Source organism: Exiguobacterium sp. ZOR0005 (genome assembly GCF_000798975.1).
Lineage (GTDB): Bacteria > Bacillota > Bacilli > Exiguobacteriales > Exiguobacteriaceae > Exiguobacterium > Exiguobacterium aurantiacum.
Genome location: NZ_JTLB01000018.1, coordinates 1 through 57671, shown reverse-complemented (window position 1 = coordinate 57671; position 57671 = coordinate 1). Strand labels below are relative to the sequence as shown.

Sequence of the window (57671 nt, the reverse complement as noted above, 5' to 3'; positions counted from 1 at the left end):
ACCTCTCCGGTAAATGGTAAAGTTTTATGTGAAGTCGCCCGTTCGACAAAAGAAGATGTCGAACTCGCTCTAGACGCAGCCCATGCGGCCAAAGAGTCGTGGGGAAAAACATCGGTCACCGAGCGAGCCGTCATTTTGAATAAGATTGCCGATCGTATGGAAGAGAATCTTGAGATGCTCGCTTACGCGGAGACGTGGGAGAACGGAAAGGCCGTTCGTGAGACGCTCAACGCCGATCTTCCGCTCGCGATCGATCATTTCCGGTACTTCGCAGGTGTCATCCGCTCCCAAGAAGGCGGTATCAGTGAACTCGACAACGACACGGTCGCCTATCATTTCCAAGAACCGCTCGGCGTCGTCGCTCAAATCATCCCGTGGAACTTCCCGATTTTGATGGCCGTCTGGAAAGTCGCACCAGCCCTCGCCGCCGGAAACTGTATCGTCTTAAAACCAGCCGAACAGACGCCGTCTTCCATCATGGTGCTCATGGAATTGATTGAAGATTTACTTCCGCCGGGCGTCTTAAATATCGTCAACGGGTTCGGGCTAGAGGCCGGGAAACCGCTCGCCTCGAGCGACCGCGTCGATAAAGTCGCGTTCACAGGTGAGACGACGACAGGTCGCCTCATCATGCAATACGCGTCACAAAATATCATCCCGGTGACGCTCGAACTCGGCGGCAAATCACCGAACATCTTCTTCGCCGATATTATGGACGCAGATGACGACTTCTTTGATAAAGCGATTGAAGGACTCGTCATGTTCGCGTTGAACCAAGGCGAAGTGTGCACGTGTCCGTCACGCGCGCTCATCCATGAGTCGATTTATGAGCCATTCATGGAACGCGTCCTTGAACGTGTCAAAGCCATCAAGCTCGGCAACCCGCTCGACCCTGACGTTATGATGGGTGCTCAAGCCTCAAATGAGCAACTCGAGAAAATCTTGTCGTACCTCGAGATCGGTAAATCAGAAGGTGCCGAGTGCCTCATCGGCGGCGAGCGCAACGTGATGGATGGTGAGCTCGCGGACGGTTTCTACGTCCAACCGACAATCTTCAAAGGCCATAACAAGATGCGCATCTTCCAAGAAGAAATTTTCGGACCGGTCCTCTCAGTGACGACGTTTAAAGACGACGCCGAAGCGATCGCCATCGCCAATGACACGCTTTACGGCCTCGGCGCCGGTGTGTGGACACGTGACATGAACCGGGCTTACCGCTTCGGGCGTGACATTCAAGCGGGCCGCGTCTGGATCAACTGTTACCATCAATATCCGGCGCACGCTGCGTTCGGCGGCTACAAGATGTCAGGAATCGGCCGTGAGAACCATAAGATGATGCTCAGCCACTATCAACGGACGAAAAACATGCTCGTCAGTTACAGCGAACAAAAACTCGGGTTCTTCTAAGATGGTGAATCGCGTCGAGGCCACCCCCGCCACGCTCGCGCTTCTCGATCGACTGAAACAAAAGCATGGACCGCTTCTATTTCACCAGTCCGGCGGATGCTGTGACGGAAGTTCACCGATGTGCTTTCCCCAAGGTGAATTTCTTGTCGGTGATCACGACGTCTTACTCGGCGAAATCGGTGGTTGTCCGTTCTATATCCACGAGAAGCAATACGATTATTGGAAGCATACGCAACTCATTATCGACGTCGTCGATGGCAGAGGCGGCATGTTCTCCGTCGAAGGCGTCGAAGGGAAACGGTTTTTAAGCCGCTCCCGCGTCTTCACAGACGAGGAGCGGGCCGAGCTACAACAGTTGTGAACATCCTTTTACACCAGCCATTTCAACAGATGGCTGGTTTTTTCATTATTTTCTTTTTCACTTTTAAAATTCTGATTCCCACTCCATCTTAAAAACAGCTCTCTCATTTCTCGCCATCTTGTATAGTGAACATAGACAAGAAGGGAGCATGACGATGAGCCAATTATTGAACGACGTTCTCGGAAGTATATTCATCTCGTTACTCAGTTTCGCCGCCCCACTTTTTTTGATTTGTGGGACGATCGTGTATTCGAAAGTAAAGCGGTATAAGCAAAGTCAATATTATACACAGACCGGCCATCGCTACATGAAGGTCGTACAAGATATCGGGTTGTATGGCGAATATCGGTGCGTCGCTGAAATCGAGGCACGTCGGCTCGCCCCGCTCATCTTGACGAACCTATACTTACCTCATCCAACAAAGCGAGACCGCACGACAGAAATCGATGTAGTGTTCATCGACGAAAGTGGAATCCACGTCATCGAGTCTAAAAATTATAGCGGTTGGATTTTCGGACGAGAGCAGGACAGACAATGGACACAAACGTTATCCAATCGGAAGAAGTTCAAGTTCTACAATCCAATCAAACAAAACGAGCTCCACGTGCGGGCAGTCGAGCAAGCGCTCCAACTCGACCGGAGCTACTTACATTCTTGGATTGTGTTCAGTGACCGGTCGACGTTGAAACATATTGAATCGTCGACCGTGCCTGTGTTGAATCGTAAAACATGGGCGAAGCAGATGACGACCTCGCTTGAACCTCGATTGACAGCTGCCGAACGAATCGAGTTTTACGAACGACTCCTGCCTTATATGAACGCCAGTACTGAAGTCCAAGCAGCGCATATCGACGCCATCCAACAGCACAAGTCGCCGGTCGGTTAACGTTACCATGATCAAACCTCATGAAAAAGTCCCACTCACATTTTGAGCGGGACTTCTCTTATTTACTCTGCATTTTGAAGCGCAAGTACAACTCGTTGTAGTACGCGTTCATGCGCTTTCCTAAGTTTTCATACACCTCAAGCTCGTCCGTCACATCGCTCGATGGATAGAAGCGCTCGTCCGAGACGACTTCTTCATCCAAGAATTCGAGCGCGGCAACGTTCGGTGTCGAATAGCCGACGTAGTCGGTATTGCGTGCAGCGACCTCGGCATCGAGCATGAAGTCGATGAATTGATGCGCCCCCTCGACGTTCTGGGCCGTACTTGGGATGACGAGGTTGTCGAACCAGAGATTCGTCCCTTCTTCCGGGATGACGTACGTTAACTCTTCGTTCTCGTACATGATCTCCGAAGCGTCACCGGACCAGACGACGGCAGCCGCCGCTTCCCGGTTCGCCATGAGCATCTTGATCTCGTCCCCGACGATCGCTTTAATGTTCGGCCAAAGCGTCTCAAGTTTCTTCTCGGCCTCGAGCAGTTCGTCTCGATCGGTCGTATTGAGCGAATAGCCGAGTGAGTTGAGGCCGAAGCCCATCACTTCACGCGTTCCGTCCGCCAGTAAGATGTCGTTCTCGAGCGGCATGTCCCACAAGTCGTTCCACGACGTAATCTCACCGTCGACAAGTTCCGGGTTGTAGACGATGCCGACCGTTCCCCAAAAGTAAGGGACCGAATATTTATTTCCCGGGTCAAACGACTTGTCGAGGAAACGCGGGTCGATGTTATCGAAATTTTCAAGCTTACTGTAATCAATCGGGATGAGCAAGTCATCTTCAATCATTTTGCTGATGGCGTAATCCGATGGGACGGCGATGTCGTAGGCCGTTCCGCCTTGTTGGATTTTCGTGAGCATCGCCTCGTTCGAATCGAACGTTTGATAGATGACTTTCAAACCGGTCTCTTCTTCAAACTCATCAATCAACTCTTCATCGATGTAATCACCCCAGTTGTAGACGACGAGCGTATTGTCCCCGCCGAACCCCTGAGCCATGTTGATTTGATAAATCCAAAACAAGAGACCGAAGCTGACGACGACGGGCGTCGTCAACATGATGACCAATTTTTTCATCGTCTTACCTCCTTCGCCCCACGTCGTGCGAGTACGTAATACCCGATGACGAGCAGGAGCGTGAACAAGAACAGAAGCGTCGACAAGGCGTTGATCTCAAGCGAGATGCCTTGACGGGCCCGCGAGTATACTTCGACGGCAAGTGTCGCGAAGCCGTTACCAGTGACGAAGAACGTGACCGCGAAGTCATCGAGTGAGTACGTGAGTGCCGTGAAGAACCCGGCGAAGATGCCCGGCGTGATGTACGGCAAGATGACTTTCGTGAGCACATCCCACGTGCTCGCCCCGAGGTCGCGTGACGCATCGATGAGCGTCGGGCTCATCTCTTGCAACTTAGGCAAGACGAGGATAACGACAATCGGGACCGAGAAGGCGATGTGTGCCAACAGTACCGAATAGAATCCAAGCTGGATGCCAAGCATCGTGAACAAGATCAAGAACGACGCCCCGATGATGACGTCCGGACTGACGATCAACACGTTGTTGAGCGAGAGAAGCGACGTCTTCGTATACTTTTGTTTCGCCGTGTAAATGGCGAGCGCCCCGATGACACCGAGTATCGTCGAGATCGTCGCCGAAAGCAACGCGATCACAATCGTGTTCAAAACGATGACGAGGAGACGCGTATCCGTGAAGAGTGACGCATACCATTCGAGCGTGAATCCTTCGAATCCGCTCATCGTGCCGCCACTGTTGAACGAATAGACGACCAAATAGAGGATCGGCGCGTACAGAATGAAGAACACCGCCATCAAATACAAGTTGGCCAATTTGAATTTTTTTCGTTTCATCGGCGCACCGCTCCTTTCGCACCCCAGTCACGCGTGATGACCATGACGAGCACCATCGCCAAAATTAAGAACACGGCAATCGTCGAGCCCATGCCCCAGTTTTGTGTGACGAGGAATTGTTGTTCGATCGCCGTCCCGAGCGTGATGACACGGTTCCCGGCGATGAGGCGTGTGATCATGAAGAGGGACAGCGCCGGGATGAAGACGATTTGAATCCCGGATTTGACGCCGTCGAGCGTGAGCGGGAAGATGACACGACGGAACGTCGTCCAGTTCGAGGCCCCGAGGTCGCGCGATGCATCGACGAGCGACGGTGGCAACTTCTCGATGGCGTTGTAGACGGGCAAAATCATGAACGGGATGAAGATATAGACCGAGACGAACACAAAGCTGAAGTCCGTGAACAAGATTTGCTGTGTCCCGATTCCAATCGCCTCTAAAAACTGGTTCGTGATGCCGTACGTCCCGAAGATTCCAAGAAACGCATAAGCTTTCAACAACAGGTTGATCCACGAAGGCAAGATGATGAGCAGAAGCCATAGTTGCTTATGCTTCGTCTTCGTCAACAAGTAAGCCGTCGGATAGCCGATCAGGAGCGAGAAGAATGTAATTAAGAACGCGTACCAAAACGACGACAACGTCATCGTCAAATACGTCGACGTGAAGAAGTTACGATAGTTCTCTAAACTTAAGTTCCCTTCGATATCAAAGAACGAGTAATACAAGACAAGGAACAGCGGTGCGATGACGAACAAGGCGATCCACACCCAATACGTCGTCAAATAGACCGTCTTCGCCGTTTGACTAGTTCGATTCATGGGCGACCTCCTCGTACGATTCGAGGCGACGGTCAAACTCTTCCTCCGTCTCCCCTAGGCGCATGACGTGAATCGCTTCCTCGTCGAACGTGAGTCCGATTTTGGAGCCGACGACCGACTTTTTCGTCGAGTGGACGAGCCATTCGTTCCCTTCTTCGTCATAGCAGCAAATCTCGTAATGGACGCCACGGAACAGCTGTGAATCGACATCGACGACGAGTTTTGCCGCGTCAGTCGACGTCATCTCCAAATCTTCGGGGCGGATGATGACTTCGACGTTCTCATTGCGGTCGAACCCTTTGTCAACACAGTCGAACGTCTTCCCGGCGAACGTGACGATGTTGTCCTCGATCATGACGCCCGGCACGATGTTTGATTCGCCGATAAAGTCGGCGACGAAGCGGTTGATCGGTTCGTCATAAATATCGGTCGGCGTCCCACTTTGAACGACCCGTCCGTTGTTCATGACAAAGATCTCATCCGACATCGCGAGCGCTTCTTCTTGGTCGTGCGTGACGAAAATGAACGTGATGCCGAGACGTTGCTGGAGTTCACGGAGCTCATATTGCATCTCGGTGCGCAATTTCAAATCGAGCGCCGAGAGCGGTTCATCGAGCAAAATCACTTCCGGCTCGTTGACGATGGCACGCGCGATGGCGACACGTTGGCGCTGTCCACCTGACATCTCATCGATTTCTCGCGTCTCATAGCCGACCAAGTTAACGAACTTGAGCGCCTGCTCGACTTTCGTCTTGATGTCGGCCTCCTTCATCTTCTTGATGCGAAGACCGAAGGCGACGTTCTCGAACACGTTCAAATGAGGGAAAAGTGCATAGTCTTGAAACACCGTGTTCACTTGACGTTTATTCGCCGGTACGTCATTGATCCGCTTTCCGTCAAAGTGAATGTCTCCATTGGAAGCCTCGACAAACCCGGCGATCAGCCGGAGAATCGTCGTCTTTCCGCACCCGGACGGCCCGAGCAACGTATAGAACTTGCCTCGCTCAATCTCAAAACTGATGTTCTCTAAGACGACGGTATCGTCGTAGCGTTTCGACACGTTATCAAAACGGATAATCGTCTGTTCGTTCATGTCATTTCCTCCTTGTTCATAAATATGAATGTGTCGCGACGACTAGACATTCGGTCACGTCCTCGTAATCGTTGACGAGTTGGTGCGCGTCCGACGCGACATAGTAAAGTGTTTCACCGGCTTTGGCAAAATACGTATGGTTCCCAAGCTTCAAAGCGACGCGTCCCGATAACACATAGACGAACGTCTCCGAGCGCGAAGGCTCGTAACGCTTGAACTCACCGTGTCGGGCGAACGTCAGTAAAATCGGCTCCATCTCTTTCTCATTCGATTCCGGAATCAGCCACTCGGTCCGGTATTTCCGTTCCTCGTCGGCATAGACGGTCCGGTCGTCCTCGGTGTAGACGACTTTTTGAAAGATCTCTTCATCGAAAAACTCTTTCGGGGAACAGCCTAATACTTCTAATAAGTCAAAGAGTGTCTCAAGCGAAGGTGAACTCAAATCCCGCTCGATTTGAGAGATGTACCCTTTACTCAAATCGGTTCGTTCCGCCAACTCTTCTTGCGTCAATCCGTTTTTGACACGGAGACGCTTCATTTTTTGACCGACTTCCAAGTCGCGTTCCTCCTTTCGACTTTGCGGCAAGTTTAGTGAAAGATGATTCCAACTAAAGAAAGTTTATAAATACTTAACTACAAAGCAAACAAATAGCGCCTTTTATTATAACCAACTGTAACACGTTTGCAAGTAAAAAATCACGCCGATGTGGCGTGATTTTAATGGATGTCTCGTTTTGACATCAGATGCTTAAATTTCTCGTTTTTCGTTTGGAACAAATGCAGCTGAGGACCGTACGCATCGATTTGTTGGACGACGTACTGAAACGATTTCGCCTCCCCCGGATACGGTTCCCCGGCGCGGGCAAGCGTCGTTTCAAAATCCTCCCACAGCACTTCGACCCACGTTAACGCTTCAAGCTCGCTGAGGACATCGTTCTTTTCTTTTAAAATTTTGGCCAGACGCTCATATTGCTCAGACCGGTTCATGGCGTCACCTCTGACAGCTCAGAGAGCGGAATCGCATGCTCCATCACTTCGCCTTCAAACGTTCCCCATCCCATGACGCCGTTGACGAATTTCAAACGGAATGGGCGTTCGTTATAGTTGACGATATACGTCGTTCCTGGTTTGAACGACTTCGGATCGACCAAATAGCTTTCCGCGATGGCGATGCGACGCAACACGACCTCAATCTCGCTCACCATCCCCATTTGCTCGGCTTTGCGTTTCCGTTCATGGAGCGCCCGAATCTCTTGTTCGAGCTCATACTTCGATAAGTCACTCAATCGTTTTTCCATTTCGTTCACCTCACTTGTAGCGTATCAGATTTTCCAAAGAAAAGAAAAAGGCGAAACTGAAACGATGTTCAGTTCGCCTTGAAGTTGTATAGCGGTTTGATCACTTGGTCGATCGTCACCGCCGGTTCGATATAACGGACGATTTCTTTCATCGATTTATAGACGAATGGCGACTCGTCGAGCGTCGACGGTCGAACAGATGTCGACCAGACGCCTTTCATCGTTTGTTTGAACTCATTGAAATCGACTCGTTTTCGTGCCGCCGACCGAGACATGACACGTCCCGCACCGTGCGGTCCGGAGAAGTTCCAGTCGGGATTCCCTTTCCCGGTACAGATGAGGGAGCCGTCGCGCATGTTCATCGGGATGATGACGCGCTCTCCGTCTCTAGCCGAGATGGCCCCTTTTCGAAGAATCATCGCCTCGTGGTCGATGTAGTTGTGCACGGTGTCGAATTGATCGACGACGTTCCAGTTCATCGCCTCGATAATAACATCCGTCATGGCGAGACGATTGGCCGCCGCGTACTGTTGCGCGATGCGGACATCATGCATGTAATCGGTCATCGCGTCTCCTTCGACGTATGCGAGGTCACGGAACTTCACGCGAGCCGCCTTCTCTTGTTCGAGGTACGACGCGATATCACGTTCCCGGCCAGCCGCTTTCAAACGTTCAATCTCCTGTTTCACGTCCGCCGTCCCCATCATCTGTTCGATGGCCCGCTGTTGATAATGATTGGCGATTTGAACCCCGAGATGACGTGAGCCGGAATGGATGACGAGATACGTCCGTCCCCCGTCCTCATTCACTTCAATGAAGTGATTGCCCGAACCAAGTGTCCCGACGGAGCGCAAGGCGCGGTCGAGTTTGAACGGGGCGCGTACTTCTTCCAATGATAGATCGTCCGCATAAGGGTGCGCCGCTTCTCGAATATTCATCCCGCTCGGTACGAGTTGACGGATGACATCATCTAATCGTTGAAAATCGATCCGCTTCACCTTGATCTCAGTGCAGAGCATCCCGCATCCGAGGTCCACGCCGACGAGGTTCGGCACGACTTTATCGTGTATCGTCATCGTCGTCCCGACGACCGAACCTTTGCCGGCATGCATGTCCGGCATGATTCGAATCGTCGCTCCTTTCGTGAACGGTTGGTCGACGAGCGTCTGCAGCTGTGAGCGTGTCATATCATCCATCCGTTCATTGAACACTTTGGCTTGATTATACTTTCCGATGATCTCCATACGTTCTCCTCTCTCAACTGATGGCTTGTTGTTTGCTTTGCAGCTCATGCATGCGGGCGTAAACGCCTCCGAAGGCGATGAGCGACTGATGGTTACCGCGCTCGATGATGTGACCGTGGTCGAGGACGAGGATTTGATCGGCTTCACGAATCGTCGACAAGCGGTGAGCGATGACGAACGTTGTCCGCCCTTTCGTGAGCGTCTTGAGCGCTTCTTGAATGAGCGCTTCCGTTTCCGAGTCGACGCTCGCCGTCGCCTCGTCTAAGACGAGGATGGCCGGGTCGAAGACGAGGGCACGGGCAAAGCTGATCAGTTGGCGTTCCCCGCTCGAGAGCGAGGCACCGCGCTCGATGACCGGCTCATCAAGCCCCTGTGGCAGCTGTTTGACGAAACGGTCGGCTCCGACGGCCGTCAACGCTTGCCATATCCGATCGTCCGAAATCGTCTCGTCGCCGAGCGTCACGTTCGTTTTAATCGACCCTGTAAAGAGGAACGGGTCTTGTAATACGATGCCGAGATGGTCACGGACGGCCTGCGTCGGCAGTTTCGTCACGTCCAACCCGTCGATGTTGAGCGTTCCTTCCGACGGGTCATAGAACCGCATGAGCAAGTTCATGATGGAACTCTTGCCGCTGCCGGTATGACCGACGAGGGCAATCGTCTCGCCCGGAGAAGCATGAATATCGATGTGTTGCAGCACCGGCTTGCCGGCCTCATAGCTGAACGACACGTCTTTAAATTCGACCTCTCCTTTAAAGCGTGGAATACGTTCGCCTGACACATCTTCTCCTTTTTCATCGAGCAGTTGGAACATCCGGTCGGCCGAGACGAGCGCTTGTTGCAACGGCGACAACTGGTTCATGATTTGCGTCACCGGCTCAAAGATCCGTGACACGTAATCGATATACGCGTACAGTATCCCGAGCGTGAGCACACTGCCCGTTCCGAGTGTCTGTGCACCGACGACCCAAATGAGGAGGGCGAGCGCCATGTTGCGGAAGAAGTTGACCAAGTTGTGCGACATGAGCGCATCGAGTTTTAATAGCTTCCGTCGTGTTTGGAAGTTATCGCTGTTCTTCTCGTTGAACTCGTCATACACCAGGTCTTCTTTCACATACGATTGGATGATCGGCATCGTTTGAATGCTCTCGTTCAACTGGGCGTTCATGTCGGCGACGAGCGCCCGGACACGGAAGTTGTTTCGAGTCGACAAGCGCTGGAACAGCTTGATCCAGACGATGACGACCGGGATGATGATGAGCGAGACGAGGCCGAGGCGCACGTCTAGGAAGAACATGGCGATCAAAACACCGATCATCATGACGACACTTTGGAACACGCGCGCGAGTACGCCTAAATACAAGTCGCGAATCGTCTCGGTGTCGTTCGTGACACGGCTGACAATTTTCCCGATCGGAGTCTGGTCAAAGTAACGGACCGGAATCGTCTGTAAGTGCCGCATGACGTCGAGCCGCATCGTCTTGACAATTGTATGGGCCGACCGTTGGAGGAGCATCTGTTGTCCCCAGTTCAACCCGGCCGCGATGAGAAGCAAGACGACGTAAAGCCCCGATAAGATGAGGACCGCCCGCAAATCCGTTTCATAAAATTGGAACACGTCGGTCGATGAGAGCGGCACGATATTCGCATACGTCGCTGTTTCCTCACTGCGTGTGATCGTGAGGACACCGTCGGCAACTTCACGGACACCCCCGTTCATGACGGCATCCGGTACGAGGTAGTATCCGTCTGTCGTCTGGACGATCGAGACCGGTCTTACGACCGCCTCCCCGTCGAGTCTCGATTCTTTCTCATAAGAATTTCCATCGAATGAGACGCTACCGCCTGATTCAACTTGGACCCAATCGCGCTCGATGGCGACGATATGGTCATCGATGATGATTTTTGCGATATACGGTCCCGCGAGTTCCGCACCGACCGCTAAAAAGAGTAACAACAGACCGAGGAAGATGGAGCGCTTCACTTGTTTGGCATAGCCGACGAGTGAGCGAATCGTCTTCTTCCTGCGGACTGGATCTAATTCATATTGATCGATCATGAGAGATTCCCCCTTTTCCCGGATTACTCCGTCTCTCCTTGTCGAACGTATTGTTCGTAGTACCAACCGCGTCGTTCCATCAGTTGGTCGTGCGTGCCGCGTTCCGTGACGCGACCGTCCTGCAAGACGAGAATCTGGTCGGCATGGGCGACGGCGGACAATCTATGGGCGACGATGAACGTCGTCTGTTCAGCGCGGCTCGTGCGCACCGAGTCAATGATGCGCGCTTCCGTCTTCGCATCGACCGCCGAGAGCGAGTCGTCGAGCAATAAAATTTCTGGGTTTTTGAGCAAGGCACGCGCGATCGACAGGCGTTGTTTCTGGCCACCTGACAGCATGACGCCTTGCTCCCCGACGACGGTGTCGAGTCCGTTCTCCAAATGTTCGATGTCGGTGTCGAAAGCAGCGAGTCGAATTGCCGTTTGCAGCTCGGCCTCCGTCGCCCCGTCCGATCCGAACAAGATGTTGTCGCGCACCGTCTTCGAGAACAATAGATGTTCTTGAGACACGTAGCCGCTCCAACCCCGAACCGTCTCGAGTTTGATGTCTGAGATCGGTACACCGTTAATGAGGAGCGAGTCATCGATCGGATACTCACGGATCAATTGGCGCAAGAGCGTCGTCTTCCCAGCCCCGGTCGGTCCGACGATCCCAATCGTCTCGCCGCGCGAAACGTGCAAGACGATGTCCTCGAGTGAGGGCCGATTCGCCCCTGGGTACTCGAACGTAAGAGACTTGAACGTGATCTTCTCCGGTGCCTCCATCTCGACGGAACCGCTCGAGACGACGTCCGGCTCTTCATTCATCGTGGCCTCGATCCGTTCAAGGCTCGCCGTGCCTCGTTGGACGACGTTGATCAATTCTCCGAACGCGTACATCGGCCAAATGAGCATCCCTAAATAAATATTGAACGAGACGAGTTGTCCGAGCGTGATGTCGTTCGTGAAGACGAGATACGTCCCGAACGACAGCCCGATCAAATAGCTCAGTCCGACGAGCAGCTTGATGACCGGTTCGAACAAGACGTCGATTTTGGCGACGTGCATGTTTTTCGCCATGACATCGTCCGTGATCGTGTCGAACTTTTTCGTGTCCGCCTCTTCTTGAACGAACGAGCGCACGACGCGAAGTCCTGAAATCGACTCGACGACTTGGTCGTTCATGACGCCGAACGCGTCTTGCGCCGCCGTAAAGCGAGCGTGGATCTGTCGGCCGAGCTTGTTCATCGACCAAGCGAGGAGCGGCATCGGCAACAGGGCTGCGAGCGTCAGTTTCCAGTCAATGAACACCCCCATGATGGTCAAGGCGATGAGCGTCATGTTGAACGAATCGACGAGCGTCATAACTCCAAACCCGGCCGTCCGTTCCACCGCTTTCAAATCGTTCGTCGCGAGCGCCATCAAGTCACCTGTGCGATGCTGTTGATAAAACCGCGGCGTCTGCCGGAGCAAATGACCGAAGAAGCGCCCCCGTAGTTTTTTCTCGAGCAAGAACGCCGTGCCGAACAGGCGGGCGATCCATAAATACGACATGACGTACGACAAGACCATGATCCCGAGGAGCGACCCGACGATGACGATCAGTCGCTCCGTCGTCAGACTCCCTTCGCGGATCGCATCGATGGCTTGGCCGATGATCCACGGCGGAAGCATATCGACGAATCCGGTGATGATCAGTAAGATGATAGCGATGATATACGTCCGTTTTTGTCTTTTAATAAACCAATCCAATTGTTTAATCAGTTTCACGACTGATTTCCCCCTTCCGCCCTTTCCGAGCACGCAAAAAAGCACACCTCACCTGATTGTGCAACCAATCGGATGAAGTGCGCTTGACAGTCTTCAGTCTTTTGCATGGTCAGGGAAAGGACACTACCCCTATCCAGCTGCCCGTTTAAGCAGTCAAATAAGAGTAGCCATATGATGTTGTGTGTGTGCGTTGTAGTGTTGTGATGTACTTCATCATGCTGGCTCCTCTCGTTTCATAGTTTTAAAATCTACTAAAACCTTAGCAGACTGTTCAGAAAATTGTCAATATTATTTTGTAAAGATTTTGTAATTTCTTTTAGTTCATGAAGAATGTCGCAAGAATGACTCCGACAATGCCTGTCGCCGTGACGTAATAGATCATCGGCATGAGCGTGTAGCGGATGATCGTCCCTTCTTTTCCGAGGAGACCCGCGACCGAGGCAACAGCGACGACGTTCAAGACGCAAATCATGTTACCGGCGTTCGCCCCTGCCATCTGCATCGACAAGGCAAGCGTCTCACTCATTCCGACTGAATCCGCGACACTCGTCGTCAAGCTCGAGAACATCATATTCGAGAACGTGGCCGATCCGGACACGAACGACCCGAGCGCCCCGATCCACGGTGCAACGATCGGCCAGACACCGCCGAACGTATCGGCTGCTGCTGTGGCGAGTTCGACCGGCATCGACGCAAGACCGGCTCCACCGTTTTCCGAGTGGATGAAAATCCGAACCATCGGCACCGATGCGGCGAGTGTGATCAACGTCCCACCGATTCCGAGCGTCGTCGATTTGAACACTGACGCCACTTGTGACCAGCTCATGTTGTGCAAGAAGAACGTCGCGATCATCGTCAAGATGAACATGAACCCTGGTGAGTAGAACGGTTCCCATGACGTCGAGATGCCCGTCACCCCTAAAATGTCTGGGAGGTTGATGCGGACGCTTCGCGTCAATTCATTCAAGAACGGTACTGTACGTGTCAAGATGAGGAAAATCGTCAAAATCAAGTATGGCGCCCAAGCTTTCCACTGTGGAAGTTCACGCTTTCCTGTTTTGACGGTCGGTTGCTCGAGCGGCTCATCAAGTTCGTCGACATAACCGTCAAACGTCCAAACACGCTTCGGCATCAAAATGCCTTTTTTCGCCATGGCGACCAAGATGACGAGACCGGTCAAGCCTCCGAGCATTCCACCGAACTCAAAGCCGAGGACGAGCGTCCACAAATAGGCCGGGACACTGTAGACGAGCGCCGCGACGAGTGCAATCGGCAACACTTCGAATGCCGGTTTAACTGATTTCGCTTTACTGAAGAAGCGCGTCAGCATCAAAATCAAGATGAACGGGATGAATAGCCCGACGGCCATGTCGATGAGTACCGTCTGCAAGACGACACTCGTCAAAAATTCGATCGCCTCAGGCTGGCTCACGTCGAGCGAGAGACCGTTCCCGATTCCGATCAAAGCTGGCGTCCCGACCGCACCGAACGTTACGGCTGATACATCGGCCGACAAGGCGATGACGACGGCCGCAATCGGCGGAAAGCCGAGCGCGATGAGAAGCGGAGCCGCGACCGTGGCCGGCGTCCCGAATCCTGATGCCCCTTCAATGAACGAAACGAACAGCCAACCGACGATGAGCACTTGGATTCGAGGGTCCGGGGTGATCGTGACGAAGCCGGAACGGATGGCGTTCATTCCGCCGCCTTCCCGCATCGTATTCATCATTCCAATCGCACCGTACACGATCCAAGCGGCCGTGATGGCGATGACAAGTCCTTGTAAAATTGCTGCCGTGATTTGTGTGACATCTAGCTGCCACACGAAGAAAGCGAGAAGTGCTGTTAACACGAGTGAGAGTGGCATCGCAACCGATGCCGGTAAACGCATAATGACCAATAAGATGAGCACGGCCACAATCGGCATCAGTGCTGTAATCCATTCGAAAATCGTCAATGTAGACCCACCTTTTCAGATTTTTCCCCTACCGTAAACCGATGTCCCATTACGATTGTTCTTCCGCGAGCCTGTCTAAGGCTCGTTCGATCACATCGTACGGAAACCCTTTGCGCCGAAGCTGCATCTTCATGCGCTGTTTCCGTTCGAACGCAGCGTACCCGCTATACTTCCGATTCAACTTTTCGGCTTGCGTCAGACAGGCCGTAAGCTCGACGTCCTCATCCTCGTTTTCCCAAAACGTATGAATCGCCTCTGAAATGATATCAAACGTGAAACCCCTTTGCATTAGGGTTTGTTGAATTCTTTGTTGCACTTCTGTGGCGGAACGGCGATTTGTTTCCAATTGTTTCCTTTTTACGAACTTTCCGGCCTTTTCGAGCTGGTCTTCGTGTGAAATCGAGGCGATGACGTCTTCGATTGTGTTCGGGTCGATCCGAAGCTGCGCCAGTTCCCGCTTGATTTTGATCGGTCCACTCGGACTCGTATTGAACTTCGTTTGAACGTACGCTTTGGCGAATTCGGCATCGTTCAAGTATCGTTGTTCTTTCAACCGTTCGATGACATGTTTGATTGCGGTCTCGCTTACTTCTTTCTTCACCAGATAGTCATGCACCTCTGAAACGGAGCGCATTCGGTACGACAAATAGTTGACGGCTGCTTTATATGCTTTTTGCTGTTCTTCTGCCTGAAGGACGTCACGGACAAAATCATCTTCGAGCTCCATCCCTCTCGTCAGTCCGTATTTGATGAAGACATCGACATCGATCGCAAAGGCGAACTCTTCCTTACCGTCTTTCTCGACGAAGACGTTTAGCCGGTCTTTGTTTTTTTGTTGCGTCGTAAATTTAGCAATTTTCACAAAAACCCTCCTTTTCCTAGTTCTAACATATCACGTTCCCCGCTCAAGAAGGATTTTTGATAAGTTAGAAGAAAGGGTATTCACAATACGAACGGTACGCTTTCTTTATGGAACTCATACCCGTTTTGAAATCGCTTCAATATACTGGAGGGAGACTCATGAAAATCGCAATCACAGGCGGGACCGGGCTCATCGGCCGCCCGCTCGTCCGCGCGCTCGCCGAAGCCGGCCACCAAGTCGTCGTCTTGACGCGCAATCCACGCCCGCGGCAAGGGGGCATCTCCTTTGTCGAATGGTTGACACCAAACAGTCATCCCGAAACTGCGCTCCAAGACGTGGACGCGTTCATCCATTTGGCAGGCGCCTCGATCAATGATGGACGATGGACGCATAAACAAAAGCAGGCCATCCTCCAAAGTCGAATCGACGGAACGAAAGAAGTCGTCCGTATCATTAAAAATATGAAACGAAAGCCAAACGTCGTCATTAGCGGTTCCGCAATCGGTATTTACGGAGAAGACCGCTCGATCACCTACGCGGAATCGACACCGCTTCCGGACCGGACAAACTTTTTAGGAAATGTTTGCGTCCTTTGGGAACAAGAGGCCGCCCCGATCAAAGACATGGGCATCCGGCTCGCCTTCATGCGGACAGGCGTCGTCTTGTCAAATGACGGCGGTGCGTTCCCGCTCATGAAGTTACCGTACACGTTCGGCGCGGGCGGCCGGATCGGCTCAGGGGAGCAATGGGTCCCATGGATTCATTTAGACGATCTCGTCCGACTGTTCGTCCACGTCATCGAGACCGACTCGATTGAAGGGCCTGTCAACGGGACAGCGCCGACACCCGTCACGATGGACGAGTTCGGCCAAACAATCGCCCGCGTCATGCACCGCCCGCACTGGTTCCCTGCCCCGGCCCCTCTCATGAAGCTCGCGCTCGGCGAAAAGAGCGTCATCGTTTTAGAAGGCGCGAAAGTCGTCCCGACGAAAGCGCTCAACCATGGGTTCAAATTCCGCTATGAGACGTTAGAGCCCGCACTAAAACAACTGTTACATTTAACTTGAGGAGGACATACGACACGTGAGTAATTTGTTAATTCGCAACGCCCATATTTATCCGATCACCGCTCCCCATTTTTACGGAGACCTTCGCGTCCGCGACGGAAAAATCGTAGAGATGGCTGAACTGCTCGACCCGGTTGACGGCGAGAGCGTCGTCGAGGCGGAAGGTAACTTCTTGTTCCCCGGTTTTATCGACGCCCATACGCACCTCGGACTTTATGACGAAGGAACCGGCTCGGTCGGGAACGATGCCAACGAGACGGTTGAAGCGATGACCCCGCACGCGCGTGCCATCGACGGTGTGTATCCGCTTGACGAAGGCTTCCGTGAGGCACTCATGGCCGGGGTAACGACCGTCCAAGTCATGCCCGGAAGTATGAACGTCATCGGTGGCGTGACGAGCGTCATCAAAACGCACGGCCGTTTCATCGAAGACATGGTTCTCAGGCGTTATGCCGGACTCAAGATGGCGCTCGGCGAAAACCCGAAGCGAATCCATAGCATGGGCAAGACAGGGGAATTGACACGGATGGGGATCATGGGACTTCTCCGTGAGGCGTTCCGTACCGTCGACTCGACGAAGACGATCGGCACGTTCGGCAGCCAGATGATCCAGCTCGCCCTCGATCGGAAGATGCCGGTCCGCGTCCATGCTCACCGCGCCGATGACATTCTCTCCGTCGTCCGTTTCGCCGAAGAGTTCAATCTCGACTACCGGATCGAGCATTGCACGGAAGGTCACCTCGTCGCCGAGAAATTGCGCGAACTCGGGGTGAAGCACGTCACGGTCGGACCGACGTTCACGCGCAAATCAAAGATCGAGCTTCAAAACAAGACGTGGGAGACGTACCGGATCCTCCACGAGCACGGTATGGTCGTCTCGATCACGACCGACCATCCGTACACACCGGTCCAATACTTGAATCTATGTGCCGGACTCGCCGCGCGTGAAGGGCTGCCGGTCGATGTCGCGCTACGCGCCATCACGATTCACCCGGCCGAATCACTCGGCGTCGCTGACCGGGTCGGCTCGCTCGAAGTCGGGAAAGATGCCGACCTCGTGCTCTGGAGTCACTTCCCACTCGACTACATGTCGAAGCCGATTATGACGATTGTGAACGGTCAAATCGTCTACGCGACAGAGCGTGCCAGAACGCATCATGAGATGGACTGATTTTCATTATTTTTCATAACCGTTTTTACGTATAATTTACTTGCATTTTTAAAAAATCTATATAAAATTATCTTGTAACTTCATAAAGCAACCAAGGCGGTTCGAACAGCGAAGCCAGAAGTATGCTTTCGTTACGACTATTCTTCAGCGGTCTGAAATAGGAGGAGGAATGTAAAGGTGCTCAAATTTCGTGAGCTCACCGACTGCGCGGAGTTGTTCGAACTGATGCAACACCCAGATGTCTTTCCGTATGTCCGTCAAAAGACGGTCCACTTTGACGAGTTTTTATTTAGCACGAAGCAAGTGATCGAGCTAGAAGAGCAAGGAAATATCATCTCACGCACCATCACGAACGAGTTCGGTACCCCGATCGGGACGATCAGCTTGTTCGATGTGGAGTCCGGCTACGGATTCCTCGGTACGTGGCTTGGCAAACCGTATCACGGGAAAGGTTACAATCAAGTCGCGAAAGAAACGTTCTTCTCTGAACTGTTCTTCGAGCTTGATATTGAAAGTGTGTTTTTGAAAATCCGAAAATCGAATGAGCGTTCCATCGCCGCGGCCGAGAAATTGCCATACGCGTTTTGCGCCAACGAGATTCGGTCTGAACTGCTCACAGAGATCAACCAAGGCGACGTCGAGTACGTCCTTTACGAAGTCTCAAAGTCGAGCTTCCAACTGTATTTGCACTCGCTCCATGCGCCTGAATTCGACCATTCGTATGAAGCACAACTCGAAGCATAAGCCAATTCTGACAAAGAATTGGCTTTTTTGTGGCGTTTTTGTGTGGATTGCATGAGGACAACTTTACGGCAATGAATATTTCTGTTCTAATTCGAAGAGATAGGTATGATAGAAGTATGAGGGATTTGTCACACGCCCTGTTAACTGTTTTGTAAAGGAGAATGAATCATGTCAGAACCAGTGTTTCGTATCTTAGTTACCGATGATGAAGAACAAATGCGGGATTTGCTCGTTTCGAACTTAGAAAAGGAAGGGTACGAGACAGTCACCGCGACGAACGGTCTCGAGGCGATTGAACTGTTAAAAGCACAGTCGTTTCATCTTGTCCTGCTCGATGTCATGATGCCCGAACTCGACGGCCTCACGGCTTGCATGCGCATTCGTGAGTTCTCGAACGTGCCGATCATCATGCTCACCGCTCGTTCGGAAGAGCTCGATCGGATCCACGGCTTGAAAATCGGCGCGGACGACTACATCACCAAGCCGTTCAGCCCTCGTGAGTTGCTCGCCCGCATCGAAGCGACACTTCGCCGGACGCACAACTTCTCGAAAGAGCAGGAAGCGACGTTCGACGTCGGGGTGTTATCGATCGACATCGAGGGCCGGGCCGTCAGCGTCAAAGGAAAAACCGTCAACTTGACTCGAAAAGAGTTCGACCTTCTGTACTTGTTCATCACGAACGAAGATAAAGTGTTCTCTCGGGAACAACTGCTCGACCAGATTTGGGGAACCGAGTACCACGGCAACCTCCGGACGGTCGATACGCACATTAAAACGCTCCGCCTCAAACTCGGGGAAGCGGGCGGCTATATTCAAACAGTCTGGGGGATCGGCTATAAGTTCGAGGCGAACGTATGAAGCAATACACGATCCGGAAGCGGATTTGGATCACCATCTGGACAGCCAGCCTCTTCTCCGCGTTCGTGTTCATCATCATGACGTTTTACTTGTACGACAAGTTCTACATCCAGACGCAAGAAGAGCTGCTCATCAACCGCGGGGAGAAACTCGTCACGATCTACAAAGCCGACGGGTTCTCCGACGCGTTTTCTGACAGTATGACGTACACGAACGAACTGACCGAGACGAAAGTGTTTTTATCTTCTGTCAAAGAAGATGGCCTCGGTTCCGGCAAAACGTTTTTACGGGAACAAGACCTGGCACGCCTGCAAGACGGCTACGCCATCTCGGTCACACGCAAACACCCGACCGAGGATGTCGATATTCTCATGTCCGCCTTCCCGCTCATCCGTGACGGTGAACTCGACAACGCGCTCATCCTTTATATGGAGCTGAGTAAAATCAGCGAGCCGTTTCAGCCGATCCGGCTCATGATCACGTTCTTGCTCATTCTCATGATCGTCAACTTGCTCATTTTCGGCACACAAATCATCGATACGATCATCCAGCCGCTCATTCAGATGAAACGGGCGTCCCAAGTGTATGCCAAAGGCGACTTCTCACACCGCATCCCCATCTATTATGACGATGAGATCGGTGAGCTCGCCGAGACGCTCAACCGGATGGCCGAATCGCTCGGTCTCGTCGAAGAGCAACGGAAGGAGTTTTTGGCGAACGTCAGCCACGAGCTTCGCACCCCGCTCTCCTATATTCGTGGATATACCGAGATGCTCCAAGACCCGGCGATCGATGAGAAGACACGGAAACAGTATTACGAGATTATCGAGAACGAGACGAATCGCTTGCAACGACTCGTCACCGACTTGCTCGACCTCGCCCAACTCGAACGTGACTCTTACCCGATGACGAAAGAACCGGTCGTCTATTCACAAGTGCTCGAGGACGTGCTCTACCGGTTCGAGCCGATCGCACAGGCAAAAGGCGTCACGATTCAGACGGAACTCGATTTCGAGCTCATCATCCTCGGGGACCACGACCGCCTCGAACAAGTCGTCGGGAACTTGCTCGATAACGCGTTGCGGTATACGGAGGCCGGCAAATCGATTCATGTGAAGACATTCGCCGAGGAAGGGTATGCCATCACCGAGATTCGTGATGAAGGCCGAGGCATCCCGAAAGAAGACCTCGACAAATTGACGGAACGGTTCTACCGCGTCAACAAGTCAAGGACGCGAGAAGACGGCGGCACCGGTTTAGGCCTCGCCATCGCCAAACACATCATGGAACGTCACGGAGGGTCGATTCATTTCGCTTCCGAAGTAGGTCAAGGCACGACGGTCACACTCGGCCTGCCACTGCTACCGGATGACGAATTCGACATATAAAAAAGGCAGCTGCGGCTGACTATCAGACTGTAGACAAAACATTGTCTGCAGTTTTTTGTTTGCCCGACCGGACACAGCTCGCTTGGTCGGTCCACGCATCAATCCCTCTTTTCGTACCCTCGTCCCTTTTTTATAATGAGAGGTAGAGAACCCGTCATGGGGGCGAATCGAACGATCAGGTAATCAACAGAATCGGAAACCAATCGAACACGATTGGAGATGGTCACGCTAGACGAGTGCGTGTTCGCGGACGCAAAAGAGAAGCATGGCATGCGTTGGACCCGTTACCGGGGACTTGAAAAAGTTTCAATGCAGGCGATGCTTACAAGAGATAAAAGTTTTGACTTTTTAGGCATGCTCTCAGTCCTCCTTAGTAGTTTTGACTGCAAACTTAAGTACAACAACAGCTATAAATACTGCAATGGTGACTATAGTCTTTGTTGTATTGGTCATCCCATCGACAAAGAAATACATGAATGTTACTGCGGCGAGAAACAAAATGTAAATCCACTCTTTAGTTGAATTTTTCATATGTCCAACCTCCTAACAGTTGCCAAATTAACATACTAAATCATGGAACGAAACCCCTAGAAAAATCGTTAAAGGAAAAACACATGTGTTTTAAATTGGAACTAGGGAAATATATATTTAACGGCGGTCATGAAACAAGTAGCCTTATGAAAGATAAAGAACCAGTCATGGAGGCGATTCCGATGAGCAGGAAGTCAACAGAATCGGAAATCAATCGAACACAACTGGAGATGGTCACGCCAGACGAGCTCGTGCCAGCGGATCATCGAGCGATACCTCTGGCAACCCTATATGGACGAGGTCGAAGAACTCCGCCACACCGAATTGAACCGCAACATATATGATCGTCGGAAACAGACAATCGAGCGCGTGTTCGCGGACGCAAAAGAGAAGCATGGCATGCGTTGGACCCGTTACCGGGGACTTGAAAAAGTTTCAATGCAGGCGATGCTCACCTTTGCTGCCCTCAATCTCAAGAAGATGGCAGGCTGGACAGGGTCTCGGGCAGAGCGCCTCAAGGCCCGAAAACGACAAAGTCACGTTTCAGCTCGCCTGAAACGTGACTTTGTCTTCAATCTGAAAGGCAGCCGCGGCTGCCTTTTTTATATGTCTTGACCTTTGAAAGACTCTTCGGATTCGTTCATGAGACGCTCACGCTCGGCGTGCGTCTGCGGGAAGCCGTTCGCCTGCCACTCGGCCCGGTGGTTCGAATCGAGTTGAGTGAGCCCTTCCTCGGCCTCATCTTTGTCCGAATCGACGCTCTCCATCCGGTCCATCTTGCTCCATGTATCCTCATCACGGTCTTGTGTCAACAAGGCCGCCACTTTCGGCGCCACGAGCGCGGCACCGGCGACACCGAGCACGATGCCCATTAAAACTTTCTTATCCATACGTTACCCCTCCTTAGTCACTATGTACGGATAATTCCACCATTGTTTCAAATCGAAACCATTTCGTAAAGCGTTTACACGAAATCGGAAAGTGGAATAACAGAGAAACAAGGAGGCGAGACGAATGAAAAAGCAGAATCAACCATCTAAGCGTCGCTTCGACAACCCGGACGCCGTCGATACGGACAAAGACAGCATCTTCGATCAAGAAGGGATGGAGACGGTCGATCCAATCCCAGTCGAGGAACTGAACCAAGAAGTAAAAGATGAGAAACGAAAGCGACACTCCAAAAACGACTCCGTCAGCGAGAAAAAATATGACTAACGTAAAAGGATGCGGCTCGGCCGCATCCTTTTACGTTAAATCTTTTGGCGAGAAGCCGTATGGAAGCATCTCTTCTTTTGTCATTACTTTCGTGTCTCCGGCCATGTTCGCCAAAATCAACGTGAAGTCGTCGCCCGCAAACTCGGCGATGACTTGGCGGCAGGCGCCACACGGTGAGATCGGCCCGTCCGTGTCACCGACGACAACGACCGTCTCGATCGTCTTGCTACCTTCCGAAATGGCCTTGAAGATGGCAGTCCGTTCAGCACACATCGACAAACCGTATGAGGCGTTCTCGACGTTACAACCTGACACTTCTTTCCCCGTCTCATCGATGACGACGGCACCAACGTTGAACTTCGAGTAAGGGGTATAGGCGCGTGACCGTGCGTCAATCGCTTTATGGACGAGCTCTTGCACTTTTTCATGTGGGATCATGTGATGTTCCTCCGCTTCTATTGATAAAAGAAGTCTGACATCTGAACTATAACGTGAAAACGCTTTCCTAGCAAGCGTTTTCACCGTCCCGTCAATATTTTTTCTTTTTCTTCTTCTCGAAGACGACGACCGACTCGACGTGCGCCGTTTGCGGGAACATGTCGTACGGCTGGACGTAGTTCACTTTGTATCCGGCTTTCATGAGTTGGTCTGCGTCACGGGCGAGCGTCTGTGGGTTACACGACACATAGACGAGTCGTTGTGCTTTCGAAGAAATGATCGCGTTCAACAGTTGGTGGTCCACTCCGGTCCGTGGCGGGTCGACGACGATGACGTCAGGAATCCATCCGTCTTTCACCCAACGCGGGATCCAGTGCTCGGCCCGGCCTTCGACGTACGTCGCATGGTTGAACCCGTTCTCACGCATGTGGGCGTTAGCGTCTTCGACCGCTTCCGGGACGACTTCCATGCCGCGGATTTCTTTGGCATGCGGCGCGAGCCAAAGCCCGATTGACCCGACGCCGGCATACGCGTCGATGACACGTTCTTCACCCGTCAACGCGGCCGCCTCGACGACTTCCCGATACATGACCTCGGTCTGGGCCGGGTTCAATTGGAAGAACGCGCGTGGCGACAAGTGGTAATGGACGTCGTCGAGTTGTTCGTCCATCTTCTCTTGCCCGGCGATGTGGATGGTGCGATAGCCGAAGATGACACCTGAACGGTTCGAGTTGATGTTCAAATGAAACGAGACGACGTTCGGTAACGCCATGATGCGGTCACTGAGTTCGTCTAAGTCCGGCACGTCCTCATGACCGACGACGAGGACTACTTGGACGTCGTTCGTCTTATAACCTGAACGGACGACGACAGTACGGGCAAAGCCAGTATCCCGACGAGCATCGTACACCGGGATGTCGAGTTCGTTCAAGATGCGGACGATGGCGTTGTTGATGTTCGTCGTGTCGCGCTGTTGGACCATACAATGTTCAATCGGGACGAGCGTGTTCGAGTTCGGTTTATAGAGACCTGATACGATCTCACCACGACGGACGCTGAGTGGGAACTGGGATTTGTTTCGGTAGTACCACGGGTCTTCCATCCCTTTTGTCGGGCGAATGTCCGACTTGTCGACGTTCAGCTTCGTCTTTTGACGGAACGCGTTGCGAACAATTTCTTCTTTATACTCCATTTGCAGGCGTGGGCTCATATGCTGAATCTGACAGCCCCCACACTCGTCATAGATTGGGCACGGCGGTTTGACGCGGTCTTTTGACGCGTTGTCGCGCTTGACGACACGAGCCTCGGCATAGTTGCGTTCGACGCGTGTGATCTCGACTTTCGCCTCTTCGCCCGGCAACAAGTTCGGAATAAAGACGACCATCCGATTGATGGTCGCTATTCCTTCCCCGTTAATCCCGAGACGTTCGGCGGTGACGCTCTTATAATCTCCTACGATCAGTTTCAATGTGTTTCATCCTTTCGATCCTTGTTCTAAATCTTTGGCGTAACGTACGACTTTCGCACGTAAGGAATCAATGTCAGCTAACAGGCGATGCAAATCCTCTGGCGTCGTGTGCTCGTCCAACGTATTGACTGACAGACAGAGCAATTCCGTTCTCGATTTCAACACATTCATTTTTCCTGCCGTATCGGTTCGTGATTTACCCATCTCATGATCGCTCCTTTGGTTCGTGACAAAGAGTTGTTATTATAGCATACTATTTCGTGTGACTAGATGAAAAGGTGGAATCAACATGCAAAACATCTCGACAACGTTTGATCCTTGGGAAGCGTACCTCGATCAAACCGAGTTCGGTCGCCTCGTCCTTTCAAACGTGGAAGTGACGACGACCAAACTATGCAACATGCGCTGCGAACACTGTGCCGTCGGCTATATGCTCGACCAGACCGAAACTCCTGAAGTTCCCCTCGAACTGCTCATCTCGCGTCTCGACGAGATTGAACACTTACGTGCGTTCTCGATTACAGGCGGCGAACCGATGCTATCGATGAAATCGGTCCGCAACTACGTCGTGCCGCTGCTCAAATATGCCAAGGAACGCGGGGCACGAACGCAAATCAATTCGAACTTGACGTTGCCGTTGTCTCGCTACCATCTTATTACCCCTTACCTCGACGTTTTGCACATTTCGCATAACTGGGGAACGGACGCCGACTTTTTAGAAGGCGGCTTTGCGATGATGGATCGAAAACCGAGTGAGGCGGCACGCTTGAAGATGCTCCAGACGATGAAAGATAACGCCCGAGCGCTCACGTCAGAAGGCATCATCGTTTCGGCCGAGACGATGCTCAACAAACGGACGATCCCCCACTTGAAGGCGATCCATGAGGAAATCGTCTCGCTCGGCTGTCAGCGTATGGAGGTGCACCCGATGTACCCCGCCGATTTTGCGAGTGCGCTCGAATCGGCCTCGCTCCCGGACATTCGGAAAGCCATCCACGATCTGCTCGACGCGCGCGACGAAAACGTCTGGATGTTATTCGGTACGTTACCGTTTTATGCGTGTTCCGACTTACCGGAAGACCGAGCCTTGTTGAAGCGGCTGCATGAAGCGAAGAACGTCACCGTCCGAAACGACCCAGATGGTCGTTCACGTCTGAACACGAACATATTCGACGGCGAGATCATCGTCACCGATTTCGGCGACGAGCTCGGATCACTCGGGACACTGTATGATACTTCGTTTCAAGAGGCGTATGAGACGTGGACGAACAGCGCCTTGAACGCGACGTTGTCTTGTCATTGCCCGGCCGTGAAATGTCTCGGACCGAACGCCCTCGTCAAACAAGCCTATTATCCGAACATCGACTTCCAAAAACGTGTCGCCGACCCGTTTTGATTCCTTCACATCGGGAAATATTTACTATATAAACTGAATCGAGGTGTATGAGATGACTGCCATCTATGTATTCATGATCACCGTCATGGCCATCATCATTTTCGGTGGTGTGCTTAGCATCTTATTGACAGCCGCATTCGTTTCAGACAAAGTAGACCGTGATGAAGTCTTTAGTCAAGGCAGTTGGGACGACGAGCTCTTACATTTGAACCATCTCTCCCAACCGATTGACGAAACAAAAAGCTGAGAACCTTCTCAGCTTTTTACTATGTGACGACGAGGTGAACTATGCAACGGTTTCGTTTTTCGATTTTATTGCTCATCGTATTTATTTCCGGTTTGATTCAAGGGGCGCTCATCCCGCTGTTGTCAACGCTCATCGAACGCGACGGGAACCCCGCGTGGCTGAATGGCCTGAACGCCACGATGCTCTATCTCGGCGTCATCGTCTCGGCGCCGCTGCTCGAACGGTTCGTCCGAAAATACGGGTTCCGGCCGACCATCGTCTTAGGCATCGTCTTGACCGCGCTCGCGACGTTCTTCTTACCGCTTTGGCCGACGCTTCTCGCCTGGGCCGTCATGCGCTTCGTCATCGGTTTTGGTGACTCCGCGCTCCATTACGGCTCGCAAGTATGGGTGACGTCCGTGAGCGAAAAGCGCAGTCTCGGCCGGGCGATGGCGTATTACGGCATGTCGTTCAGTCTCGGCTTCGCGGTCGGTCCGCTCATCGCGCCGCTCGTCGACATTCATTTTTGGTTACCGTTCCTCGTCTTGATCTTCTTCTGTCTCGCCTCACTCTTCTTCATCTTTAAAGTGGAGAACGAATTTCCTGAAGCCGAGAAAGTGAAGACCGACTCGACCGGACGAATCCGGCTCGTCTTGATCGGTGCCGGGTATACGCTTCTCCCTGCCTTTACATACGGTTTTCTCGAAGCGAGCCTAAACGCGAACTTGCCTATCTTTACAGTCCGAAACGACATCGGCCTCGCCCAGACGAGTACGCTCATTACGACGTTCATCGTGGCATCCATCGCGGTCCAACTCCCGCTCGGCCGCCTCGCCGACCATTTCGGGAAGAAACGGATCCTGCAAATCGTGTTGACGCTCGGCACGTTGTTGTTCGCGCTCGCGAACTTGGCCGTCGACCATTACGCCTGGCTGCTCGTCTTGTTCGCTTTAGCGGGTGCCGGCCTCGGGTCAACCTATTCTCTTGGCCTCGCCCATATGACCGAAGTGTTGCCGCGTTCGCTTTTACCGACGGGGAATATGCTCTATAGCATCGCATTCAGCGTCGGATCGATTAGTGGACCGATGATTGGGGCGTTTTGGATCAGTTTGCCAAAAGACGTGTACTTCCTCATGTACGCACTCATTCTCGGCATCCTCGCCGTCAGTCTGTTCACGGCCAAAGCCAAACCGATCGATATATAAAAAGGGATGGTGCTCTCAGGAGCCCCATCCCTTGTCGTTTATTCTCTCGCCGGACCGACGCGGACGTCATTTCGCTCGAACGCCTGAATGAACACTTCATCGAGCGCGAACGGTTCTGTCTCAAGTGTGGCCAATACGTCTGACTTGAGCGTCACCTCGATAATCCGGTCGTTGATTTGCCACTTCGTCTGGATGTCGTCACCTTGCCGCACGGCGCGCGCATCCACTTGATCATGGTGCTCTTTCAACCCTCGACTCACGCACTTCATCACGTACTTGACGTACTCATCACGCGGCTGACGCGAGACGAGTATGTTGCGGACAATATGGTTTCTCGTCACGTTCCCTTCCTCCTTCCTTTACCAATCTGTGTACGCAAGTCTTTACGACGAAGACCGACAGTGAACTGAAAGAATTCAGAATTTTTAATATATTTTGCCATGAGAACACATTTTCGTCAACCGCGTCTCTCTGTCATTTGCTCACAGGGCCGCGTTTGCGGCCTTGGAAGTAAGTGGACAAGTAAATACCGGCGACGACGAACAATAATCCAACGAGTGCGTTCCACGGAATTGTTTCTCCGAGCATGACACTCGATAGCAACACCCCGAACAAGGGAACAAAGAACATATAGAGCGACACACGGCTGACCGGGTTATGTTTCATCAGCGTGTTCCATAACGTGAACCCGATTGCGGATAAAAGAGCCAAGTAGAGTAAGAACAGGTAAGTCTTCATCGTGTATGGCAAGAAGACGCCGCTCGGGTCAAGCACCACGCCGACGACAAGCAGTCCGAGCGAGCCAATGACCATCGCCCAAGCCGTCATCGGTGCGACGTCATGGCTACGCGAGTAATCTTTTGCGATCAAGTTACCAAACGCCCCCGAGATCATCGCAAGAATGAGCAAAATCTCGCCGACCCCAAAACCGATCTCCGAACTCGCCGATGGCCAGTTCGCGATGACGATGCCAGAGAACCCGAGTGTGAGCGCGATCCCTTTCAAACGGTTCAACCTGTCGTCTTCATAACGAAAGTGAGCGAGTGCCATTTGGAAGAACGAAGTCGACCCGGCGATGATCGATCCTTGAACCCCCGTCGACAGCGACAATCCGACGTAAAAAAACAAGTATTGTAGAAACGTCAAAAACGCACCGAGATGCGCGTAGGCTTTCACACGCCCGACCGTCAAACGGATGGGACGCTTAAAGACGGTCCGACTGATCAACAACAGCAATAGTCCGGCGAGCAAGAAACGTTCACCGGCAAAGATCAATTGTTGTCCGTACTCATCCGCCCCGATTTCAAGTTCTTCGTAGCTTAGTTTGATGAACGGGAAGGCGCTTCCCCATAAAAATGTATTAAACAACGCCAATAATGTAACGGTCCAAGGCCGTTGAAACAAGTTGGGCATGACACGAAATCTCCTTAATCTTTTAGTTTGTGAGTTGTTATCTTCCATGATAAAATGAACTTACATGATAATCATTATAAATAAGGTATTCGCTTAATAACCGATTAATCCTTAATTTTAGGCAAAAGATAATGATAATCATCCTCACCAATTATCATTTGAATGATATATATTCTCAATTAGAAAGAGGTGCCTCATGAACACATCAACCGCCACACACGAAAAAAGCCACGTCTTCAAACGGGCAAATTGGTTCGAACATATCGAGCTCATCATGGCGCTCATCAGCGGTGTATTGATTGTACTCGCATACATCACCGAAAAACAAGTTGGAACGTCTTGGGTTCACGTCACCCTTTATTTGGCTGCCTTTTTGATCGGCGGCTACGCTAAAGCGAAGGAAGGATTGACCGACACGTGGGAGACAAGGTCGCTAAACGTCGAGCTGTTGATGATCATCGCGGCAATTGGAGCCGCTTCGATCGGTTATTGGATGGAAGGTGCCATCTTGATTTTCATCTTCGCCTTATCGGGTGCGCTCGAGACGTACACGATGAACAAGAATGAACGCGCCCTCGAATCACTGATGGAACTGCAGCCGGAACAAGCGACCCGATTTAACGACGAGGGCGGGTTAGACGTCGTGCATATCGACGAACTGTCGGTCGGGGACCGGATTTACGTCCGCCCTGGGGAACGAATCCCGGTCGACGGACGCATCTTGAGCGGTAGCGCCTCGATCGAGGAAGCTGCGATCACAGGTGAATCGATTCCAGTCGAGCGCAACGTCGGTGACGACGTGTTCGGTTCGAGTGTGAACTTGAACGGCGTTTTGACGCTCGAAGTCACAAAACTCGCCACGGAGACGTTGTTCCAAAAGATCATTCAAATGGTCCAACAAGCGCAGGAAGAGAAGTCCCCGTCCGCCCAATTCATCGACCGCTACGAAGGACGTTACGTCCAAGTCGTCTTGTTCTCGGTTGCGGCCATCATCTTGCTCGGTCCCGTCTTCACGCCTTGGTCGCTCGAGACGAGCATATATCGTGGCATGATTTTGCTCGTCGTCGCCTCCCCTTGTGCGCTCGTCGCAGCGATCACGCCAGCCGCTTTGGCCGCCATCGCCTCGTCCGCCAAACACGGCATCTTGTTTAAAGGCGGCGTCCATATCGAGAACATGGGGCGGCTCAAAGCGATCGCGTTCGACAAAACAGGAACACTTACGATCGGAAAACCCGAAGTCCAGCACGTTCTGCTTCACCCGGACGTCACGCAACATGACGTCTTCCGGATCGTCAGTTTGATTGAAGAGCATTCGATGCACCCGCTCGCCGAAGCGCTCGTTGCCTACACGGGAAAACATACCGGCACGATGGAACAGTTCAAAGACGTCACCGGTTCAGGCATCGAGGCGATGATTGACGGCGTCACGTACCGGGTCGGCAAACAAAAATTCGCGGACGCGAGCGGCGACTTTTTCCTTGATCAAGTCGAACGATTGAAAGAAGCCGGCCATACGCTCGTCTTCATCAGTGACGAAACCCGAACCCTCGGGGCTTTCGCCTTGCGTGACACGCTACGTCCAGAAGCGAAGCAAGCGATCGAGCGCTTGAACCGTCTCGGTATCGCCACGATCATGATCACCGGCGACAATGAGGCGACTGGGCGGGCCATCGCGACAGAAGCTGGTTTGACCCGTTATATCGCCGAGTGCCTGCCGGATGAGAAGGTCGAACAAATCAAGTTGTTGAAGGCAGAGTATGGGTCGATCGGCATGATCGGTGACGGCATTAACGACGCCCCCGCTCTTGCCACAGCCGACGTCGGCATCGCGATGGGCGAAGGGACAGACGCCGCTCTTGAGACGGCGGATGTCGTCCTCATGAAAAACGACCTCGTCCGCCTCAGTTCAGCCATCGAGCAGTCGCGCAAACTGAATCGAATCGTCCTTCAAAACGTGATCTTCGCCCTCGGCGTCATCCTCGTCTTGATTGCGACGAACATCTTTGAACTGCTCGTCATGCCGTTCGCCGTCGTCGGACATGAAGGGTCGACCATCCTCGTCATATTGAACGGTCTCCGTCTGCTCAGCTCATCGTGGGACTGACAAATTTCGACACGTCACGAAACCGTCATTGAAAGCAAATGCCGATTTCGCTATAATTGAAACAATGTGTCTAACAGACCGAAACAATAGGTAGATTGACTAAAGGTGGTACAAGGTATGAATACGATTGCAGTAATCGGCAAAGTGTTTGTCGACATAAAAGGAACGTCGTTCGCCCCGCTCCATAAAGATGCGAAAAACGTCGGAGATATCGCCTTCTCAAACGGTGGCACCGGACGAAACGTCGCTCAGAACTTAGGTGTCCTCGGTAACGATGTTCGGTTCGTCTCGACCGTGACGAACGATCAAATCGGAATCGGTGTCCTCGAAGAACTACGCAGTTTGAACGTCAATGTCGAACACGTCGACTTGCTCGAAGACAACGGCATGGGTATGTGGCTCGCGGTCATGGACAATAACGGTGACCTCCAGACGTCAATCTCAAAACAACCTGACGAGGCGATGATGGAACAATGCATCCTCCGTCGCATCGATACCGTGTTCGCCGAGAGCGCGGCTGTCGCCATCGACCTCGACTTATCGGTCAACGTCTTAAACGAGACGATTGAATTGTGCCGTGAGATGAAACTCCCGCTATACGGTGTATGTGGTCACCTCTCGGTCATCGAACGCAACCGTCACTTGCTCCAAGGGTTCACGGGCTTCATCTGTAGCCGCGAAGAAGCCGAGATTCTCTCGGATATGTCCATCGTCACGGTTGACGATGCCCTTCGCGTCGCCGAGGTGCTCGCCATGAAAGGAGCGCCGCTCACGATTGTCACGATGAGCGAGCTCGGAGCCGTCTACGTCGACCTTCGCACGAACGAACAAGGTCACGTGCCGACGACGAAAGTGAAAGTTGCCGACTCCACAGGCGCCGGGGATTCCTTCTTCTCTGCCGTTATTTCCGAGCTCATGAAAGAGCATTCGATTGAAGATGCACTTCGTCTCGGCATGCGTGTCGCCGGGAAAGTCATCGGCTCTCATGACAACGGACTGACGCCTGAGATGTATGCTTCACTTGAACAACCAACACGTGACTGAGCTAACGCATCGACCGCCGTGTCGATGCGTTTTGTTCTCGGTTTTAAGAAAGGAATGATTGAATTCATGAGAACGAAACAACGGAGCGCCATCATTCTCGTCAATGAACAAGATGAGATCGCCCTCATTCGTCGCGAAAAAGCTGACGTCCTTTATTATGTCTTCCCGGGCGGAGGTGTCGAATTTGGCCATACGACCGAAGAAACGGCGATACGCGAAGCATACGAGGAACTCGGCGTACACGTCGAACTTGAAGGCGTCGCCGCCCATGTCGCATTCAACGGTGAATTGAACCCCTACTACTGGGCCCGCGTCACCGGTGGCAAATTCGGGACCGGGACGGGCGAAGAGTTTCAAGCCGAACAGACGGAAGGATCCTACACACCGATGTGGATCAAACGGAGTGCACTCAGCCACCTTCCCGTCCGTCCGCCCTCGCTCGCAGAATTGCTTAGTCAGTCTTCAGAGCGCTTCTACGACAAAACATTGGCTGAAGATTGAATTTATAGTGTAACCTCCTCACAAATCGGGAAGATAGTTTCTAACGATAACGTTCAGGAGGCATGCTATGGACACGAAAGAAGTGAAAGAAAAAAAGAATTGGCTCGCGTTCGGAAAAGAATTATTGCGCCGATTTAAAGAGCATAACGTCCAAGACTTCGGTGCGACGCTCGCTTTTTTTTGGTTTTTATCTATTTTCCCAGGAATCATCTTCATTCTGGCGCTGCTGTCGTTCTTTGACATCACACAGGCGTCATTCCAAGAGCAGTTGAACAACTTGGCCCCAGGCGCGGCCGCGACCGAGTTCCTATCGGGCATCTTTGAAGCGCTCGGGGAACCGCGTGGCGGACTGCTCTCCATCGGTGCGATTTTAGCGATTTGGTCGGCCTCGAAAGGGGTCGAGCGGCTCATCAACATGGCGATTCACGCCTACGGGGAAGACAACGAACGAAATTTCTTTGTCAGTAAAGGCATCGCCCTCGGATTGACGTTCTTACTCGGTGTTGGCGTATTGCTCCTCATCGTCTCGAACGTGTTCGGGTCGCAGATCATCTCGTTCCTTATGGAATTCCTTCCGATTTCCGGGGCCGAGGTCATCTTAATCAATATTTTCCGTTACGCGCTGACGACGGTCATCTTGATTTTGACGCTGTCGATTTTCTATAAAATCGCACCCCAGCAACACGTCTTTTGGAAGAGCACGATTCCAGGCGCCATTTTCGGGGTCATCACGTGGCAACTCGTCTCGCTCGGGTTTAGTCTATACGTGTCGAACTTCGGAAACTACGATTCGACGTACGGTTCGCTCGGCGGAATTATCGTGACACTATTATGGCTTCAATTGACCGGTATGATCATCTTGATCGGCTCCGAGATCAACGCCACGTGGATGCGATTCTTCAAGTCCCCAAGCGAACAAGAATATGAACGTGATTTCAAGAAGAACAAGAAAGCGAAGAAAAAAGGCGAAACAGAAGACGATTATAAAGATATCCCAATCAATACGTACGGATAAGAAAAGGCGAACTCGACAGTCGAGTTCGCCTTTTCTTATTCACACCTCGACGACGTCGAGTCGCCCCGTTCCCGGGTCGATGACAAATCCATGGACGTTCGTTTCCGGTGGCAAGAGCGGATGATTCTTAATCAAGCTGACCGAGTTCATGACGTTCGCCTCGACCGAATCGAATCCGTGCAACCACTTCTCCAAATCCATCCCGGACGCTTTGAGTGTTTGAAGCGTCTGAGGGTCAATCCCCCGCCGCTCCATCTCAGCAATGACCGCGTTCGGATCGATGGCGGCCATCCCGCAGTCATAGTGTCCGACGACGATCACTTCCTCCGCTCCGAGCGCATATAAAGCGACGAGAATCGAACGCATGACCGAACCGAACGGATGCGATAAGACGGCTCCTGCATTTTTAATAATTTTGGCGTCCCCGTTTTTGAGCCCGAGCGCCTGTGGCAACAAAGCTGTCAATCGTGTGTCCATACACGTCAAAATGACGATTTTTTTATCTGGAAACTTATCGGATACGAACTGCTCGTACTGTTTTTCCGTCACGAATCGTTCATTGAACGCTAACATTTCTTTGACGACTGACATTTTCCCCACTCCTTTACGTTATGTGATCACGCGGGCGACCATCAGACCGATGACCATCCACGCCCCGAACAATGTGTTCACCTTCGCCGTCATCGCCATCGCCGGCATCAATTCAACCGGTTCACGTTTCACCCAGAACCGCTTCACAGCGCGGACCATGAGTGGAATCGTGAACAGTGACAGCAATACCCATGGTGTAACACCATACACGAACACACCGACGAGAATTCCGACTAAAGCTGCCACGAAAAATCCTGCCAAGACGAGCACAGCTCGGCGATGCCCGACGAGACATGCGATCGTCCGTCGACCGTTCTCTTTATCGTTATCTAAGTCCCGGATGTTGTTGGCGAGTAAAATCGCACCAATCAACAACGCCATCGGGAACGAAACGATGAGCAACTCTGTCGTCACCATCCCGATTTGGATGTAACCCGAAATACCGATGATCACGTAGCCCATGAACAAACCGGCCACGAGTTCTCCGAACGGGGTATAGGCAATCGGTAGCGGCCCGCCCGTATATAAATAACCGACGACCATCGATAGCGCCCCGATCCATAATAGATGCCAGCTTGTCGACGCGGCGATATACAAACCGAGCGCGGCGGCAACACCGTACATCCCAAGGGCGATGGTGAGCACTTGCCCCGGCGTGAAGCCGTCACGAACGATCGAGCCCCCGATTCCAATCGAACCTTCGTGGTCGAGCCCGCGTTTGTAGTCGTAATATTCATTGAACAAGTTCGTCGCGATTTGAATTAAGACCGAGGCGATGAGCATCGCCAAAAACAGTCCCCACTTCAATTCGACCTCACCGATGACGATGAACGTTCCGAGCAACACCGGAATAAAACTTGCCGTCAACGTATGCGGACGAATCATGCGCCAGTATGCGCCTTTTTCTCTCTGTTTCATCTCTTCCCCTCCCTTCGTTAGTTTACGTCTATGTAAAAAAATCTGTCAATGCCCGCCGCTCGAAACGGTCTCGCCTATTTCCGAGCATTTGACGGACGGTTCAGCCGTCAAGTCATGATACACTAAAAGATGAGAATTCTATTGGATTGAGGAGGCTTTTCGTTCATGCCAGATACTCAAACACACATTAAACAACGAATCGAACAGGCCCATAAACGCGCTCGCGCGTGGCAACGACCTGTCCTCGCATCGTACACGTGGGAAATCCCTTCGTTCGACGCGTTTCATATCATTCAGAACACAGAGACGTCACACTACTATTTTGCCTCACCTGACCGCACGCTCGAAATGCTCGGTTGTGCGGACGCGCTCGTCTTAAGCGCCTCGGGACCGGAACGGTTTCAACGGCTCCAGTATGATTGGAGCTTGCATCGCCGCGACGTCGATGCGACGATTTACGCGTTCTCCGGATTTTCATTCGACACGTTCGTCCGGCCCCAAAAAAACATGTGGGAGGCGTTCGGGGAAGCGTCTCTCGTCGTCCCTAAATTTTTATACCGCCGTCTCGGTGACAAACATACGTTGACCGTGTCGACGCTCGTATCCGCTAAGCGTTCTGTCGAGCAATATTTAATTCAATTGGCCGACCAGTTGGCACAGTTCAATGCGCTCCACGCACCGGATACCGAAAAACCTACCTATTCACAAGTGAAAGACGGCGTCGACCACTTTAAATCGAGTTTCCAACAGGCGAAACAATATATCAACGAAGAGAAAGTCGAAAAGATTGTCATCGCCCGCGAAGAGATTTATCAAACGTCGGACGAGGCGTTCCCGTTCGCGCAGACGCTCCGTCACTTATCGGACCAACAACTGGGCAGCTACGTGTTTTTATATCAACCGAAACGAGAAATCGGCTTTTTCGGCGCCACACCGGAGCGGTTGCTTAAAAAACAAGGCCCTTACATCGAGACAGCCGCCATCGCCGGTACGATGAAACGACCCGATACGGACAGCGAGGCCGAAATCGCGAAAGCGCAGTTGCTTCAAGACCGAAAGAACCTAGAAGAACATCAAATCGTTGTGAAGGCGATTAAAAACGCACTCAACCCATACGCAGCTACGATCAAAGCACCTGAATCACCCCAGGTTTTAGAGACGCGTTCTGTCTATCATTTGCACACACCGATCCAAGCGACGCTCGATACGAACGCTTCGATCTTGTCCATCATCGAGTCGCTGCATCCGACGCCGGCGCTCGGAGGTTCCCCGAAACGGATGTCTGTCCGCTTGCTACGTGACATTGAACGATTCGACCGCGGTTGGTACGGTTCCCCGTTCGGTTGGTTGAACACCGACGGCGAGGGCGAGTTTGTCGTCGCCATCAGGTCCGCGCTCGTCCACCACCAGTTCGTCGCCATGTATGCAGGCTGTGGAATCGTCCAGGAGTCTGAACTCGAATCAGAATTAGAAGAGACCGAGATGAAATTGAGCCCGATCAAACAAGCACTCGGTTTCCATCCCGTCGCCCCAGGAGGCAATCCGTCATGAACGACACGTTAACAGCATGGGTCGCGCACATGGTGAACCAGCTCGTCGAACAAGGCGTGCATGACATCGTCATCAGCCCAGGTTCACGGTCGACACCGCTCGCCATGGCCGCGTACTTGCATCCACAAGTCCGCCACCATATCGTCGTCGACGAACGGTCGGCCGCATTCTTCGCCCTCGGCCTGACGCGTTCGTCCGAGACGGTTCGTCCGGTCGCCTTGATTTGTACGAGCGGCACGGCCGCCACGAACTATTTTTCCGCGGTCGCCGAAGCGTATATCGCTCAATTGCCGCTCGTCATCTTGACGACCGATCGGCCCCACGAATTGCGAAACGTCGGGGCCCCGCAAGCCATCGACCAAGTCCGACTTTACGGCGAGCACGTGAAGACGAGCCTCGACTTGCCGGTCCCGGATGCAAAAGCGCACCATTACATGGGGCAAGGCGTCGGCCGGCTCGTCCGCCTCAGCATGCAAGCCCCACTCGGGCCGGTTCATATGAATGTCCCGTTCCGCGAACCGTTATTGCCGGACATCGAGCAGTTAAAAAATCTCCTCACCGCTGTCCCAGAAACGTACGGAGTCGCTTACGCGCGACCAGTTCCAAACGATTTGACTCGTTTTAAACACATCGTCGCGGCCGACCGGATCGTCTTTGTCGTCGGTCCGGGCACGCCAGCTGAATGGCTTGAGTCGATCCATACGACAGCCACCACGTATCACATCCCCGTGTTCGCAGATCCGCTCAGCGGGATGCGCCGATTCGAAGGGGTATGCGCCAACTATGATACGTGGCTCGCGAGTGAACATTCCGGTGAATGGCTGCCGGATGCGATCATTCGCTTCGGCGCCGCCCCGGTATCGAAACGGTTGAACCAATGGCTCGATGACACGACACAACTCGTGATCGATCAGCCCGGATCGTTCCGTGACCCTTCTAGTCTCGCGACCGTCGTTTACGGGGACGCGCGCGATTATTTGACCGTTATCGATACGCCGTATGATGTTCGTTACGCCAATCGTTTCATGACGTTCGAACGCGTCAGTGAGTCGGCGAAACACGGCCTCCGTGGAGAAAGCGCATTGGCACGCCACTTGCTTGCGACATCGATCGAACGACTTTTCGTCAGCAACAGCATGCCGATCCGCGACGTCGATACGACGCTTGCAGCCGGACAAACGATCGACGTGCTCGCCAACCGGGGCGCGAATGGCATCGACGGGATCCTTTCGAGTGCGCTCGGCGCGTGTCACGACACAGAAAAAGCAGCCCTCCTCGTCGGAGATTTGGCGTTTTACCATGACAGCAACGCTTTACAGTTGCTAAAGACACATCCTGGCTCGTTCTCGGTCGTCATTGTCAACAACAACGGGGGCGGTATCTTCTCGTTCCTGCCTCAAGCCACTATCGAGCCGCAAATGTTCGAAGACTTGTATGGAACTCCGCTTGACTTGAACGTGCGCGGCTTCGCTGAAACGTACGGTTTGACCTATCGCTTGGTCGAGCGACCGGAAGACGTCCGGGATGCCATCGAGACAGGCGTCCACGTGATCGAGTTCCCGTCTGACCGGGCCGCGAACGTCTTGGCGCACCGCGAATGGACGGCTTCCATCTGTGACCGACTCACATTGGAGAACGGCACATGATTCGCCACATCCGCGGCGTCGCTTATGAAGTGTTCGAACGCGGGCAAGGCCGACCGGTCCTGTTGCTACACGGATTCACCGGACGGGCTGATTGGCTCACACGTTTCCCGGATCTCCCGGTCCACCTCGTCGCCCCGTCGCTCCTCGGGCACGGCCGAACGGCGTGTCCCGAACGAGGTCGCCTGCACATGAGTCAACAAGTCCGGGACTTGTCTGCCCTGCTCGACCTCGACGATCGACCTTGGACGGTCATCGGCTACTCGCTCGGCGGCCGCATCGGCATGACACTCGCCGTCTGCGATCGACGCGTCGAGCATTTCATCGGGATTAGCACGACCCCCGGACTCGAATCCGCGACCGAACGGCGGGAGCGTAGAGCGCAAGACGCAGAGCTCGCCACTTTTCTCGAGCAGCGTGGCATCGAGGCGTTCGTCGACCGTTGGGAACAGCTTCCGCTTTGGCATCAGACAGCCGAGATGCGCGCTTCCCTTCGTCCCGAGCGTTTAGCGCAACACCCATCGGCACTCGCGAACAGTCTCTGCGCCATCGGGACCGGCAGTATGCCGTCACTTTGGCCGGTTCTAGACCGCTTGCCTCGTACCGATTTGATCGTCGGGGAACACGACCTGAAGTTCAAAGCAATCGCGAAACGAATGCGCGATGAACATCCACTCGTTCAAATTCACGAAATTTCGGCTGCAGGTCATGCTCCACATATCGAGAACGCCCAACAATTTGGTACAATGATAAAGAAATTGATTTTAGGGGGAAATTAAATGGAATCAGTAGCAAACTGGACATCGGTCCGTACGTATGAAGATATTAAATATGAGAAGTGGAACGGGATCGCCAAAATCACGATCAACCGCCCGGAAGTGCGGAACGCTTTCCGTCCGCTCACGGTCAACGAATTGATCGACGCGTTCGCGCGCGCCCGTGACGACAAAGAAGTCGGCGTCATCATCTTGACAGGTGAAGGCGAAAAGGCGTTCTGTTCAGGCGGAGACCAAAAGGTTCGTGGGCACGGCGGTTATGTCGGTGACGATGAGATCCCACGCTTGAACGTCCTCGACCTTCAGCGCTTGATTCGCGTCATCCCGAAACCGGTCATCGCCATGGTCGCTGGATTCGCCATCGGTGGTGGACACGTCTTGCACGTCGTCTGTGACTTGACGATCGCCGCGGATAACGCCCGTTTCGGTCAAACCGGACCAAAAGTCGGTTCGTTCGACGCCGGGTATGGCTCAGGCTATTTGGCGCGCATCATCGGCCATAAGAAAGCCCGTGAGATTTGGTACCTTTGCCGTCAATACGACGCGCAAGAAGCACTCGACATGGGCCTCGTCAACACGGTCGTCCCACTCGAGCAACTCGAAGCAGAAACGATCCAGTGGTGCCAAGAAATCTTGCAACACTCTCCGACTGCGCTCCGCTTCTTGAAGGCGGCGATGAACGCCGACACGGATGGCCTCGCAGGTCTCCAACAGCTCGCAGGCGATGCGACGCTCCTTTATTACACGACGGAAGAAGCAAAAGAAGGACGCGACGCGTTCAAAGAAAAACGCGACCCGGACTTCGGTCAGTTCCCGCGTTTCCCTTAATCTGTACGAGAGTAGCGACTTCGCTACTCTTTTTTTGGAGGTATGCCCGATGAATGTATTGAACCATCCGACCGATCACATCGCCCTCGTCGCGGCCGGACGCCGTCTGACATGGGGAGCGGTATGGAACGAGAGCGCACGTCTCGCTCACTACGTAAAGCGCACCGCACCCGATGCCCGTCACATCGGACTGTACGCAGCCAACAGCACCGATTACGTCATCGCCATCCACGCCGTCCTATTGCTCGGCAAAGTGCTCGTCCCGCTGAATACGCGGTTGACAAACAATGAGATCAAGACGCAACTCGAGACGGCGGATGTCGACCTCTTGCTCGTCGACGAAACGCTCGACGTCCCGGTTCCACAGCTCATGCTCACGATGCGCGACGCGGAACCCCTGGCCGGCCATCATACGTGGAAACAAGACGAGGTCATGTCGCTCATGTTCACGTCCGGAACGACAGGACGCGCGAAAGCGGTTAAACAGACGTACGGCAACCATGTCGCAAGCGCCGAGGCCGCTCGGCACCACCTAGGCTATGACGCACGCGATCGCATGCTCGTCGTCACCCCGCTATTTCATATGAGCGGGCTCGCTCAAGTGTACCGCGCCGCCTGCTTCGGTTCAACGTTGTACGTGGAAACGAAGTTCGAGGCCGTCCGGACACTTGACTTGATCGCAGCCGAATGCATCACCCACGTCTCACTCGTCGCCGTCATGCTCGATCGGTTGCTCGCAATCGGACTCGAGCGCCATGCTCTTCGCGTCGTGCTCGTCGGGGGTGGCCCGGTGCCACAACCGCTTCTTGAAGAGGCGGAGCGACGCCACATCCCCGTCGCCCAGACGTACGGGATGACCGAAACGTGTTCACAAGTCGCGACGTTACTCCCAGCGGAAGCACTCGATCGTCTCGGTTCGAGCGGTCGAGCCATTTTGCCGACACGAGTCCGCGTCAATTCGGATGGAGAAATCGAGGTGAGCGGACCGACCGTCACACCCGGCTACTATAAACAGCCCGAAGCCGATGCTTGGACGGAAGACGGGTTTTGGCGGACCGGAGATTTGGGTACAATCCAAGACGGTTATTTGTATGTCCACGATCGGAGGAGCGACTTGATCATCTCGGGAGGCGAGAACGTCTACCCGGCTGAAATCGAGAGCGTGCTCCGTCGTTGCCCTGGCATTGAAGATGCCGGGGTCACCGGCCGTAATGACGCGACATGGGGGACGGTCCCTGTCGCGTATATCGTCGGGTCGTATGACCCGCTCGAACTGGAACGCTTGTTGTCAGAACATCTCGCCAGCTACAAACATCCGAAGGCGTATCATATCGTCCGCGAACTGCCTCGCAACGCGAACGGGAAGCTGATGCGCCACCGCCTAAAGGAGACCGCCCATGATTCGACGCGCTGAATTATATATCGTCCCGTTGACGTTCAAACACCCGATCGTGACCGCCCATTCCGTCCTCTCGACGCGACGGACGATCATCCTCCGGCTCGAGACAACGGATGGTCTCGTCGGATACGGGGAAGGCGTCGCCTTCGAGACGCCTTGGTACACGGCAGAGACGGTCCGTTCGACAATCGATGTCTCGGAACTCATCACCAAACTGTTGGACGGCCAACCTGTGTCGCCGCAGTCGTTTCCGCCACGCTTCCGCTCCATCATCGGTCATCCGATGGCCAAGGCGATGTGGGAGAGTGCCTGTTGGGAAATTGAGGCGGCTCGTCAACAGAAGACACTGAAACAACTGCTCGGGGCGGGGGACACGGTCGCCTGCGGCCGGACGATCGGCATCGGTCTCTTGACCCAGACACTGAAAGCGATCGAAGGGGCACTCGAGACCGGATTCGATCGCATCAAGTTAAAGGCGGCACCCGAAGAGTTGTTGTATTCCTTGAACGAGATCCGGGCCGTATTTCCTGATGCCCCGCTCATGATCGATTTGAACGGTAGCGGGGTCGAACAGCCACTCTCGTGGTTCGAACAGTTGGATGCGTATCGCCTCTTGATGATCGAACAGCCGTTCCCGAGTACACATTGGGTCGCGTCTGCCGATTTACAGGCCCGGCTCGAGACACCGATTTGTCTCGACGAGTCCATCACTTGCCGGCAAGACGTTGAAACGATGACCCGCCTCGACGCTGGGCGCATCGTCAACATTAAACCGGCCCGTGTCGGCGGTTTGACCGAGGCGCTCGCCATTCGGGAAGCAAACGTACCGTATTGGGTCGGCGGCATGTATGAGTCCGCCATCGGTCGTTACCATACGCTTTTGTTCGCTTCCTTGAGCGGCGCCGCTTACCCGGCCGACATGGCCGGAACGAGCGCCTATTTCGAGACCGACCTGCTCGACACACCGCTTGAGGTCGAAGACGGAAAACTCATCATCCCGGACGACCCGCGGCCTGATTGGGCCCTGATACGACGTTTAGCCGAAGAGACGATTCAACTGAAGTAAAAAAGGCAGATGACGGGTGTCATCTGCCTTTTTATTCAACGGAACGAACCCGTCAACACTTCATAGCCGTCTTCGGTGACGACGACCGTATGTTCAAATTGCGATACGAGACTGTTGTTCGGCGTGAAGAGCGACCAGCCATCTTCTTCCGATTGATAGACGACTTCATCTTTCGTCGAGATGAACGTCTCGACGGCGATGACTTGACCGACTTTCAAAATATCGTTCTCTTCGCGGTTGTAATAGTTCGAGATTGACTCCGGCTCCCCGTGGAGCGTACGCCCTAATCCGTGTCCGGCCAGGTTGCGGATGACCGTGAAGCCATTTTTCCGGGCATCGGCATAGATCGCTTTCCCGATTTGGTTCACTTTCGTCCCGGCCCTCACTTTACTGAGCCCAGCCTCAAGCGACGTGAGCGATACTTCGACGAGACGTTCGTGCTGTGACGATTTTGGCGTACCCGCGATGACCGTCCGGCCTGTGTCCGCATAATAACCGTCTTTCACGGCGGAGACGTCGATATTGACGAGGTCTCCGTCTTGAATGACGAGATCACCCGGGATACCGTGCGCGGCAATCTCGTTGACCGAGATGCACGTGTAACCTGGGAACTCATACATCGTGATCGGCGCCGATGCCGCCCCTTCTGTTTCGAGAATCCGTTGGCCGATCTCGTCCAACTGTTTTGTCGTCATTCCCGGTGCGACGGCTTTCGCCATCTCATCTCGGGCCAAGGCGACGATGCGTCCAATTTCACGTAAAGCGTCGTAATCGTAATCAAGCATAGTTCATCCCTCTTTCAATCTAATAATCGGTTTTGATATAAGTAGTCTTCAGATAAATCGGCGAACAAGAACATACCGTCCGGAAGCGGATAGCTGAACGTTCGTGTCACTTCGTTCGAACTGAAGTCACGATAATCCTCGGACAAATAACCACGTCCGCGGACACTCATCGCCGCCATCGTCTGAATGAAGTACGGACGAAAACTCCAGTTGTAGCCACGGTACGTGTTGTCGACTTTCCATTCCGCGTCCGCCTGGTAGACGTTCGCGCTCGTCTGAAACCCGGTGCGGTCGGTCAAATAGTAACGGACGAACATCCCTTCAAGTTTGGCAGCGATATGCAGTAGCCATTCGTCCTTTTTGTCTTTCGACCATTTCCCGGTCTGAACGAGATCTTGGATTTGACGATGTAACTCAAACTCAAGCTCATATAAACGGCGCAGGCGTTCTTGATCGTGCAGGAAGAACGACGGGACTTCTTGGGTCAGGACGGTCATCCCATTCGTCTCTTGCTGGGGCGTCTCCGTCCGACGTCCGAGCAATCCTCCCATATAATAGCGCCCGCCGTGTTGCCAGGCGTAGCGCAGTTGGCCGACGTGGTCGATCGACTTATAAAGAAGCGGCGCCCCCAATCTCGAGGCAATATACTCCATCGTCTGGAGCATTTGCGGATACGTCACCGACAACGTCTTTTTCTCGACCATCGTCCCTAAATCGACGAGAAGAAGTTCCGGGGCGATAGCCATGATATCCTCGATGCTCGTCGATTCGGCAAAGTCGAGCGCAATCTTCACACCGTACGACCGATAATATTGGACGACGCGTGACAACCTGGACACGTCGACGAGATCGGTCCCTTGGATCGTCACATAAATGCGGTGGAGCGGGAAGTTCAATTCGTGTAACGGGGCTAAAAACGCTTCGCCCCCTTCCTCGAGAATCCACTCCGCCCGACAACGGAACGTCACGAACTGCTTCGCATCGCGTAGTTTCTCGGCGGCAATCCGCTCCATCCGCTTGGCGATATCGAGTTGATATTCGACCGGCACGTCGTCGTCATAAAAGAATGGCGTGAGCGAGTCTCCTCTGAACTGACCATGTACCATATAGCCTTCCACTTGAAACGTGGCGGCTCCAAGAATCGGTTCATACGTCACTTCGACTTCATCCGGATTCATCATCACGTCCACTGCATCCACACTCATCACCTCATCTTATATTTTCAAATAAGAAAGCGAGCCGGTATCAGCTCGCTCGTGTATGCACATACATATAGGCACCGAAACAAGCAATGAAATACACAATACTCATCACACCGTACCCGATACCCATCTTCCCGCCGACGCCGATTGCCATGACGAGCCAAATCATCGCGCCGAACAGTAATGTCGCTACGGGGATATATCGAAAATTAGGTCGGTCCGTCTTTGATATGATTGGCTTCAGCGCCAATACACATACTAATAGTATGACAAGACCGAAACTTAGTTCTACCATCCGTTGACACCTCATCCTTCCATCTCTACTCATCAAGTGTAGCATGACACCAAAAAAAAAACCGCAAATCCACTTAAGGAAATGCGGTTTTCGTTATTGATTAGTCACGCGGACGGCGTGGGCCACGGTCGTCTGAACGACGACGGTCGTCTCCACCGCTACGTTTGCCACGGTATCCACCGCCGCCACCGCTGCGTCCACCACGGTCACCGCCGCCACGACGTTCGCCGCCGCCACTGCGATTTCCACGGTATCCACCACGGTCGTTGCGTCCACCTTGACGCTTGACGCGTACTGGCTCTGCATACGAGATTTCAACCGGAGTTGAATCTGGCTCTTTCGTCAATCCACGAAGTGCCGCTGCAAGAAGCTCGACTGCTTCGTATTCTTCAAGAAGCTCAGTCGCAAGTTGCGTGTACGCTTTGAAGTCGCCCGCTTGTACACGTTCGATCAATTCTTCAGCCGTTTGCTTTTGGTTGCCCTCAAGCACTTCTGCGATTGTCGGTACGTGACGACGGTTCATTTTCTTGTTCGTTACACGTTCGATTGCTTTCACTTGACCGAATTCACGTGGCGTGATGAACGTAAGGGCTGTACCTGTTTTACCAGCACGGCCTGTACGTCCGATCCGGTGCACGTAGCTTTCCGGGTCTTGTGGTACATCGAAGTTGTATACGTGTGTGACACCTGTGATATCAAGACCACGTGCCGCGACGTCTGTTGCGACCAAGATGTCGATCGTGCCGTTTTTGAAACGACGGATGACTTGGTCACGCTTAGACTGTGTCAAGTCACCGTGAAGACCATCAGCCGTGTAGCCACGCTTGATGAGTGCTTCTGTCACTTCGTCAACACGCTTCTTCGTACGAGCGAAGATGATGCTGAGTTCTGGCGAGTCGATGTCGATCAAACGGCAAAGCGTATCGAATTTTTGGCCTTCGCGCAATTCGAGGAACTGTTGGTTGATGTTCTCAACTGTCATTTCCTTCGCTTTTACTTTGATGATCGTTGGCGACTTCATGAAGCGCTCAGCAATCTTCTTGATTTGTGGTGGCATCGTTGCCGAGAAGAGAAGCGTTTGACGCTCAACCGGTAGGCCTTTCAAAATCATCTCGATATCTTCCACGAAGCCCATGTTGAGCATTTCATCCGCCTCGTCCAAGATGACCGTTTGGATCTCGTCGAGTTTGATCGTCTTCCGTTTCATGTGGTCCATGAGACGTCCTGGTGTCGCAACGACGATTTGCGGGTTCTTTTTCAAGCCGCGGATTTGGCGATCGATTTGTTGACCACCGTAAACTGGGAGGGCGTATACGCGCTTCGCCTCACCGATTTTGTTCAATTCTTCTGCAACTTGAATCGCAAGTTCACGTGTCGGTGCAAGAACGAGTGCTTGGACTTGACGCGCCTTTGGATCGATTCGCTCAATTGTCGGAATACCGAAAGCTGCTGTTTTCCCTGTACCTGTTTGTGCTTGACCTAATACGTCCACTCCTGTGAGTGCGACAGGAATTGTCTCAGCTTGGATCGGTGTAGCTTCTTCGAAGCCCATTTTGAGTACACCTTTTACTAATGCTTCACTTAACTGTAAATCTTGGAATTTTGTCAAATTATATTCTCCTTTGTTCATACAAAAAACGTCTGAGGTTTAGTTCTGCAGACGTTCTTTCAATGTTTCCTCATAGTCAACTTTACTAACTATAACGTATTTGTTTCTAAAATGAAAGAAATACATTCTAAAACTTTTCATAGCCGTCTTGGCATGAGTAATCTTATTTCAATTTATACCCGTTGTCGAGCTTTTCAACTTGCTTTTCTTTCAATAACTTGCCGAGCGCCCGTTTGAACGCCGCTTTACTCATCCCGAACTCACGGTCGATGATATCAGGTGCCGTTTTGTCCCCGTAAGGCATCTGGCCCCCACGTTCTTCAATATAAGAGAGGATGCTGCCCGCATCGCCGTCGATCGCTTCATACGCCCGCGGTTTCATCGAGACGAGGACCGTCCCGTCTTGTTTCACTTGCGTCACGCGAACCGTTAGTTCTTCGCCGAGCCGCGGCCAACGTGTCATCTCCGCTTCATGCAAGAAGCCGAGCGATTCGTTCTCGACCCAGACGTTGACGCCGACATCCCGTCTGTTGACGACGATCGCCTGAACTTCTTGATTGCCCCACTCTTCTTTCGCAGGACGGGCGAGCAAGTTCAAATACGCATAATGTGCCGGTTCACCTAAAAGACGACCTTTTTGGTCATACTTTAAACGGACACATAACTTGTCGCCTTCTTTCGGCCAGTACGACCGATTTTCCGGAAGGTCGTCGAGTGAGACGAGCACGTCCTTTTGAATCCCGATGTTGACGAACACGCCCGTGTTATAACGTACACCGGTCACTTCAAACCATTCATAATCATCAAACGTCACGTTCGGGATCGTCATCGTCGAAGCGAGACGCCCTTCAGAATCGTGATATAAGAAGACACGCACCGTCTGCCCGACTGTGACTTCTTCTGTCTGTTCTTTTCGATGAAGCAACACTTCTTCGCGACCGTTGCCGATAAATACGCCAAAGTCAGCTGAACGTTCCGCAACTAAATCTACTACTTCTCCTGCACGTAATGCCATATAATCCACATCCTTTTTTCTTCTATTACTGTCAGTATACCTACCTACACACGTTCCTAATCATATCATGTTCGTTTTTCTCGCTCCAACCATATGTGAACATTTAGTGAACGTCCGAAAGTTTTCACTGCGCCAAATATTAAAACTATCTCTTTAAATCGTTACAACATTATGACAATTTCGTGAACGGTGATTTTCCATCTAGTATCCACTTTTTGAAAACGTTATTATAGAAGGAGTGATGTTTAATAATTAAGTTTCAGCCATGGCCGAACGGGGGATATATAATGTTTGATGTTCAATCTCGCTCTTTTGCGAAACGTTTCATGAAGGGACTATTGATTACGTTCTTCGCCCTTCTCGCTTCTCTCAGCTTTATTTTTTCGAACGGTGTCGATACGAACGTCTCGTCTTCCGTCACAATGGTCCAAGAGTAAGCGCCTCTCGCATAGAGAAGGCGTTTTTTTCTTTTGTTCGACAGAAAAAGGGATTATTCATCCAGTTGTCGAACGAACATAACGTTCGGGATTTACTTGAATCCATTCGGAAAGGAAGAGTCACTCATGCTATTTTACTTTCTCGCCACGATTCTCTCAGTCGTCGGTTTGTCCGTCTCGTTCCAAACCGGTTTTTTCAAAGATCCGACCGGGATGTTCTTGTTCGCGGCCTTGCTCGCGATGGGACTATCCTCGTTGAAGCAGCTCGCTTCCCAAACGAACGTCCTGTTAAAGGAACGTCGAGACCAAAAACGGATCAATCGGATCGTCGCTCGGATGCACTCGAGTTCACGTAAACGCTCTACATAACGCTCGTCTTCCGCGGTCAGTTTTGTTATTCTAATGAAGATAGTAGATCGCAAAACGGATTTATCCCGTAGGAGGCACATACACGTATGAACGAAATCCCCTTATCGAACGAATGGTTATTACGTTACTCACCGGTCATGGAGCTTTGGCTAAAAGAAGATGGCATCCTGCTCGTTGACGGGGACAACCGAATTCGGCTCACCCTTGAAATCGGGAGCGACCAGGCGATGCAAATTAAAAGCATCGAACAGGACGGTGCCTATTTCGTCGTTGACCCGGTGCATAAACGAATTACGTTCGAACTCGAGGAAGAAGAAGAGGAAAGCGATTCTCGCTTCTGGGAATAAGGTTTCATGCCGAAGAGTCGGATTCTCCGTGCGAGAAGAAGACTCTTTCTTATTGCGCGCTACACTGAAAGGAGACACACCTATGATTCGCACCGCTGTTTGGTTTTTCTCATTTTTCGCAGTATTGCCCGTCACGTTGCCTTTTATGAACAAGGCAAAAAAACTTGAAACGCCGGAGCGATACAGCTACGTTCAAGGCGTCGCTTATAAATGGGCAAGCTTTCTATTGAAGGTTGCCGGAGCGAAAGTCCGGGTTCACGGACAACAACACATCCCGAATGAGCCGGTCGTCTACGTCGCCAATCACCAAGGGAATTTCGATGTCCCCATCATGATAACAGCGACGAAACATCCGAAGGCGTTCATCTCGAAAATCGAAGTCCAAAAGTTCCCGATCATTCCCCGTTGGATGGAATTGATGGGTTGCATCTTCATCGACCGCAGTGACCGACGCCAGTCGATCAAGGCGATTCGTTCAGGTGTTGACACGATCAAATCGGGACAATCTATCATCATCTTTCCAGAAGGGACGCGTTCAAAAGGCGGCCCAATCAAAGAGTTCAAGGCCGGCAGTTTGACACTCGCAACGTCGAGCGGAGCTAAAATTGTTCCGGTCGCCATTCAAGGGAGTCATCATCTGCTCGAGACGACCAATCGCATCAAACCAGGTGTAGTCGATGTGACGTTTTTGCCTGCGATCGACCCGGCCGACATCCCGAACAAGGAAATCGCCGCGACCGTCGAAGCCGCAATCCGCCAAATCGTTGAAGGAGAGTTATCATGAGTTTACTTGCAATCGAAGGAATCCATAAAGAATTCGCCGACAAAGTGTTATTTGATGATGTCACGATGACGATTCATCCGGGTGACCGCATCGGCATCATCGGTGTCAACGGTTCGGGAAAATCGACGTTCATGAAAATCATCGCCGGCGTCGAGACGGCCGACCGCGGAACGATGCAGCATCCGAACGACTACCGCATCCGCTATTTGACACAGACGGTCGAATTCGCCGACGGACAGACCATCTTGGACGCTTTATTCACGAGCGATACGCCGTCTGTCCAGGCGCTGAAAGGATATGAACGGGCTCGTCAACAACTCGAGACCGACCCCTCGAGTGAGCAAAAACTGGAGCGCTTCATGAAAGCACAGCAAGCTGTCGACGCGGCCGACGCCTGGGAAACCGAGGCAAAATTGAAGTCAATCTTGAACCGGCTCGGTCTTCCGGACGTGACGGCTGAAGTCGGTTCGTTATCCGGTGGTCAACAAAAACGAGTTGCGTTGGCCGCTGCCCTGCTTGATGAAGCCGACCTCCTTTTGTTAGACGAGCCGACGAACGAACTTGACGCCGATACGATTTCCTGGCTCGAGACCGTTCTAGCCGATTATCGAGGAGCCATCCTGCTCATCACCCACGACCGCTACTTCTTGAACCGTGTCACGAACCACATTTTAGAGATTGCCGACGGGACGAGCTATTTCTATGACGGAAACTATGAGCTGTTTCTCGAGAAACGGGCCGAACGGAAAGCACGGACCCACTCGATGGAACAAAAACGGCAAAACATCTTACGGCGCGAGCTTGCGTGGCTTCGCCGCGGCGCCAAAGCCCGGACGACGAAACAGAAAGCCCGGATCCAACGCGTCGAGGACTTGAAGCATCAAGAGACACTCGCTGAAGACGAGACACTCGACGTGTCCGTCGGGTCACGCCGTCTCGGTAAGAAAGTCATTGACGTCGATGAGTTATCGTTCCAGTATGACGACACTCCGATCATCCGACAGTTCAGCTGGTTGTTCGGTCGCCGCGAACGATACGGCATCGTCGGCCCGAACGGGAGCGGAAAGACGACGCTCATGAACCTGCTCGCCAAACGGCTTGAACCGACGTCCGGTACAGTCGTGCACGGAGAGACAGTGCATCTCGGCTATTACGGACAGCAGGTCGAGTTCGAAGACACGTCACGCCGCGTCATCGACGAGATCGAACGGGTCGCCCAAGTCATTCACACGCCGGACGGCGAGTCGATCACGGCGAGCCAAATGCTCGAGCGGTTCTTATTTACGCCAGACGCCCAATACAAACCGATCGCAAAACTTTCCGGCGGCGAGAAACGACGTCTCGTCCTCCTTCGCATTTTAATGGACGAACCGAACGTCTTATTTTTAGACGAGCCGACGAACGACCTCGACACCGAGACGCTATCGGTGCTTGAGGATTATTTGGAGTCATTCCCTGGAACGGTCATCGCCGTCAGCCACGACCGCTATTTCTTAGACCGGATCGCCGGACAGCTCATCGCGTTTGAAGACGGTGCGATCAACGTCTATCATGCCGAATACAGTGACTACTTGGCCTCGCTCGAAGAGACGAAGGTTCAAGCGAAGAAAGAGCCGAAAGAGAAGAAAGAACGAGTCAAAACGGATGTCGTCAAGTTCACGTTCAAAGAACAGAAGGAATGGGAGACGATTGAGGACGATATCGCCTCGCTCGAGTCTGCCATCGAGGCGGCCGAGGCCCGCTTGGCCGAAGCCGGTAGCGACATCGGAAAAGTGAATGATGTGTACGCCGAAATCTCGACACTGAAAGAAGCGCTCGATTCGAAGATGGAGCGCTGGGAGTACTTGTCGGAGATTGATGAACAGATGCAAGCCCAGAAACGCTAAAAGGCAGGATCACGTCTCGTGATCCTGCCTTTCATGTATGTAGCTATACATGTAAACGTCATGCGCCCCACCGTTTTGACGCATATATTGCCGGAGCATGCCTTCTTGAAAGAATCCGTTCCGCTCAAGCAATTGTTGCGAGGCGACGTTCTCTGTATAGACGATTGCCCCGACTCGTTCAAACGCTGCCACATGAGCGGCATAGTCGAGCGCGCGCTGCAACGCCTCAGATGCGTAGCCGTTACGCCAATGGTCCGGATGAATCTCATACCCGATTTCAGCGCGTCGATGGCGCGGAACGAGATTATGAAAGCCGATCGTCCCAATCAACGTCAAATCGTCTTTACGTACAATCCCCCAACGGATGACCGTCCCTGCCTGCATCCCTTCAATCATGTTCGTCACCATGTGAACCGTCTCGTCAACTGTGGCGTGGGGTTCCATTCCATAATGCTTCAACACGGTCGCGTTCGAAAAAATCGGGAACAGCCGACTTGCATCGACCACCTCGAGCGGCCGCAATGTCAGCCGTTCCGTCTCTAACGTCGGAATCACGACAACGCTCATTTACTTACCAAGTTGTGCTGGAACGCATAAACGACGGCTTGGGTCCGGTCATACACGTCGAGCTTCGTCAAAATATTCGAGACGTGCGTCTTTACCGTTTTGAGAGAGATATAAAGCTCATCGGCGATGACTTGATTCGCCTTTCCTTCTGCCATCAGCTGTAAAATCTCACGTTCCCGTGCCGTCAGACTCTCATGAAGCGTCGTTTCTGGATGACGGAGGCGCTCGAGCATCTTACCGGTCACTTGAGCGGCCATGACCGGATTCCCCGCCGCTGTTTGACGAATCGCATCGGCAATCTCGTTGGCGTTCGCCGTCTTCAACACATAACTCATCGCACCGGCCTCGATGACCGGATACACTTTTTCATCGTCTAAGAAGCTCGTGACGACTAAAATCTTTGCTTCTTTCCAACTCGCTTTGATGCGTTTCGTCGACTCGACCCCGTCGACCGGCTCCATGACGAGGTCCATCAAGACGACGTCCGGTTTTTCCGCGATGGCGAGCTCCGCGCCCGTCGCCCCGTCCGAGGCCTCGCCGACGACTTCGATGTCGGGTTGCGTCGACAAGAAAGCCGACACCCCGGCCCGGACCATCTCATGGTCATCAATTAATACGACTCGAATCATTCCAATCCCTCCACTTGTTGTTTCACGCGCACTTCAATCTGAGTACCGGCACCAGGCACACTGACGAGACGTAACGTCCCACCGACCTCGGCCGTCCTCTCTCTTATCGATTGTAAGCCATATGAGGCGACTTGTGTATCATCGACATTAAACCCGATGCCGTCATCATTGATTTTTAAAATGACCGTCTGTTGGACGGTCCGCATCTCAATCTCGAGCCGCTTCGCCTTGGCGTGCCGGAGCGTGTTGCTGATCGCTTCTTGAACGATCCGGAACAGCTCGTTCTCCGTGTGACGGGATAAATGAACTTCTTCAAGCCGCCAGACAAGCTCGGTTGATTGTTTACGGGACAGCTCTTCTAACAACCGCTCGATCCCGGTCTTGAGCGTCATCCCTTCGAGCTCGACGGGACGAAGCTGCAACAAGAGCGAACGCATCTCGGCTTGGGCGGTTTGGGCCATCACTTCGACTTGTGCGATTTGTTTAGCGGCAACGTCCGGTTTGACGTCAATCGTCTGCTTGGCTGCCGTCGTCATCATCGAGATGGCGTACAGCTGTTGACTGACTGAGTCATGCAACTCGCGGGCAACACGGCGACGCTCTTCGACGACCGCCTCACTCCGTGCCTCCTCGACGCTGACAGGTCGGTCCCCGACCCGTTTGGCGACCTCGACCATCTCGGTGCGTTGTTTACTGATCCGCACGATCCGCTCTAACGTGTCGCGATATGGCGACAATGGACGAAACGTGATTTCTTTTTGGTTCTCTAATTTCCATAAGGCGTTCGCGACTTCTCGAAAATCGCGGCGTAAGTAAAAGTAGGACCCGACCCCGAACACACTGCCGATCAAAACGGCGATGACGAGGATGGACACACCGAAAGGCAACCCGTCTTCACGCGTGAACAAATCTCGGAGTGAAGTCGAGTCGCCTATTAAAAAGGCTAATGTGACGAACAGCGCCGTCAGCAGGCTGCTGAATAGTTGATGCCAGACGACCGTCCGTGGGTAAGAATCTTTTTTCATACCGTCATCACCTCGACACTTCCGCTCATGAGCACGATATGAATCCGGACTTTGCGCGTCGCCGTCGGATAGTCGTCCGACGCCGTATAGAAGCGACGGTTGAACACCGGCGAATAGTTCGATTCATCGACTTGGATTTTCCCAAATCCGATCGATGCATCAATCGAGTAATCATACCCTGCCGGAATGAGGATCCGTACGTCTCCCGCGAGGCCGTTCAACAGTAAGAACGTCTCACCTTCCGGAATGATGGCGCGCGACAAGTCCATCTCGACGTCTCGCAGCAAGAAAAATTCATTCGTGTCTTGCAACACGTAATGTCCCGACTCTTTCGTGCCGAATGAAAACGCCTGCTCTTGCCGGAGGTGTGAGCGGAAACGGTTCGATTCGAGCGGACGGTTTTTATATAATCGATATCCGAACATGAGCAACAGTCCCGATAAGACGAACCCGAACGCGGCTGACGAAAAGATGAGTCCGACGAGCATAATGCCGCCGATGCCATAAAAGACATAGCTGACCGGCTGATTTCCTTTCCGGCTGAAACGACGACCGATATAAAGCAGGAGTAGCGGTAAAATCATACTAAACAAGATGCTGTTGCCACCTGTCACGATATCGATGAACAGGCCGACGGCAAATAAAATGATCATGAATCCGATAATTTGTCGTGTGTTCCAACGCTCCACTCTGCTTCCCCCTCTCTTACGATATGTACAATGAAGCAAAGAAGCGATGGTCCGAACAAATCGCGGACCATCGCCGAACCGTTGCGTCAGTCCTGCTTGAAACGACGCTCAAGTTCTTTTAATTTTGCTTCGAAGTCATCCTCATCCGCCGAATCGACCGATTCTTCCGGAGCTGACTCTTTCTTCTCTTCCTCTTCTGTGAACGGATGCGATTTTGACGTGTCCGCCCCGAAGATTTGATCGAGCGCGCCTTTCAACAAATCCATGTTTTGACGCATCGCGAACTCGTAACGTTTGTTTTGCATCTCATCGAGTTTCAAACGCATCTCAAGGGCCCGGCGTTCGAGGGCATCGAGTTCACGTGTTCCTTCATCAATCAAGCCTTCGAAGTAACGATACTGTTCCCCGTAATGTTTCGATTCAAGGGCAGCCCGTTCAGCAAGCTTCTCTTCGCCCGCTTTTTTCGCCAGTTCCGTCTGCTCGTAACGCTTGTCGGCCATCTGTTTGGCGTCATCGCGTTTTGTCGCCAATTCTTCAAGCAACGCTTTTTGACGCTCGACGAGACGCTCGACCGACAACGCTTCTTTTTCAGCGCCACGGATGTGACGGTTCAATTCGGCTTCCCCGCTCGTGCGTGGTGCCTCTTTGTCTTGATACTTCTTCATTTCTTTCGATATCTCTTTCGTCAACTCGTTAGCTAAATCACGAAACTGGTCAAATGGTGTCTTCATCATAATATCCTCCTTGTGAATCTTAGCGACGGTTTACAAATTTCTGCCAAACTTGGTCGAACGATTGAAAGCTACTTCCGCTCGCACGCGACCCGTCCGCATTAAAAATCTCGACATCCCGCTTTTGGTTGGCATACATCATATACCCTTTAAACAGCACCCAAGCCACCAAAATTCCGATCAATGCCCAAATATTCGACAATACCGTGAGAATTCCGACTACGGCGAGTGCGCCGTAACCGATTTTTGCGCCGACATGTGTCACAGCCATGAATCTGACTCCAGCCCACAGTGCTAAGAGCGCCCCCAAACCAAATAAGATCATATTTGGTAAAAAGCCGATTAGAACGAGAACTAAAGAGATCGCGGCCACGATGAACAGCACTTGCTTCACCTGGCGATTCATCTGTCATCCCTCCTCGTTAAGTACACTCTTATCATAATACGTTATTTTTCGAGATGCGACGAGCGGAAGGCCTGTTTTCCCTCGGTCTGAAGACTGAGATGTTAGCGTTCTCAATCGATGTGGTATACTACTGCTATCGAACAACGAAAGGATGATGTTTTATGAGCACCGTAATCCATGCAGTACCGACCTTGTCAGCCAATCGGAGGGCGACCGTCCTCCACCACTAAGAGGAGGATTCTATTTGAATCAAACAACAATCACAACGGGACGTGTCACGGCACAGTTCCAACATATGTACACCGTCACGACCGAGAACGAGGCCTATACGTGTAGCGTCTCCGGAAAATTCCGACACGAGGCCGAGAGCGAGCGCGACTATCCTGTCATCGGCGATTATGTCGAGTTCACCGTTCGCGAGCATGGTCAAGGCTTGATTCGACGTCTCCTTGAGCGGCGCACTGTCCTTTCACGGGCAGCCGCCGGCAACGAGACGCGCGAACAGCTGATCTGCGCGAACGTCGACTATATTTTGATCACGATGGCGTGCGGGCACGATTTCAACTTGCGCCGCCTCGAGCGCTATTCACTCGCCGCATGGGAGACCGGGGCCACACCGCTCATCGTCTTGACGAAGTCGGATCAAGTCGAGGACGTGAATGGACTCGTCTCGGACCTCACGTTGACGGTGCCTGGTGTCGATGTCCACCCCGTCAGCTCGGTCACCGGGAATGGGGTCGAAACACTACGCAACGCATTGCCGAACGGGAGCACGATTGCCCTCGTCGGTTCATCCGGTGTCGGGAAGTCGACACTAACGAACGCACTCGCCGGAGAGACGATTGCCGCGACTCAGGCCGTTCGTGAGAGCGATGAACGAGGCAAGCACACGACGACACATCGCGCCTTGTTCGCAGTCGACGGCCTATTCGTCATCGACACCCCTGGGATGCGCGAGTTCGGGCTTTGGGACGGCGCCGACCATCTCGACGACACGTTTCGGGATATCGAGGCGCTCGCTGATGCCTGCCGGTTCCGCGACTGCTCGCATCAGGCAGAGCCAGGCTGTGCGATCCGGCAGGCGATCGAATCTGGAACGCTTGACGCGAAACGGTATCAAAGTTTCGTCAAACTCGAGCGCGAACTCCGCTACGCCGAGAAACGGCAAGCCGAAGCGGCCCGTCTCGCCGAGAAGAAGAAGAAGCGAAAAATGAAAAGTTGATGACGAGGAAGTTGCGAGCTGATTCGCAACTTCCTTTGTTGGTTTCAAGCTATGTCACCAAGTCCTATAAGCAATCCAACATTTGTGAACAATCGTTCAGAAATCGTTTCGGGAAATGTAGGCAAAAGCCTCGAAAGTAAGCGGTTTCTTCGCTACAATGGATTCGTTGTGACAGATAAAAAAATCGCTTGGACATAGGGAGAGACTTATGAAAACATTGAACGAACGCGCACTCGAGATGCATGCTTTCCATCACGGAAAATTAGAAACGACTCCGAAAGTCGAGGTCGACACGAAAGAGGCGCTCAGCCTCGCCTACTCGCCCGGTGTGGCCGAGCCGTGCCGGCGTATCGCTGACGATAAAGAGCTATCCTATGACTATACACTCCGGGCCAATACCGTCGCCGTCGTCTCGGACGGCAGCGCCGTCCTCGGTCTTGGCAACATCGGACCTGAGGCCGCCCTCCCGGTCATGGAAGGGAAAGCCGTTTTGTTTAAAAGCTTCGCTGGGGTCGATGCGTTCCCAATCTGCCTCGACACGCATGACGTCGACGAGATCGTCCGAACGGTCGAACTGCTCGCTCCGACGTTCGGTGCCGTCAACTTAGAAGACATCAAAGCACCCGAATGTTTTGAGATCGAGGCCCGTTTAAAACAATCGCTCCCGATTCCCGTCTTTCATGACGATCAACACGGCACGGCCATCGTCGTCTTGGCCGGTCTCGTCAACGCGCTACGCCTTGTCGACAAGACGATGCCTGAACTCCGTGTCGTCATGAACGGAGCAGGCGCCGCGGGCATCGCTATCGCCAAACTGTTGAAGCGTTTCGGCGTCGAGGACCTCGTTATCTGTGACACGAAAGGCGCGATTTATGAAGGACGCGTCGAAGGGATGAACCCGTTCAAAGATCAAATCGCCAAAGCGACGAACAAAAAACAACACGAAGGGTCGCTTGATGACGTGCTCGAAGGGGCCGACGTCTTTATCGGTGTCTCGGCAGCCGGCGCCGTCACGGAAGATATGGTCCGTTCGATGGCGACAGACCCAATCATTTTTGCCCTCGCGAACCCAATCCCGGAGATCATGCCGGACCTTGCCACAAGCGCCGGGGCCCGTGTCGTCGCGACCGGCCGCTCGGACTTCGCGAACCAAGTGAACAACGTCCTCGCCTTCCCGGGAATTTTCCGCGGCGCGCTTGATGTTCGCGCGACAGAAATCAACGAAGAGATGAAGGAAGCGGCCGTCCATGCGATCGCCGACTTATTGACCGAGGAAGATCTCGTGAACGGGGTCGTCATTCCGAGCCCGTTCGATGAACGTGTCGCACCGGCCGTCGCCGTAGCCGTCGCGAGAGCCGCCGTCGAGACGGGTGTCGCCAAACGTCCGCTCGATGAGGCCGCCATCCGCCTGCACGTTAGTCAAAAACATCTATAAGAAAACTGCGCAGCCCCTCGGGGCTACGG

Annotated in this window: 61 protein-coding genes and 2 pseudogenes (1 of these 63 running past the window's edge); 31 read left to right on the top strand and 32 right to left on the bottom strand. The window is 52.8% G+C overall.

The window, feature by feature from the left end; translation table 11 throughout:
- The 3 genes from L971_RS07855 to L971_RS07845 form a co-directional block, all read left to right on the top strand.
- A protein-coding gene (locus L971_RS07855) for an aldehyde dehydrogenase family protein (protein WP_024372398.1) crosses the window boundary here: on the top strand, window positions 1–1407 show its 3' portion. It extends 114 nt beyond the left edge of the window; the window shows 1407 of its 1521 coding nt (coding positions 115–1521); the start codon falls outside the window, past its left edge; the stop codon is at window positions 1405–1407.
- 1 nt (window position 1408) lies between these two features.
- Window positions 1409–1768, top strand: coding sequence for a DUF779 domain-containing protein (locus L971_RS07850; RefSeq protein WP_024372397.1), 360 nt, complete (start codon window positions 1409–1411; stop codon window positions 1766–1768).
- A gap of 154 nt (window positions 1769–1922) precedes the next feature.
- Complete coding sequence (locus L971_RS07845) at window positions 1923–2654, top strand: nuclease-related domain-containing protein (RefSeq protein WP_024372396.1); 732 nt, start codon at window positions 1923–1925, stop codon at window positions 2652–2654.
- A gap of 58 nt (window positions 2655–2712) precedes the next feature.
- Here L971_RS07845 and L971_RS07840 read toward each other — a convergent pair whose 3' ends face one another.
- The 12 genes from L971_RS07840 to recX all read right to left on the bottom strand — a co-directional run bounded on the left by L971_RS07840 (window position 2713) and on the right by recX (window position 15653).
- The gene (locus tag L971_RS07840; RefSeq protein WP_024372395.1) at window positions 2713–3783 is read right to left on the bottom strand and encodes a PotD/PotF family extracellular solute-binding protein; all 1071 of its coding nucleotides are present in this window, start codon (window positions 3781–3783) and stop codon (window positions 2713–2715) included.
- A complete protein-coding gene (locus L971_RS07835; RefSeq protein ID WP_024372394.1) occupies window positions 3780–4574 on the bottom strand; it encodes an ABC transporter permease in 795 nt (264 codons plus the stop codon). The genes L971_RS07840 and L971_RS07835 overlap by 4 nt, the downstream gene beginning before the upstream one ends.
- Window positions 4571–5392, bottom strand: coding sequence for an ABC transporter permease (locus tag L971_RS07830; RefSeq protein ID WP_024372393.1), 822 nt, complete (start codon window positions 5390–5392; stop codon window positions 4571–4573). Before L971_RS07830 ends, L971_RS07835 begins: the two co-directional genes overlap by 4 nt.
- The gene (locus L971_RS07825; protein ID WP_024372392.1) at window positions 5379–6485 is read right to left on the bottom strand and encodes an ABC transporter ATP-binding protein; all 1107 of its coding nucleotides are present in this window, start codon (window positions 6483–6485) and stop codon (window positions 5379–5381) included. The genes L971_RS07830 and L971_RS07825 overlap by 14 nt, the downstream gene beginning before the upstream one ends.
- A gap of 16 nt (window positions 6486–6501) precedes the next feature.
- On the bottom strand, window positions 6502–7041 hold the full coding sequence (locus L971_RS07820) for a helix-turn-helix domain-containing protein (protein WP_024372391.1): 540 nt from the start codon (window positions 7039–7041) through the stop codon (window positions 6502–6504).
- Window positions 7042–7202: 161 nt separating this feature from the next.
- A complete protein-coding gene (locus L971_RS07815) occupies window positions 7203–7472 on the bottom strand; it encodes a YfhJ family protein (RefSeq protein WP_024372390.1) in 270 nt (89 codons plus the stop codon).
- Window positions 7469–7783, bottom strand: a complete 315-nt coding sequence (locus L971_RS07810; protein WP_024372389.1) for a YfhH family protein — start codon at window positions 7781–7783, stop codon at window positions 7469–7471. Before L971_RS07810 ends, L971_RS07815 begins: the two co-directional genes overlap by 4 nt.
- 68 nt (window positions 7784–7851) lie before the next feature.
- On the bottom strand, window positions 7852–9027 hold the full coding sequence (locus L971_RS07805) for an RNA-splicing ligase RtcB (protein ID WP_024372388.1): 1176 nt from the start codon (window positions 9025–9027) through the stop codon (window positions 7852–7854).
- 13 nt (window positions 9028–9040) lie between these two features.
- Window positions 9041–11086 (bottom strand): ABC transporter ATP-binding protein, encoded by a 2046-nt coding sequence (locus L971_RS07800; RefSeq protein ID WP_052200333.1) that lies wholly within the window; start codon window positions 11084–11086, stop codon window positions 9041–9043.
- Between the two features lie 23 nt (window positions 11087–11109).
- Window positions 11110–12834 carry an ABC transporter ATP-binding protein gene (locus L971_RS07795; protein WP_024372386.1) on the bottom strand — a complete coding sequence of 575 codons (1725 nt, stop codon included), beginning with the start codon at window positions 12832–12834 and terminating at the stop codon, window positions 11110–11112.
- A gap of 316 nt (window positions 12835–13150) precedes the next feature.
- Complete coding sequence (locus L971_RS07790) at window positions 13151–14791, bottom strand: L-lactate permease (protein WP_052200332.1); 1641 nt, start codon at window positions 14789–14791, stop codon at window positions 13151–13153.
- 49 nt (window positions 14792–14840) lie between these two features.
- The gene (gene recX / locus L971_RS07785) at window positions 14841–15653 is read right to left on the bottom strand and encodes a recombination regulator RecX (RefSeq protein WP_024372384.1); all 813 of its coding nucleotides are present in this window, start codon (window positions 15651–15653) and stop codon (window positions 14841–14843) included.
- A gap of 158 nt (window positions 15654–15811) precedes the next feature.
- On the opposite strand from recX, the gene L971_RS07780 reads away from it, so the two are divergent.
- The 6 genes and pseudogenes from L971_RS07780 to L971_RS14950 all read left to right on the top strand — a co-directional run.
- Window positions 15812–16720: a TIGR01777 family oxidoreductase gene (locus L971_RS07780; protein WP_024372383.1), complete on the top strand. Its 909-nt coding sequence runs from the start codon at window positions 15812–15814 to the stop codon at window positions 16718–16720.
- 16 nt (window positions 16721–16736) lie between these two features.
- On the top strand, window positions 16737–17891 hold the full coding sequence (locus L971_RS07775; RefSeq protein ID WP_029335887.1) for an amidohydrolase: 1155 nt from the start codon (window positions 16737–16739) through the stop codon (window positions 17889–17891).
- Window positions 17892–18068: 177 nt separating this feature from the next.
- Window positions 18069–18635: a GNAT family N-acetyltransferase gene (locus tag L971_RS07770; RefSeq protein WP_024372381.1), complete on the top strand. Its 567-nt coding sequence runs from the start codon at window positions 18069–18071 to the stop codon at window positions 18633–18635.
- Between the two features lie 168 nt (window positions 18636–18803).
- Entirely contained in the window at window positions 18804–19493 is a 690-nt protein-coding gene (locus L971_RS07765; RefSeq protein WP_024372380.1) for a response regulator transcription factor, read from the top strand.
- Window positions 19490–20881 carry a cell wall metabolism sensor histidine kinase WalK gene (locus L971_RS07760; RefSeq protein ID WP_047375295.1) on the top strand — a complete coding sequence of 464 codons (1392 nt, stop codon included), beginning with the start codon at window positions 19490–19492 and terminating at the stop codon, window positions 20879–20881. The genes L971_RS07765 and L971_RS07760 overlap by 4 nt, the downstream gene beginning before the upstream one ends.
- A gap of 234 nt (window positions 20882–21115) precedes the next feature.
- Window positions 21116–21208 (top strand): annotated as a pseudogene (locus L971_RS14950) (transposase); the annotation flags it as partial.
- A 33-nt stretch (window positions 21209–21241) separates the two neighbouring features.
- Here L971_RS14950 and L971_RS15175 read toward each other — a convergent pair.
- The gene (locus L971_RS15175; protein ID WP_197053169.1) at window positions 21242–21412 is read right to left on the bottom strand and encodes a hypothetical protein; all 171 of its coding nucleotides are present in this window, start codon (window positions 21410–21412) and stop codon (window positions 21242–21244) included.
- 255 nt (window positions 21413–21667) lie between these two features.
- Between L971_RS15175 and L971_RS15220 the strand changes: the two are divergent.
- Window positions 21668–22027, top strand: a pseudogene (locus L971_RS15220) (transposase); the annotation flags it as partial.
- On the opposite strand, the gene L971_RS07750 reads toward L971_RS15220, so the two are convergent.
- Complete coding sequence (locus L971_RS07750) at window positions 22015–22302, bottom strand: hypothetical protein (protein WP_024372377.1); 288 nt, start codon at window positions 22300–22302, stop codon at window positions 22015–22017. The pseudogene L971_RS15220 and the gene L971_RS07750 sit on opposite strands and share 13 nt — an antisense overlap.
- Before the next feature lie 124 nt (window positions 22303–22426).
- On the opposite strand from L971_RS07750, the gene L971_RS07745 reads away from it, so the two are divergent.
- Window positions 22427–22627, top strand: a complete 201-nt coding sequence (locus tag L971_RS07745; protein WP_024372376.1) for a hypothetical protein — start codon at window positions 22427–22429, stop codon at window positions 22625–22627.
- A gap of 30 nt (window positions 22628–22657) precedes the next feature.
- Here L971_RS07745 and L971_RS07740 read toward each other — a convergent pair whose 3' ends face one another.
- The 3 genes from L971_RS07740 to L971_RS07730 all read right to left on the bottom strand — a co-directional run bounded on the left by L971_RS07740 (window position 22658) and on the right by L971_RS07730 (window position 24737).
- Entirely contained in the window at window positions 22658–23086 is a 429-nt protein-coding gene (locus L971_RS07740; protein WP_255360783.1) for a cytidine deaminase, read from the bottom strand.
- A 70-nt stretch (window positions 23087–23156) separates the two neighbouring features.
- Window positions 23157–24533 carry a 23S rRNA (uracil(1939)-C(5))-methyltransferase RlmD gene (rlmD, locus tag L971_RS07735; RefSeq protein WP_029335900.1) on the bottom strand — a complete coding sequence of 459 codons (1377 nt, stop codon included), beginning with the start codon at window positions 24531–24533 and terminating at the stop codon, window positions 23157–23159.
- A 6-nt stretch (window positions 24534–24539) separates the two neighbouring features.
- Window positions 24540–24737, bottom strand: coding sequence for a hypothetical protein (locus tag L971_RS07730; protein WP_024371614.1), 198 nt, complete (start codon window positions 24735–24737; stop codon window positions 24540–24542).
- A gap of 85 nt (window positions 24738–24822) precedes the next feature.
- Here L971_RS07730 and yfkAB point away from each other — a divergent pair, with 85 nt between their 5' ends.
- Genes yfkAB through L971_RS07715 form a run of 3 tightly spaced genes read left to right on the top strand, consistent with a single transcriptional unit; the run spans window position 24823 to window position 27360 of the window.
- A complete protein-coding gene (gene yfkAB, locus L971_RS07725; protein ID WP_024371615.1) occupies window positions 24823–25929 on the top strand; it encodes a radical SAM/CxCxxxxC motif protein YfkAB in 1107 nt (368 codons plus the stop codon).
- 52 nt (window positions 25930–25981) lie between these two features.
- Window positions 25982–26176, top strand: coding sequence for a hypothetical protein (locus L971_RS07720; protein ID WP_024371616.1), 195 nt, complete (start codon window positions 25982–25984; stop codon window positions 26174–26176).
- A gap of 41 nt (window positions 26177–26217) precedes the next feature.
- A complete protein-coding gene (locus tag L971_RS07715; protein ID WP_024371617.1) occupies window positions 26218–27360 on the top strand; it encodes an MFS transporter in 1143 nt (380 codons plus the stop codon).
- 38 nt (window positions 27361–27398) lie between these two features.
- Here the strand turns inward: L971_RS07715 and L971_RS07710 are convergent, their stop codons facing one another.
- Together L971_RS07710 and L971_RS07705 are read right to left on the bottom strand one after the other, a co-directional pair.
- On the bottom strand, window positions 27399–27701 hold the full coding sequence (locus L971_RS07710; RefSeq protein ID WP_024371618.1) for a hypothetical protein: 303 nt from the start codon (window positions 27699–27701) through the stop codon (window positions 27399–27401).
- Window positions 27702–27834: 133 nt separating this feature from the next.
- The gene (locus L971_RS07705) at window positions 27835–28773 is read right to left on the bottom strand and encodes a DMT family transporter (protein WP_024371619.1); all 939 of its coding nucleotides are present in this window, start codon (window positions 28771–28773) and stop codon (window positions 27835–27837) included.
- A 196-nt stretch (window positions 28774–28969) separates the two neighbouring features.
- Between L971_RS07705 and L971_RS07700 the strand changes: the two genes are divergently transcribed.
- The 4 genes from L971_RS07700 to L971_RS07685 all read left to right on the top strand — a co-directional run bounded on the left by L971_RS07700 (window position 28970) and on the right by L971_RS07685 (window position 33437).
- On the top strand, window positions 28970–30877 hold the full coding sequence (locus L971_RS07700) for a heavy metal translocating P-type ATPase (protein WP_047375290.1): 1908 nt from the start codon (window positions 28970–28972) through the stop codon (window positions 30875–30877).
- Between the two features lie 117 nt (window positions 30878–30994).
- A complete protein-coding gene (locus L971_RS07695; RefSeq protein WP_024371621.1) occupies window positions 30995–31921 on the top strand; it encodes a PfkB family carbohydrate kinase in 927 nt (308 codons plus the stop codon).
- Window positions 31922–31987: 66 nt separating this feature from the next.
- Window positions 31988–32422 carry an NUDIX domain-containing protein gene (locus tag L971_RS07690; protein WP_047375287.1) on the top strand — a complete coding sequence of 145 codons (435 nt, stop codon included), beginning with the start codon at window positions 31988–31990 and terminating at the stop codon, window positions 32420–32422.
- 67 nt (window positions 32423–32489) lie between these two features.
- Complete coding sequence (locus L971_RS07685) at window positions 32490–33437, top strand: YihY/virulence factor BrkB family protein (protein ID WP_024371623.1); 948 nt, start codon at window positions 32490–32492, stop codon at window positions 33435–33437.
- 39 nt (window positions 33438–33476) lie between these two features.
- On the opposite strand, the gene L971_RS07680 is transcribed toward L971_RS07685, so the two are convergent.
- Window positions 33477–34028 (bottom strand): carbonic anhydrase, encoded by a 552-nt coding sequence (locus L971_RS07680; RefSeq protein ID WP_024371624.1) that lies wholly within the window; start codon window positions 34026–34028, stop codon window positions 33477–33479.
- Between the two features lie 18 nt (window positions 34029–34046).
- The gene (locus L971_RS07675; RefSeq protein ID WP_024371625.1) at window positions 34047–34946 is read right to left on the bottom strand and encodes a 1,4-dihydroxy-2-naphthoate polyprenyltransferase; all 900 of its coding nucleotides are present in this window, start codon (window positions 34944–34946) and stop codon (window positions 34047–34049) included.
- A 165-nt stretch (window positions 34947–35111) separates the two neighbouring features.
- On the opposite strand from L971_RS07675, the gene L971_RS07670 reads away from it, so the two are divergent.
- From L971_RS07670 to menC, 6 genes are read left to right on the top strand one after another with little or no spacing between them, the layout of a single operon-like run.
- Window positions 35112–36497, top strand: a complete 1386-nt coding sequence (locus L971_RS07670; protein WP_024371626.1) for an isochorismate synthase MenF — start codon at window positions 35112–35114, stop codon at window positions 36495–36497.
- Window positions 36494–38143: a 2-succinyl-5-enolpyruvyl-6-hydroxy-3-cyclohexene-1-carboxylic-acid synthase gene (gene menD / locus L971_RS07665; protein WP_047375285.1), complete on the top strand. Its 1650-nt coding sequence runs from the start codon at window positions 36494–36496 to the stop codon at window positions 38141–38143. The genes L971_RS07670 and menD overlap by 4 nt, the downstream gene beginning before the upstream one ends.
- Window positions 38140–38919: an alpha/beta fold hydrolase gene (locus L971_RS07660; protein ID WP_024371628.1), complete on the top strand. Its 780-nt coding sequence runs from the start codon at window positions 38140–38142 to the stop codon at window positions 38917–38919. The genes menD and L971_RS07660 overlap by 4 nt, the downstream gene beginning before the upstream one ends.
- A complete protein-coding gene (gene menB / locus L971_RS07655) occupies window positions 38920–39744 on the top strand; it encodes a 1,4-dihydroxy-2-naphthoyl-CoA synthase (protein WP_024371629.1) in 825 nt (274 codons plus the stop codon). It abuts the gene before it with no gap.
- Window positions 39745–39793: 49 nt separating this feature from the next.
- The gene (gene menE, locus L971_RS07650; RefSeq protein WP_024371630.1) at window positions 39794–41158 is read left to right on the top strand and encodes an o-succinylbenzoate--CoA ligase; all 1365 of its coding nucleotides are present in this window, start codon (window positions 39794–39796) and stop codon (window positions 41156–41158) included.
- Entirely contained in the window at window positions 41142–42209 is a 1068-nt protein-coding gene (gene menC, locus L971_RS07645; protein WP_047375283.1) for an o-succinylbenzoate synthase, read from the top strand. The genes menE and menC overlap by 17 nt, the downstream gene beginning before the upstream one ends.
- 35 nt (window positions 42210–42244) lie before the next feature.
- Here menC and map read toward each other — a convergent pair whose 3' ends face one another.
- The 5 genes from map to L971_RS07620 form a co-directional block, all read right to left on the bottom strand.
- Window positions 42245–42994 (bottom strand): type I methionyl aminopeptidase, encoded by a 750-nt coding sequence (map, locus tag L971_RS07640; protein ID WP_029335921.1) that lies wholly within the window; start codon window positions 42992–42994, stop codon window positions 42245–42247.
- 14 nt (window positions 42995–43008) lie between these two features.
- The gene (locus L971_RS07635) at window positions 43009–44199 is read right to left on the bottom strand and encodes an EAL-associated domain-containing protein (protein WP_231557578.1); all 1191 of its coding nucleotides are present in this window, start codon (window positions 44197–44199) and stop codon (window positions 43009–43011) included.
- 40 nt (window positions 44200–44239) lie between these two features.
- Window positions 44240–44491: a hypothetical protein gene (locus L971_RS07630; RefSeq protein WP_047375281.1), complete on the bottom strand. Its 252-nt coding sequence runs from the start codon at window positions 44489–44491 to the stop codon at window positions 44240–44242.
- A 100-nt stretch (window positions 44492–44591) separates the two neighbouring features.
- Window positions 44592–46100 (bottom strand): DEAD/DEAH box helicase, encoded by a 1509-nt coding sequence (locus L971_RS07625; protein WP_024371635.1) that lies wholly within the window; start codon window positions 46098–46100, stop codon window positions 44592–44594.
- Between the two features lie 163 nt (window positions 46101–46263).
- Window positions 46264–47115 carry a S1 RNA-binding domain-containing protein gene (locus L971_RS07620; RefSeq protein ID WP_024371636.1) on the bottom strand — a complete coding sequence of 284 codons (852 nt, stop codon included), beginning with the start codon at window positions 47113–47115 and terminating at the stop codon, window positions 46264–46266.
- Between the two features lie 287 nt (window positions 47116–47402).
- On the opposite strand from L971_RS07620, the gene L971_RS15170 reads away from it, so the two are divergent.
- The 5 genes from L971_RS15170 (at window position 47403) to L971_RS07600 (ending at window position 50938) form a co-directional block, all read left to right on the top strand.
- Window positions 47403–47552, top strand: coding sequence for a hypothetical protein (locus tag L971_RS15170; RefSeq protein ID WP_167331252.1), 150 nt, complete (start codon window positions 47403–47405; stop codon window positions 47550–47552).
- 126 nt (window positions 47553–47678) lie between these two features.
- Complete coding sequence (locus tag L971_RS07615) at window positions 47679–47921, top strand: hypothetical protein (RefSeq protein WP_024371637.1); 243 nt, start codon at window positions 47679–47681, stop codon at window positions 47919–47921.
- 86 nt (window positions 47922–48007) lie between these two features.
- The gene (locus L971_RS07610; protein ID WP_024371638.1) at window positions 48008–48268 is read left to right on the top strand and encodes a hypothetical protein; all 261 of its coding nucleotides are present in this window, start codon (window positions 48008–48010) and stop codon (window positions 48266–48268) included.
- Window positions 48269–48350: 82 nt separating this feature from the next.
- Window positions 48351–49052 carry a 1-acyl-sn-glycerol-3-phosphate acyltransferase gene (locus L971_RS07605; RefSeq protein ID WP_047375279.1) on the top strand — a complete coding sequence of 234 codons (702 nt, stop codon included), beginning with the start codon at window positions 48351–48353 and terminating at the stop codon, window positions 49050–49052.
- Complete coding sequence (locus L971_RS07600; RefSeq protein WP_024371640.1) at window positions 49049–50938, top strand: ABC-F family ATP-binding cassette domain-containing protein; 1890 nt, start codon at window positions 49049–49051, stop codon at window positions 50936–50938. The genes L971_RS07605 and L971_RS07600 overlap by 4 nt, the downstream gene beginning before the upstream one ends.
- Before the next feature lie 9 nt (window positions 50939–50947).
- Here L971_RS07600 and L971_RS07595 read toward each other — a convergent pair whose 3' ends face one another.
- From L971_RS07595 to L971_RS07570, 6 genes are all read right to left on the bottom strand, one after another.
- Window positions 50948–51493, bottom strand: a complete 546-nt coding sequence (locus L971_RS07595; protein WP_047375310.1) for a GNAT family N-acetyltransferase — start codon at window positions 51491–51493, stop codon at window positions 50948–50950.
- Window positions 51494–51501: 8 nt separating this feature from the next.
- On the bottom strand, window positions 51502–52134 hold the full coding sequence (locus tag L971_RS07590) for a response regulator transcription factor (RefSeq protein WP_024371642.1): 633 nt from the start codon (window positions 52132–52134) through the stop codon (window positions 51502–51504).
- Window positions 52131–53159: a sensor histidine kinase gene (locus L971_RS07585; RefSeq protein WP_047375277.1), complete on the bottom strand. Its 1029-nt coding sequence runs from the start codon at window positions 53157–53159 to the stop codon at window positions 52131–52133. The genes L971_RS07590 and L971_RS07585 overlap by 4 nt, the downstream gene beginning before the upstream one ends.
- On the bottom strand, window positions 53156–53848 hold the full coding sequence (gene liaF / locus L971_RS07580; protein WP_047375274.1) for a cell wall-active antibiotics response protein LiaF: 693 nt from the start codon (window positions 53846–53848) through the stop codon (window positions 53156–53158). The genes L971_RS07585 and liaF overlap by 4 nt, the downstream gene beginning before the upstream one ends.
- 86 nt (window positions 53849–53934) lie before the next feature.
- The gene (locus L971_RS07575; RefSeq protein WP_024371645.1) at window positions 53935–54579 is read right to left on the bottom strand and encodes a PspA/IM30 family protein; all 645 of its coding nucleotides are present in this window, start codon (window positions 54577–54579) and stop codon (window positions 53935–53937) included.
- A 22-nt stretch (window positions 54580–54601) separates the two neighbouring features.
- The gene (locus tag L971_RS07570; protein WP_024371646.1) at window positions 54602–54985 is read right to left on the bottom strand and encodes a hypothetical protein; all 384 of its coding nucleotides are present in this window, start codon (window positions 54983–54985) and stop codon (window positions 54602–54604) included.
- Between the two features lie 244 nt (window positions 54986–55229).
- Between L971_RS07570 and rsgA the strand changes: the two genes are divergently transcribed.
- Both rsgA and L971_RS07560 read left to right on the top strand, forming a co-directional pair.
- Window positions 55230–56207, top strand: coding sequence for a ribosome small subunit-dependent GTPase A (gene rsgA / locus L971_RS07565; RefSeq protein ID WP_047375271.1), 978 nt, complete (start codon window positions 55230–55232; stop codon window positions 56205–56207).
- A 208-nt stretch (window positions 56208–56415) separates the two neighbouring features.
- Complete coding sequence (locus L971_RS07560; protein ID WP_047375269.1) at window positions 56416–57642, top strand: NADP-dependent malic enzyme; 1227 nt, start codon at window positions 56416–56418, stop codon at window positions 57640–57642.
- Window positions 57643–57671: the final 29 nt, after the last annotated feature.

Excerpts from the sequence above, each read along its gene's own strand:
- L971_RS07840 (WP_024372395.1), bottom strand. The coding sequence starts at position 3,783 with ATGAAAAAATTGGTCATCATGTTGACGACGCCCGTCGTCGTCAGCTTC.
- L971_RS07730 (WP_024371614.1), bottom strand. The coding sequence starts at position 24,737 with ATGGGTAAATCACGAACCGATACGGCAGGAAAAATGAATGTGTTGAAA.
- L971_RS07850 (WP_024372397.1), top strand. The coding sequence starts at position 1,409 with ATGGTGAATCGCGTCGAGGCCACCCCCGCCACGCTCGCGCTTCTCGAT.
- L971_RS07845 (WP_024372396.1), top strand. The coding sequence starts at position 1,923 with ATGAGCCAATTATTGAACGACGTTCTCGGAAGTATATTCATCTCGTTA.
- L971_RS07815 (WP_024372390.1), bottom strand. The coding sequence starts at position 7,472 with ATGAACCGGTCTGAGCAATATGAGCGTCTGGCCAAAATTTTAAAAGAA.
- L971_RS07835 (WP_024372394.1), bottom strand. The coding sequence starts at position 4,574 with ATGAAACGAAAAAAATTCAAATTGGCCAACTTGTATTTGATGGCGGTG.
- L971_RS07585 (WP_047375277.1), bottom strand. The coding sequence starts at position 53,159 with ATGAAAAAAGATTCTTACCCACGGACGGTCGTCTGGCATCAACTATTC.
- menC (WP_047375283.1), top strand. The coding sequence starts at position 41,142 with ATGATTCGACGCGCTGAATTATATATCGTCCCGTTGACGTTCAAACAC.
- L971_RS07660 (WP_024371628.1), top strand. The coding sequence starts at position 38,140 with ATGATTCGCCACATCCGCGGCGTCGCTTATGAAGTGTTCGAACGCGGG.
- L971_RS07610 (WP_024371638.1), top strand. The coding sequence starts at position 48,008 with ATGAACGAAATCCCCTTATCGAACGAATGGTTATTACGTTACTCACCG.
- L971_RS07685 (WP_024371623.1), top strand. The coding sequence starts at position 32,490 with ATGGACACGAAAGAAGTGAAAGAAAAAAAGAATTGGCTCGCGTTCGGA.
- L971_RS07780 (WP_024372383.1), top strand. The coding sequence starts at position 15,812 with ATGAAAATCGCAATCACAGGCGGGACCGGGCTCATCGGCCGCCCGCTC.
- L971_RS07830 (WP_024372393.1), bottom strand. The coding sequence starts at position 5,392 with ATGAATCGAACTAGTCAAACGGCGAAGACGGTCTATTTGACGACGTAT.
- L971_RS07745 (WP_024372376.1), top strand. The coding sequence starts at position 22,427 with ATGAAAAAGCAGAATCAACCATCTAAGCGTCGCTTCGACAACCCGGAC.
- L971_RS07600 (WP_024371640.1), top strand. The coding sequence starts at position 49,049 with ATGAGTTTACTTGCAATCGAAGGAATCCATAAAGAATTCGCCGACAAA.
- L971_RS07825 (WP_024372392.1), bottom strand. The coding sequence starts at position 6,485 with ATGAACGAACAGACGATTATCCGTTTTGATAACGTGTCGAAACGCTAC.
- L971_RS07750 (WP_024372377.1), bottom strand. The coding sequence starts at position 22,302 with ATGGATAAGAAAGTTTTAATGGGCATCGTGCTCGGTGTCGCCGGTGCC.
- L971_RS07800 (WP_052200333.1), bottom strand. The coding sequence starts at position 11,086 with ATGATCGATCAATATGAATTAGATCCAGTCCGCAGGAAGAAGACGATT.
- L971_RS07605 (WP_047375279.1), top strand. The coding sequence starts at position 48,351 with ATGATTCGCACCGCTGTTTGGTTTTTCTCATTTTTCGCAGTATTGCCC.
- L971_RS07615 (WP_024371637.1), top strand. The coding sequence starts at position 47,679 with ATGCTATTTTACTTTCTCGCCACGATTCTCTCAGTCGTCGGTTTGTCC.
- L971_RS07715 (WP_024371617.1), top strand. The coding sequence starts at position 26,218 with ATGCAACGGTTTCGTTTTTCGATTTTATTGCTCATCGTATTTATTTCC.
- L971_RS07810 (WP_024372389.1), bottom strand. The coding sequence starts at position 7,783 with ATGGAAAAACGATTGAGTGACTTATCGAAGTATGAGCTCGAACAAGAG.
- L971_RS07675 (WP_024371625.1), bottom strand. The coding sequence starts at position 34,946 with ATGAAACAGAGAGAAAAAGGCGCATACTGGCGCATGATTCGTCCGCAT.
- L971_RS07670 (WP_024371626.1), top strand. The coding sequence starts at position 35,112 with ATGCCAGATACTCAAACACACATTAAACAACGAATCGAACAGGCCCAT.
- L971_RS07765 (WP_024372380.1), top strand. The coding sequence starts at position 18,804 with ATGTCAGAACCAGTGTTTCGTATCTTAGTTACCGATGATGAAGAACAA.
- L971_RS15175 (WP_197053169.1), bottom strand. The coding sequence starts at position 21,412 with ATGAAAAATTCAACTAAAGAGTGGATTTACATTTTGTTTCTCGCCGCA.
- menB (WP_024371629.1), top strand. The coding sequence starts at position 38,920 with ATGGAATCAGTAGCAAACTGGACATCGGTCCGTACGTATGAAGATATT.
- L971_RS07720 (WP_024371616.1), top strand. The coding sequence starts at position 25,982 with ATGACTGCCATCTATGTATTCATGATCACCGTCATGGCCATCATCATT.
- menE (WP_024371630.1), top strand. The coding sequence starts at position 39,794 with ATGAATGTATTGAACCATCCGACCGATCACATCGCCCTCGTCGCGGCC.
- L971_RS07590 (WP_024371642.1), bottom strand. The coding sequence starts at position 52,134 with ATGATTCGAGTCGTATTAATTGATGACCATGAGATGGTCCGGGCCGGG.
- yfkAB (WP_024371615.1), top strand. The coding sequence starts at position 24,823 with ATGCAAAACATCTCGACAACGTTTGATCCTTGGGAAGCGTACCTCGAT.
- L971_RS07690 (WP_047375287.1), top strand. The coding sequence starts at position 31,988 with ATGAGAACGAAACAACGGAGCGCCATCATTCTCGTCAATGAACAAGAT.
- L971_RS07560 (WP_047375269.1), top strand. The coding sequence starts at position 56,416 with ATGAAAACATTGAACGAACGCGCACTCGAGATGCATGCTTTCCATCAC.
- L971_RS07635 (WP_231557578.1), bottom strand. The coding sequence starts at position 44,199 with ATGAGTGTGGATGCAGTGGACGTGATGATGAATCCGGATGAAGTCGAA.
- L971_RS15170 (WP_167331252.1), top strand. The coding sequence starts at position 47,403 with ATGTTTGATGTTCAATCTCGCTCTTTTGCGAAACGTTTCATGAAGGGA.
- L971_RS07575 (WP_024371645.1), bottom strand. The coding sequence starts at position 54,579 with ATGAAGACACCATTTGACCAGTTTCGTGATTTAGCTAACGAGTTGACG.
- L971_RS07570 (WP_024371646.1), bottom strand. The coding sequence starts at position 54,985 with ATGAATCGCCAGGTGAAGCAAGTGCTGTTCATCGTGGCCGCGATCTCT.
- L971_RS07705 (WP_024371619.1), bottom strand. The coding sequence starts at position 28,773 with ATGCCCAACTTGTTTCAACGGCCTTGGACCGTTACATTATTGGCGTTG.
- L971_RS07630 (WP_047375281.1), bottom strand. The coding sequence starts at position 44,491 with ATGGTAGAACTAAGTTTCGGTCTTGTCATACTATTAGTATGTGTATTG.
- L971_RS07760 (WP_047375295.1), top strand. The coding sequence starts at position 19,490 with ATGAAGCAATACACGATCCGGAAGCGGATTTGGATCACCATCTGGACA.
- L971_RS07680 (WP_024371624.1), bottom strand. The coding sequence starts at position 34,028 with ATGTCAGTCGTCAAAGAAATGTTAGCGTTCAATGAACGATTCGTGACG.
- menD (WP_047375285.1), top strand. The coding sequence starts at position 36,494 with ATGAACGACACGTTAACAGCATGGGTCGCGCACATGGTGAACCAGCTC.
- L971_RS07700 (WP_047375290.1), top strand. The coding sequence starts at position 28,970 with ATGAACACATCAACCGCCACACACGAAAAAAGCCACGTCTTCAAACGG.
- L971_RS07620 (WP_024371636.1), bottom strand. The coding sequence starts at position 47,115 with ATGGCATTACGTGCAGGAGAAGTAGTAGATTTAGTTGCGGAACGTTCA.
- L971_RS07695 (WP_024371621.1), top strand. The coding sequence starts at position 30,995 with ATGAATACGATTGCAGTAATCGGCAAAGTGTTTGTCGACATAAAAGGA.
- map (WP_029335921.1), bottom strand. The coding sequence starts at position 42,994 with ATGCTTGATTACGATTACGACGCTTTACGTGAAATTGGACGCATCGTC.
- L971_RS07805 (WP_024372388.1), bottom strand. The coding sequence starts at position 9,027 with ATGGAGATCATCGGAAAGTATAATCAAGCCAAAGTGTTCAATGAACGG.